The 47,773-nt window shown below is 74.0% G+C and carries 48 protein-coding genes; 20 read left to right on the top strand and 28 right to left on the bottom strand.

Going from position 1 to position 47,773, the window contains the following annotated elements; genetic code table 11:
• Window positions 1-631 precede the first annotated feature (631 nt).
• The gene (tyrS, locus tag ACLQ2W_RS32985) at window positions 632-1,915 is read right to left on the bottom strand and encodes a tyrosine--tRNA ligase (RefSeq protein WP_425791705.1); all 1,284 of its coding nucleotides are present in this window, start codon (window positions 1,913-1,915) and stop codon (window positions 632-634) included.
• Between the two features lie 102 nt (window positions 1,916-2,017).
• On the opposite strand from tyrS, the gene ACLQ2W_RS32980 reads away from it, so the two are divergent.
• The 4 genes from ACLQ2W_RS32980 (at window position 2,018) to ACLQ2W_RS32965 (ending at window position 4,398) form a co-directional block, all read left to right on the top strand.
• Window positions 2,018-2,407, top strand: coding sequence for a PaaI family thioesterase (locus ACLQ2W_RS32980; RefSeq protein ID WP_425791702.1), 390 nt, complete (start codon window positions 2,018-2,020; stop codon window positions 2,405-2,407).
• An 83-nt stretch (window positions 2,408-2,490) separates the two neighbouring features.
• Complete coding sequence (locus tag ACLQ2W_RS32975; protein WP_425791700.1) at window positions 2,491-3,717, top strand: NRAMP family divalent metal transporter; 1,227 nt, start codon at window positions 2,491-2,493, stop codon at window positions 3,715-3,717.
• Complete coding sequence (locus ACLQ2W_RS32970; protein WP_425791698.1) at window positions 3,714-4,094, top strand: hypothetical protein; 381 nt, start codon at window positions 3,714-3,716, stop codon at window positions 4,092-4,094. Before ACLQ2W_RS32975 ends, ACLQ2W_RS32970 begins: the two co-directional genes overlap by 4 nt.
• Entirely contained in the window at window positions 4,081-4,398 is a 318-nt protein-coding gene (locus ACLQ2W_RS32965; RefSeq protein ID WP_405093666.1) for a PRC-barrel domain containing protein, read from the top strand. The genes ACLQ2W_RS32970 and ACLQ2W_RS32965 overlap by 14 nt, the downstream gene beginning before the upstream one ends.
• Before the next feature lie 70 nt (window positions 4,399-4,468).
• Here the strand turns inward: ACLQ2W_RS32965 and ACLQ2W_RS32960 are convergent, their stop codons facing one another.
• On the bottom strand, window positions 4,469-5,836 hold the full coding sequence (locus ACLQ2W_RS32960; RefSeq protein ID WP_425791696.1) for a hemolysin family protein: 1,368 nt from the start codon (window positions 5,834-5,836) through the stop codon (window positions 4,469-4,471).
• 186 nt (window positions 5,837-6,022) lie between these two features.
• Here ACLQ2W_RS32960 and ACLQ2W_RS32955 point away from each other — a divergent pair, with 186 nt between their 5' ends.
• Both ACLQ2W_RS32955 and ACLQ2W_RS32950 read left to right on the top strand, forming a co-directional pair.
• Window positions 6,023-6,637 (top strand): TetR family transcriptional regulator, encoded by a 615-nt coding sequence (locus ACLQ2W_RS32955; protein WP_425791694.1) that lies wholly within the window; start codon window positions 6,023-6,025, stop codon window positions 6,635-6,637.
• A gap of 86 nt (window positions 6,638-6,723) precedes the next feature.
• Window positions 6,724-8,259 carry an FAD-dependent monooxygenase gene (locus tag ACLQ2W_RS32950; protein WP_425791692.1) on the top strand — a complete coding sequence of 512 codons (1,536 nt, stop codon included), beginning with the start codon at window positions 6,724-6,726 and terminating at the stop codon, window positions 8,257-8,259.
• Between the two features lie 6 nt (window positions 8,260-8,265).
• Here the strand turns inward: ACLQ2W_RS32950 and ACLQ2W_RS32945 are convergent, their stop codons facing one another.
• Both ACLQ2W_RS32945 and ACLQ2W_RS32940 read right to left on the bottom strand, forming a co-directional pair.
• On the bottom strand, window positions 8,266-8,892 hold the full coding sequence (locus ACLQ2W_RS32945; protein ID WP_425791690.1) for a hypothetical protein: 627 nt from the start codon (window positions 8,890-8,892) through the stop codon (window positions 8,266-8,268).
• A 10-nt stretch (window positions 8,893-8,902) separates the two neighbouring features.
• Window positions 8,903-9,406, bottom strand: coding sequence for a GNAT family N-acetyltransferase (locus tag ACLQ2W_RS32940; protein ID WP_425791688.1), 504 nt, complete (start codon window positions 9,404-9,406; stop codon window positions 8,903-8,905).
• A 135-nt stretch (window positions 9,407-9,541) separates the two neighbouring features.
• Between ACLQ2W_RS32940 and ppdK the strand changes: the two genes are divergently transcribed.
• The 5 genes from ppdK (at window position 9,542) to ACLQ2W_RS32915 (ending at window position 16,281) form a co-directional block, all read left to right on the top strand.
• Entirely contained in the window at window positions 9,542-12,202 is a 2,661-nt protein-coding gene (gene ppdK, locus ACLQ2W_RS32935; RefSeq protein ID WP_425791686.1) for a pyruvate, phosphate dikinase, read from the top strand.
• An 11-nt stretch (window positions 12,203-12,213) separates the two neighbouring features.
• Window positions 12,214-12,747 (top strand): hypothetical protein, encoded by a 534-nt coding sequence (locus tag ACLQ2W_RS32930; protein WP_425791684.1) that lies wholly within the window; start codon window positions 12,214-12,216, stop codon window positions 12,745-12,747.
• Between the two features lie 182 nt (window positions 12,748-12,929).
• Complete coding sequence (gene pflB / locus ACLQ2W_RS32925; RefSeq protein ID WP_425791682.1) at window positions 12,930-15,176, top strand: formate C-acetyltransferase; 2,247 nt, start codon at window positions 12,930-12,932, stop codon at window positions 15,174-15,176.
• A complete protein-coding gene (gene pflA, locus ACLQ2W_RS32920; protein ID WP_425791680.1) occupies window positions 15,173-15,946 on the top strand; it encodes a pyruvate formate-lyase-activating protein in 774 nt (257 codons plus the stop codon). The genes pflB and pflA overlap by 4 nt, the downstream gene beginning before the upstream one ends.
• Window positions 15,947-15,999: 53 nt before the next feature.
• A complete protein-coding gene (locus ACLQ2W_RS32915; RefSeq protein WP_425791678.1) occupies window positions 16,000-16,281 on the top strand; it encodes a hypothetical protein in 282 nt (93 codons plus the stop codon).
• A 1-nt stretch (window position 16,282) separates the two neighbouring features.
• On the opposite strand, the gene ACLQ2W_RS32910 is transcribed toward ACLQ2W_RS32915, so the two are convergent.
• Window positions 16,283-16,753 (bottom strand): cyclic nucleotide-binding domain-containing protein, encoded by a 471-nt coding sequence (locus tag ACLQ2W_RS32910; protein ID WP_425791676.1) that lies wholly within the window; start codon window positions 16,751-16,753, stop codon window positions 16,283-16,285.
• Between the two features lie 155 nt (window positions 16,754-16,908).
• On the opposite strand from ACLQ2W_RS32910, the gene ACLQ2W_RS32905 reads away from it, so the two are divergent.
• Both ACLQ2W_RS32905 and ACLQ2W_RS32900 read left to right on the top strand, forming a co-directional pair.
• Window positions 16,909-17,808, top strand: a complete 900-nt coding sequence (locus tag ACLQ2W_RS32905; protein WP_425791674.1) for a universal stress protein — start codon at window positions 16,909-16,911, stop codon at window positions 17,806-17,808.
• Between the two features lie 147 nt (window positions 17,809-17,955).
• On the top strand, window positions 17,956-18,834 hold the full coding sequence (locus ACLQ2W_RS32900; RefSeq protein WP_425791672.1) for a universal stress protein: 879 nt from the start codon (window positions 17,956-17,958) through the stop codon (window positions 18,832-18,834).
• 30 nt (window positions 18,835-18,864) lie between these two features.
• Here ACLQ2W_RS32900 and ACLQ2W_RS32895 read toward each other — a convergent pair whose 3' ends face one another.
• Window positions 18,865-19,491 (bottom strand): CE1759 family FMN reductase, encoded by a 627-nt coding sequence (locus tag ACLQ2W_RS32895; RefSeq protein WP_425791670.1) that lies wholly within the window; start codon window positions 19,489-19,491, stop codon window positions 18,865-18,867.
• Complete coding sequence (locus tag ACLQ2W_RS32890; RefSeq protein ID WP_281939809.1) at window positions 19,488-20,588, bottom strand: LLM class flavin-dependent oxidoreductase; 1,101 nt, start codon at window positions 20,586-20,588, stop codon at window positions 19,488-19,490. The genes ACLQ2W_RS32895 and ACLQ2W_RS32890 overlap by 4 nt, the downstream gene beginning before the upstream one ends.
• A gap of 171 nt (window positions 20,589-20,759) precedes the next feature.
• On the opposite strand from ACLQ2W_RS32890, the gene ACLQ2W_RS32885 reads away from it, so the two are divergent.
• The 5 genes from ACLQ2W_RS32885 to ACLQ2W_RS32865 all read left to right on the top strand — a co-directional run bounded on the left by ACLQ2W_RS32885 (window position 20,760) and on the right by ACLQ2W_RS32865 (window position 22,933).
• Window positions 20,760-20,972, top strand: a complete 213-nt coding sequence (locus tag ACLQ2W_RS32885; RefSeq protein ID WP_107160139.1) for a type II toxin-antitoxin system HicB family antitoxin — start codon at window positions 20,760-20,762, stop codon at window positions 20,970-20,972.
• Window positions 20,969-21,193, top strand: a complete 225-nt coding sequence (locus ACLQ2W_RS32880) for a type II toxin-antitoxin system HicA family toxin (RefSeq protein ID WP_425791668.1) — start codon at window positions 20,969-20,971, stop codon at window positions 21,191-21,193. Before ACLQ2W_RS32885 ends, ACLQ2W_RS32880 begins: the two co-directional genes overlap by 4 nt.
• Before the next feature lie 35 nt (window positions 21,194-21,228).
• Entirely contained in the window at window positions 21,229-21,846 is a 618-nt protein-coding gene (locus ACLQ2W_RS32875) for a DNA-3-methyladenine glycosylase (RefSeq protein ID WP_425791666.1), read from the top strand.
• 235 nt (window positions 21,847-22,081) lie between these two features.
• The gene (locus ACLQ2W_RS32870; RefSeq protein ID WP_425791664.1) at window positions 22,082-22,516 is read left to right on the top strand and encodes a DNA-binding protein; all 435 of its coding nucleotides are present in this window, start codon (window positions 22,082-22,084) and stop codon (window positions 22,514-22,516) included.
• A gap of 63 nt (window positions 22,517-22,579) precedes the next feature.
• On the top strand, window positions 22,580-22,933 hold the full coding sequence (locus ACLQ2W_RS32865) for an MmcQ/YjbR family DNA-binding protein (protein ID WP_425791662.1): 354 nt from the start codon (window positions 22,580-22,582) through the stop codon (window positions 22,931-22,933).
• Window positions 22,934-22,973: 40 nt separating this feature from the next.
• Here ACLQ2W_RS32865 and argH read toward each other — a convergent pair whose 3' ends face one another.
• The 8 genes from argH to argC are packed head-to-tail and all read right to left on the bottom strand — an operon-like array spanning window position 22,974 to window position 31,557.
• The gene (gene argH, locus ACLQ2W_RS32860; protein ID WP_425791704.1) at window positions 22,974-24,437 is read right to left on the bottom strand and encodes an argininosuccinate lyase; all 1,464 of its coding nucleotides are present in this window, start codon (window positions 24,435-24,437) and stop codon (window positions 22,974-22,976) included.
• Between the two features lie 8 nt (window positions 24,438-24,445).
• The gene (locus tag ACLQ2W_RS32855; RefSeq protein ID WP_425791660.1) at window positions 24,446-25,657 is read right to left on the bottom strand and encodes an argininosuccinate synthase; all 1,212 of its coding nucleotides are present in this window, start codon (window positions 25,655-25,657) and stop codon (window positions 24,446-24,448) included.
• Window positions 25,654-26,169 carry an arginine repressor gene (locus ACLQ2W_RS32850; protein ID WP_281939801.1) on the bottom strand — a complete coding sequence of 172 codons (516 nt, stop codon included), beginning with the start codon at window positions 26,167-26,169 and terminating at the stop codon, window positions 25,654-25,656. The genes ACLQ2W_RS32855 and ACLQ2W_RS32850 overlap by 4 nt, the downstream gene beginning before the upstream one ends.
• A complete protein-coding gene (gene argF, locus ACLQ2W_RS32845) occupies window positions 26,166-27,092 on the bottom strand; it encodes an ornithine carbamoyltransferase (protein ID WP_425791658.1) in 927 nt (308 codons plus the stop codon). The genes ACLQ2W_RS32850 and argF overlap by 4 nt, the downstream gene beginning before the upstream one ends.
• On the bottom strand, window positions 27,089-28,399 hold the full coding sequence (locus tag ACLQ2W_RS32840) for an acetylornithine transaminase (protein WP_425791656.1): 1,311 nt from the start codon (window positions 28,397-28,399) through the stop codon (window positions 27,089-27,091). The genes argF and ACLQ2W_RS32840 overlap by 4 nt, the downstream gene beginning before the upstream one ends.
• Entirely contained in the window at window positions 28,396-29,334 is a 939-nt protein-coding gene (gene argB, locus ACLQ2W_RS32835; RefSeq protein ID WP_425791654.1) for an acetylglutamate kinase, read from the bottom strand. Before argB ends, ACLQ2W_RS32840 begins: the two co-directional genes overlap by 4 nt.
• A complete protein-coding gene (gene argJ / locus ACLQ2W_RS32830; RefSeq protein WP_425791652.1) occupies window positions 29,331-30,500 on the bottom strand; it encodes a bifunctional glutamate N-acetyltransferase/amino-acid acetyltransferase ArgJ in 1,170 nt (389 codons plus the stop codon). The genes argB and argJ overlap by 4 nt, the downstream gene beginning before the upstream one ends.
• A 55-nt stretch (window positions 30,501-30,555) precedes the next feature.
• The gene (gene argC, locus ACLQ2W_RS32825) at window positions 30,556-31,557 is read right to left on the bottom strand and encodes an N-acetyl-gamma-glutamyl-phosphate reductase (protein ID WP_425791650.1); all 1,002 of its coding nucleotides are present in this window, start codon (window positions 31,555-31,557) and stop codon (window positions 30,556-30,558) included.
• A 206-nt stretch (window positions 31,558-31,763) separates the two neighbouring features.
• Between argC and ACLQ2W_RS32820 the strand changes: the two genes are divergently transcribed.
• Entirely contained in the window at window positions 31,764-33,521 is a 1,758-nt protein-coding gene (locus ACLQ2W_RS32820; RefSeq protein WP_425791648.1) for a beta-1,3-glucanase family protein, read from the top strand.
• A gap of 54 nt (window positions 33,522-33,575) precedes the next feature.
• Here ACLQ2W_RS32820 and ACLQ2W_RS32815 read toward each other — a convergent pair whose 3' ends face one another.
• The 3 genes from ACLQ2W_RS32815 to ACLQ2W_RS32805 are packed head-to-tail and all read right to left on the bottom strand — an operon-like array spanning window position 33,576 to window position 37,452.
• Complete coding sequence (locus ACLQ2W_RS32815; protein WP_425791646.1) at window positions 33,576-34,406, bottom strand: hypothetical protein; 831 nt, start codon at window positions 34,404-34,406, stop codon at window positions 33,576-33,578.
• Window positions 34,403-36,643 carry a hypothetical protein gene (locus ACLQ2W_RS32810; protein ID WP_425791644.1) on the bottom strand — a complete coding sequence of 747 codons (2,241 nt, stop codon included), beginning with the start codon at window positions 36,641-36,643 and terminating at the stop codon, window positions 34,403-34,405. The genes ACLQ2W_RS32815 and ACLQ2W_RS32810 overlap by 4 nt, the downstream gene beginning before the upstream one ends.
• Window positions 36,640-37,452, bottom strand: a complete 813-nt coding sequence (locus ACLQ2W_RS32805) for a hypothetical protein (protein WP_357300292.1) — start codon at window positions 37,450-37,452, stop codon at window positions 36,640-36,642. The genes ACLQ2W_RS32810 and ACLQ2W_RS32805 overlap by 4 nt, the downstream gene beginning before the upstream one ends.
• 175 nt (window positions 37,453-37,627) lie before the next feature.
• Between ACLQ2W_RS32805 and ACLQ2W_RS32800 the strand changes: the two genes are divergently transcribed.
• The gene (locus ACLQ2W_RS32800; RefSeq protein ID WP_425791642.1) at window positions 37,628-38,512 is read left to right on the top strand and encodes a Crp/Fnr family transcriptional regulator; all 885 of its coding nucleotides are present in this window, start codon (window positions 37,628-37,630) and stop codon (window positions 38,510-38,512) included.
• 89 nt (window positions 38,513-38,601) lie between these two features.
• Here the strand turns inward: ACLQ2W_RS32800 and pheT are convergent, their stop codons facing one another.
• The 10 genes from pheT to ACLQ2W_RS32750 all read right to left on the bottom strand — a co-directional run bounded on the left by pheT (window position 38,602) and on the right by ACLQ2W_RS32750 (window position 47,522).
• Window positions 38,602-41,151, bottom strand: a complete 2,550-nt coding sequence (gene pheT / locus ACLQ2W_RS32795) for a phenylalanine--tRNA ligase subunit beta (RefSeq protein ID WP_425791640.1) — start codon at window positions 41,149-41,151, stop codon at window positions 38,602-38,604.
• Between the two features lie 26 nt (window positions 41,152-41,177).
• Window positions 41,178-42,239: a phenylalanine--tRNA ligase subunit alpha gene (gene pheS, locus ACLQ2W_RS32790; protein ID WP_425791638.1), complete on the bottom strand. Its 1,062-nt coding sequence runs from the start codon at window positions 42,237-42,239 to the stop codon at window positions 41,178-41,180.
• Between the two features lie 173 nt (window positions 42,240-42,412).
• Window positions 42,413-43,294 carry a TrmH family RNA methyltransferase gene (locus ACLQ2W_RS32785; protein ID WP_425791636.1) on the bottom strand — a complete coding sequence of 294 codons (882 nt, stop codon included), beginning with the start codon at window positions 43,292-43,294 and terminating at the stop codon, window positions 42,413-42,415.
• A gap of 31 nt (window positions 43,295-43,325) precedes the next feature.
• Window positions 43,326-43,718 carry a 50S ribosomal protein L20 gene (gene rplT / locus ACLQ2W_RS32780; protein WP_046564689.1) on the bottom strand — a complete coding sequence of 131 codons (393 nt, stop codon included), beginning with the start codon at window positions 43,716-43,718 and terminating at the stop codon, window positions 43,326-43,328.
• Between the two features lie 32 nt (window positions 43,719-43,750).
• On the bottom strand, window positions 43,751-43,945 hold the full coding sequence (rpmI, locus tag ACLQ2W_RS32775; protein ID WP_107160101.1) for a 50S ribosomal protein L35: 195 nt from the start codon (window positions 43,943-43,945) through the stop codon (window positions 43,751-43,753).
• Between the two features lie 18 nt (window positions 43,946-43,963).
• Window positions 43,964-44,614, bottom strand: a complete 651-nt coding sequence (gene infC / locus ACLQ2W_RS32770; protein WP_405093637.1) for a translation initiation factor IF-3 — start codon at window positions 44,612-44,614, stop codon at window positions 43,964-43,966.
• A 326-nt stretch (window positions 44,615-44,940) separates the two neighbouring features.
• The gene (locus tag ACLQ2W_RS32765) at window positions 44,941-45,414 is read right to left on the bottom strand and encodes a PH domain-containing protein (protein ID WP_425791633.1); all 474 of its coding nucleotides are present in this window, start codon (window positions 45,412-45,414) and stop codon (window positions 44,941-44,943) included.
• On the bottom strand, window positions 45,411-46,373 hold the full coding sequence (locus ACLQ2W_RS32760; RefSeq protein ID WP_425791631.1) for a DMT family transporter: 963 nt from the start codon (window positions 46,371-46,373) through the stop codon (window positions 45,411-45,413). Before ACLQ2W_RS32760 ends, ACLQ2W_RS32765 begins: the two co-directional genes overlap by 4 nt.
• Entirely contained in the window at window positions 46,370-47,215 is an 846-nt protein-coding gene (hisG, locus tag ACLQ2W_RS32755) for an ATP phosphoribosyltransferase (RefSeq protein ID WP_405093634.1), read from the bottom strand. The genes ACLQ2W_RS32760 and hisG overlap by 4 nt, the downstream gene beginning before the upstream one ends.
• Window positions 47,216-47,258: 43 nt before the next feature.
• A complete protein-coding gene (locus ACLQ2W_RS32750; RefSeq protein ID WP_043324932.1) occupies window positions 47,259-47,522 on the bottom strand; it encodes a phosphoribosyl-ATP diphosphatase in 264 nt (87 codons plus the stop codon).
• Window positions 47,523-47,773 lie beyond the last annotated feature (251 nt).

The following is a 47,773-nucleotide window of genomic DNA, read 5'->3' as shown; positions in this document are numbered from 1 at the left end:
AGCCAGGATCAAACTCTCCAACAAAAACTTTGTCGGACACAATGTCCTGGCAACAAAAGTGTTGCCAAAGGAATCCCAACCAGACAGACCAAAGCCTGACCAGTCCGGGGTATAAAACAATTGGCACTGGCTTATCAAGCACCCTGTTGAGTTCTCAAAGAACAACCACACACCAACCCGGAAACCCCCACCAGGAGGCCCCCCGACCCGGGGTATTTCGTTCGCATCCCCGCCGCTCTCGCGCCGGGCACTTTTACTACGTTACCCGGTGGTTTCCGCCGTGTCAAACCGGTGTTTGCCAGTTTGTCGTGCATCACCTTTTTGCCGGGCACCACGATTCGGCCGACTCGCGTCGGTCGCTTCGAGGAATTCGGCAGGACGGCCGTTCGCGGTCTCCCGCTGGCCCGTCCGTTTCCCTGCCGGCCGATAACCTTACCCGGTCGGTTCCGCCTCACCAAATCCGCCTCCCGGCGGATCCGGGGCACCACCCGGTTTCCAGGTCCTGCGCTCCGGCCTCCCAGGTCTTTCGCCCTGTTCGTCCGTTCCGCGCTGGCAGAGAGAAAGTTACGCGCCCGACGGATTGATCGTCAAATCCGCCGGGCGCGTCTCCCGTCACATCGTCGACGGTCGACTATCCCCGCAGCTCAACACCCGCGAACGAGCGCTTCCCCCGGCGCAGCACCAGGTAGCGGCCGTGCAGCAGGTCGGCGTCGGAGACCGTCGCGTCGACCTCGGCGACCCGGACGTTGTTGACGTAGGCGCCGCCCTCGGCGATCACTCGCCGGGCCTCCTTCATGCTCGGGACCAGACCCGACTCCTTGAGCAGGCCGGCGACGTCCGGCAGCTCGTCGACGGGCACGAGCCCCGCCTCGGCGAGCGCGGCCCGCAGCGTCTCCGGCGACAATTCGTCCAGCGCCCCGCGCCCGAACAGCGCCTGACTCGCCGCGATCGCCTGGGCCGTCTCCCGCTCGCCGTGCACCAGCGTGGTCAGCTCCTCGGCCAGGGCCCGCTGGGCCGCCCGCGCCTGCGGGCGTTCGGCGGTGGCCTTCTCCAACTCCTCCAGCTCCGACCGGGAGCGGAAGCTGAAGTACCGCAGGTAACGGGTCACGTCGCGGTCGTCGGCGTTGAGCCAGAACTGGTAGAAGGCGTACGGGCTGGTCATCTCCGGGTCGAGCCAGACCGCGCCGGTCTCGCTCTTGCCGAACTTGGTGCCGTCCGACTTGGTGACCAGCGGGGTGGTGAACGCCTGCACCGGGCCGGCGCCGCGCCGGCGGACGTAGTCCACCCCGGCGGTGATGTTGCCCCACTGGTCCGAGCCGCCGTACTGGAGCTGGCAGCCGTGCCGGCGGTGCAGCTCGAAGAAGTCGTTGGCCTGGAGGAGCTGGTAGCTGAACTCGGTGTAGCTGATGCCGCTCTCCAGCCGGGCCTTGACCACCTCGCGGGCCAGCATCTTGTTCACCGGGAAGTGCTTGCCGACGTCCCGGAGGAACTCCACCACCGACATCTCGCCGGTCCACTCCAGGTTGTTGACCATGCGGGCCGCGTTGTCGCCGGTGTAGGTGACGAACGGCGAGAGCTGGTCCCGGATGCGCTGGACCCAGCCGGCGATGACCTCCGGCGGGTTGAGCGTCCGCTCGGCGCTCTCCTTGGGGTCACCGATCTGACCGGTGGCGCCACCGACCAGCAGCAGCGGCCGGTGCCCGGCGAGCTGGAGCCGGCGGGCGGTGACGACCTGCATGAGGTTGCCGACGTGCAGGCTGGGGGCGGTCGGGTCGAAGCCCACATAGAACGTGGCGCTCGGGCCGTCGAGCAGCGCACGCAGCTCGTCGGGGCCGGTCGAGTCCTGGATCAGGCCCCGCCACAGCAGGTCTTCGGTCAAGGAGTCCCGCCCCGGCGGGAGGTTGCTGTCGGTCACGGTCACCGATTCTCCCCCATCCCCAGCCCGGGGCCGTACCGGGTTTGCCGACGGCGGCGGCGACTAGGCTGGCGGCGCCGTCGAGCGCGAGGAGGAACCAGGGTGGAGACACCGGACCTGACCGGGGGCTACGTGGCCCTGCTGGGGCTGGAGTTGGACGAGGTCAGCGCCGACCGGGTGGTGATCCGCTGGCGGGTGCGCCCGGAGCTGCACCAGCCGCACGGGATCCAGCACGGTGGCGTCTACTGCTCGGTGGTGGAGACCGCGGCCAGCGTCGGCGGCTCGCTCTGGCTGGGCGACCGGGGCCGGGTGGTCGGGGTGTCGAACCAGACCGACTTCCTGCGCGCGGTCCGCGACGGCGAGTTGACCGCGGTCGGCACGCCGGTGCACCGGGGTCGCAGTCAGCAACTGTGGCTGGTGGAGATCACCGACGGCGACGCCCGGCTGGTCGCCCGTGGGCAGGTGCGGTTGCAGAACCTGACCGCCGACTGACGCCGGACTACCCGATTCCCCCGATAGCGGGGCACTGACGCCGATATCGTCGCGTCGATGAGACCAGCCGCTCCCGACCCGACGTGAGGAAGCTGCTCGCCGCCACGCTGGGCGTGCTCTCGGCCATCGGCGGCTTCGTCGACATCGGCGACCTGGTGGCGGCCAGCCAGGCTGGTGCGCTGTTCGGCATGGCCCACGCCTGGGTGCTGCTGGTCGGGGTGGTGGGCATCTGCGCGTACGCGGACATGGCCGGCCGGATCGCGGCGGTGAGCGGCCGGGCGGTGTTCGACCTGGTCCGGGAGCGGCTCGGGCCCCGGGTCGCGTTGCTCAACCTGGTGGCGTCGTGGCTGGTCACGGTCGTGACGCTGGCCGCGGAGCTGGGTGGGGTGGCGCTGGCGCTCACGCTGGCCACCGGGCTCAGCCACCTGCTCTGGGTGCCGCTGGCCGCGCTGGCGGTCTGGCTGGTGCTGTGGCGGATGCGCTTCGAGCTGATGGAGCGGATCTTCGGCCTGGCCGGGTTGGCGCTGCTGGTCTTCGCGGTCGCGTTGGTGGCGTTGCCGACCGACTGGGCGGAACTCGGGCAGGGGGCGTGGCGGGTCAGCTCGGCCGGACACGGTTGGCCGCTGTACTGGTTCGTGGCGGTGGCGCTGTTCGCGTCCACGGTCAGCCCGTACGAGGTCTTCTTCTTCTCCTCCGGCGGGGTGGAGGAGCGGTGGGGCCCGGCCGACCTGGCGCGCGCCCGGTCGAACGTGCTGATCGGCTTCCCGGTGGGCGGTTTCCTGGCGTTGTCGCTGATCGCCGTGGCGACGGTGGCCTACCACCCGTCCGACGCGTCCCTGACCTCGCTCGACCAGGTGGCGCGGCCGGTGGCGACCGCGCTCGGCGGCGCCGGTCTGGTCGCCGCGGTGCTGGCGTTCTTCGCGGTGACGTTCGGCGCGGCGCTGGAGACCGGCCTGTCGGCGGCGTACGCGGCGGCGCAGTACTTCGGCTGGCAGTGGGGCAAGCGGGTCAGCCCCCGGGAGGCGGCCCGGTTCCACAGCGTGCTGCTGCTCGGGTTGCTGCTCGGTGTGGTGATGCTGATGACGACCGTGGACCCGGTCCGGCTGACCGAGTACATGCTGGTGCTGAGCGCGGTGGTGCTGCCGCTGACCTACCTGCCGATCCTGGTGGTGGCCAACGACCGCACCTACCTCGGGGACCGGGTCAACGGGTGGTGGTCGAACCTGCTCGGCGCCGTGTTCCTGCTGCTCATCGTCGCCGCCTCGGTGGCGGCGATCCCACTGGCGATCATGACGGGGATGGGGCGATGAGGGTCCAGCTCGCCAGGCAACTGCTCGACCGGCAGATCGTCGACGCCGAGGGCCGGCTGGTCGGGCGCGTGGACGACGTCGCGTTCGCGGTGGACGGGGCGGGCTATCCGTACGTGGACAGCCTGCTCACCGGCCAGGGCGCGCTCGGGGAGCGGATCGGCGGCCGGATCGGACGGCTGCTGGTGGCGGTCGCCGACCGGTTCACCGACGATCCGCCGGTGCCGCCGTTGCGGGTGCCGCTGGCGGTGGTGGCCCGGGTGGACAGCGCGGTTCGGCTGCGCTGCCGGGCCGCGGACCTGCCGTCCTCACCGGTGGAGTCGTGGCTGCGCCGCCACCTGATCGAGCGGATCCCGGGGGCGTACCGTGCGAGCGGGTGAGCTGCTCGGGCGCACCGCGTACGACCTGCACGGGCGGCGGTTGGGCCGGGTGGTGGACGTGGTGGTGCGCGGGGGCTGGCCGCCGGAGCGGCTGCGGATCGCCGACGTGATCGTGGCCGGGCACTGGTGGACCCGGGTGACCAGTCGGCTGATCGGGCCGGAGCTGCACCCGGCCGGGCCGTGGCTGCTGCGGGCGGTCGCCCGGCTGGTGGGGCGCAGCACCCACCAGGTGCCGGCCGACGCGGTGCGGCTGCATCCGCCGGTGGCCGGCTTCCCGTTCGGCCCACCCGCCGACCGGCGCTGAGCCGACCCCCGCGCCGGACGCCGCAGGGCTGGTCCCCGCGCCGGGTGACCGGCGCGGGGTGGCGGGACCGTCAGCGGCGTGCCTCGTCGAGTTCCGGGGTGTCCGCCGGGTCGGCGTCGTCGGCCGGCTCGGCGCCGTCCGCGTCGTCGCCGTTGTTCCGCTCGCGCCGGGGACGGCGCCGGAGGTGCACCTCGACGATGGCGCGCTGGTCCACCCCGGCCACGGTCAGCTCCCAGCCGTCCACGGCGACCTGCTCCCCCGCCACGGTCGGGATGTGCCCGAGGCAGATCAGCACCAGCCCGGCGATGGTGGTGTAGTCGCCGGCGGGCCGGTTGGGCAGCTCGACCCCGAGATCGGTGAGGTCGTGCACGGGGAAGGTGCCGGGCAGCACCAGCGTGCCGTCCGCCTCGGTGTGGACCGCCTGGAGGTCGCGGTCGGTCTCGTCGTAGATCTCGCCGACGATCTCCTCAAGGATGTCCTCCAGCGTGACGATCCCGTCGACCGCGCCGCGTTCGTCCACCACCAGCGCGATGTGCTGGCGCTCGGCCTTGAACTGGCGCAGCGCGTCGACCACGGACAGCGAGTCGGGCAGCAGCATCGGTGGGCGGGCGATGTCGTCGACCGGCCGGTCGTCGGGGACGCCGACCAGGTCGCGCAGGTGGATGACGCCGACCGCGTCGTCCAGGCCGCCGTGCCGGACCACCGGCGCCCGGGAGTGCCCGGTCGCCGCCAGGACCAGCCGCGCGGCCTCCGCGGTGGTCCCGCTGTCGAGCGTGAAGACCTGCAACCGGGGTACGAGGACGGCCCGCAACTGCCGGTCGGCGATCTCCACCGCGCCGGCGATGATGGTGCGCTGCTCCTTGGTGAAGCCGTGGTTGCCGGCCACGATGTCGCGCAGCTCGTCCGGGCCGATCTCCTCCGGCTCGTGCTTCGGGTCGAGGCCGAACAGGCGGACCACCATGTCGCTGGTGGCGCCGAGCAGCCAGACCGCCGGCCGGGTGAGGCTGGCCAGCACGTCCAGCGGTCGGGCCACCACCAGCGCCCAGCGCTCGGCGGACTGCATGGCGATGCGCTTGGGCGCCAGCTCGCCGAAGACCAGCGTGACGAACGTGAGCACCAGGGTGACCGCGACGATGGCGACCGTCTCGGCGGCGTCGCCGAAGACGCCGAGCAGCGGCACCAGCGGGCGGGCCAGGGAGACGGCCGCGGCGGCGGAGGCGAGGAAGCCGGCGAGGGTGATCCCGATCTGGATGGTGGCGAGGAACCGGTTCGGGTCCTTGGCCAGCCGGGCGAGGGTGCGGCCGGCGCGGCTGCTGCGCTCCAGCCGTTGCAGTTGGCTGTCCCGTAGCGACACCAGGGCCATCTCGCTGCCGGCGAAGGCCGCGTTGACGATGACCAGCACCCCGACCAGGGCCAACTGGCTCCAGTAGCTCTGCACGACCGGTTGTCTCCCTCGACCCGATCCGGGTCGGCCGATGGCCGACTCGCCGGCCGGCAGACCCGGTCGGCGTGGCCCCTCTGTGCCCCGCCGGCTCGTGCCTGAATCCTGTGCTTCTCCTGACCTGACAGAATCTTGCGGGCTCCGCATATTTGCGTGCCACGCATTTGTTGCTACGGTCGGTGGGTGAGCGGACTGCGGGAACGCAAGAAGGCCGCGACCAGAGCGGCGCTGAGCTGGGCGGCCATCCGCCTGACCGTGGCGCGCGGCTACGACGCCGTGCTGGTGGAGGACATCGCGCAGGCCGCCGGCGTGTCCCCACGGACGTTCAACAACTATTTCGCCAGCAAGGCCGAGGCGATCTCCGCCCGACACCTGGACCGCAGCCGCCGGGTGGTGGACGCGCTCCGCGCCCGGCCGGCCAGCGAGCCGCTCTGGCGCGCGATCGAGGCGGCGTTCCTCACCTCGTGGGCGCCCGGTCCGGAGGTCGAGCAGTCACCACCGGGCGCCCACGAGGAGTGGGTCGCCGGGCTGCGGGTGATGCTCGCCGAGCCGGCGTTGCAGGGCGAGATGCTGCGGGCCGGCGCGGTCGCCGCCGCCGAGCTGGCCGAGGCCGTCGCGGAGCGCACCGGCACCGACGCCGGCCGCGATCTCTACCCGCACCTGGTGGCCGCCGCGGTCAACGCGGGCGTCGGCGCGGCCATGCGGCACTACCTGCGCGCCGCGCGTCCCGCGCCGATGGAGCGGCTGCTCTCCGACGCGCTGGCCCAGCTCGCCGCCGGGCTGCCCCCGCCGCGCTGACCCACCCCGCCCCCGTGAGAAGGGGCCCCTTCTCGACCGGAGGCGTTAACCGGGGGCCCGGCCTTTCATCCCTGGGAGGAACTGTGGTGATTGATGTGCTTGTGGTGGGGGCGGGGCCCAACGGGCTCATGCTCGCGGCTGAGTTGGCGTTGGCGGGGGTCCAGCCCGTGGTGTGCGACCGGCTGACCGCGCCGACCACCGAGAACCGGGCCAACGGGCTGGTCGGCCAGGTCGTCCGGATGCTCGACCGGCGCGGCCTGCACGAGCGCCTCGCCGGCTCCGCCGCGCCGCCACGACCGACGCCCGGGTTCGTCTTCGGCGCGTTGCCGTTGGACCTGGCCGCCGTCGCGGACAACCCGATGTACGGGCTGGCGGTGCCCCAGCGGCAGGTCGAGCGGGTGCTCGCCGAACGGGTCGCCGAACTGGGCGTGCCGGTCCGCCGCGGGTGCGAGGTGACCGGGCTGCGGCAAAGCTCCGACGCGGTGGAGGTCGACTTTGCCGACGGCACCACGCTCGAATGCCGCTACCTGGTGGGCGCGGACGGCGGACGCAGCACGGTGCGGAAGCTGGCCGGCATCGGCTTCCCCGGCGTCACCACGGACCGGTCCGTCTCGCGTACCGCCCAGGTCGGCGTGCCGCCGGAACTGGTCGACCCGGCCACCGGCGGTCTCGTCGTGCCCGGGTACGGGGTCGTGCCGCCGTTCCAGCACACCCGCACCGAGCACGGGCTGATCGTCTGGGCGCCGTTTCCCGACCGGGCGCCCCTGGTCAGCACCGTCGAGTGGCCGGCGACCCCGGAGGCGGACGCGCCGCTGACGCTCGACGGGATGCGGGCCAGCGTGGCCCGGGTGCTCGGGGTCGAGGTGCCGCTCGGCCCGCCGGCCGGGCCCGGTCCGCACCTGCTGCGCCGCCTGGCCGGTGGCAACACCCGGCTCGCCGAGCGCTACCGGGCCGGCCGGGTGCTGCTGCTCGGCGACGCCGCCCACGTCCACTCTGCGATCGGCGGGCCGGGGCTGAACCTCGGCCTCCAGGACGCGGTGAACCTCGGCTGGAAGCTGGCCGCGCGGCTGCACGGCTGGGCCCCGGACGGGTTGCTCGACACGTACGAGGCCGAACGCCGACCGGCGGCCCGGCGGGTCACCATGTCGACCCAGGCCCAGTCCGCGCTGATCGCGCCGGGCGCCGAGGTCACCGCGCTGCGCGAACTCGTCGGTGAGCTGCTCGCCCGGCCGGGGAACGCCGGGCACGTGGCCGCGCTGATGGCCGGCGCGGACATCCGCTACGACCCGGGACCGGACGGGCCGCCGGTCGGCACCTGGGCGCCGGACCTGGTGGTGCACCGCGACACCGGGCCGGTGCGGCTGGCCGAGCTGACCCGGGACGCGCGCCCGCTGCTGCTCGACGGCACCGGCACGCTGGGCGGGACCGCCGGCCCGTGGCGGGACCGGGTCGACGTGGTCGACGGCCGGCTGGCGGGCACCGCCTCGACCGCGCTGCTGCTGCGCCCGGACTGCTACCTGGCCTGGGCGTCCGAGGCGGCGGCACCGGACCGGGACGGGCTGCGCGCCGCGCTGACCCGCTGGTTCGGCCGGCCCCGCGACCACGCGAGCACGCCGGCCTGACCCGGCTCAGGCCGGGGCGGGCAGGTCCAGCACGTACGCGCCGCCCTCCGGGCGGAAACCGAGCCGGTGGTAGTAGGGGGCGACCATGCCCGGCGGGCTGACCACCCGGCGGAACCCCCGGTCGGTGAACAGCCGGCTGCGCCGGTAGACGAACTCGCCGGGGGTGAAGTCGCGGAACGGCGGGGTCACGTAGTCCAGGTCGATCTGGGCCACCCCGCCGGCCTCGGCGTGCGACACCATCACGCCGACCACCTCGTCGGCGCGGACCACCAGGAACGCCGAGCGGTCGGCGTCGGCCGGGTCCCAGCGGAACGCCGGGTTGAACCGGGCGATGTCGGTGGCGTGCACCCGCAGCGTGTGGGCCAGGAACGCGTCGCCGGTGCCCACCTCCACCACCTGGTAGGTCTGCTCGTCGTGCCGGGTGGCCAGCAGCTTGCGCAGGTACCAGAGGTTGATCACGGTGAGCACCACGTTCAGCCCGACCATCGGCCACACGTGCAGGGCGGCGTTGTAGCCGATCAGGATCAGGCAGCCGACCAGGTTGAGCGCGCGCAGCCGCAGGATGCGCGTCTGTAGCAGGGACCAGACCAGCAGCGCGGAGCCGGCCCAGCCGACGAGTTCCAGCCAGTTCACCCCGGGGACACTAGTGGTCGCGCTGGTCAGGTGCCTCGGCGGGCAGCTCCAGCACCCACTCCTCGACCTCGACGCCGCGGCTGGGAGCGTATCCCGCGTCCTCGCCGACCACGACGAAGCCGCACTTGCGCAGCACCGCGAGCGAGGCGGCGTTGTCCTTCGCGGCGCGGGCCCGCACCGGCCGCTGCGGCAGCTCCCGCAGCAGCGCGGTGAGCCCGGCGGTGGCGTGGCCGCGCCCCCAGCGCTCCGGGTTGATCCAGTAGCTGACCTCGGTCCGGTCGTCGACCGGGAACGCCGCCACGTGGCCGACCACCTCGCCGCCGGCGACGATCGTGCGGTTGACGATGCGCTCGTCGGCTCGGATCCGCGCCCAGTGCGCGTCGAACGCGGCCCGGTCCGCCGGGTCCTTCGGACCGAACGCGGCCATCCAGTTGGCCTGCGGGTCCTGCTCGTGGGCGAAGAACGCGGGCAGGTCGTCGTCCCGGACCGGACGGATTTCCACAGCGGGGGTCACGGCCGGGAACGATACGCGGACCCACCGACACCGGTCGGGACCTCCGGCCCGTCCCGGGTCCCGTCCGGCCCTGCCGGGGCGGCCGGCCGGACCGCTACCACGGAGGAGGAACCACGCAGCCGAGGAGGCCGGACCATGCGGAAGTACGTCTACGACTTCATCGAGGGTGACCGGAGCCGGGCCGACCTGCTCGGCGGCAAGGGCGCCAACCTGGCCGAGATGACCCGGCTCGGGTTGCCGGTGCCGCCCGGGTTCACCGTCACCACCGACGCGTGCCGCGCCTACCTGGCCACCGGCACGCCCCCGGACGGGCTGTACGAGGAGATCAACGCGCACCTGCGCCAGGTCGAGGCGCGGTTGGACCGGCGGCTCGGCGACCCGGACGACCCGCTGCTGCTGGCGGTCCGCTCCGGCGGCCGGTACTCGATGCCGGGCATGATGGAGACGATCCTCGACATCGGGCTCAACGACGTCACGGTGGCCGGGCTGGCCGCCCACGCCGGCGACGAGCGGTTCGCCTGGGACTCCTACCGGCGGTTGATCCAGATGTTCGGGCACACCGTGCACGGCATCCCGGCCGAGGAGTTCGCGCACGAGCTGGCCGCGGTGCGGGCCACCGCCGGGCCGGGCGGGCCGAACGCCGAGCAGCTCCGCGACCTGGTCGACACGTACAAGAAGATCTTCACCCGGCATGTCGGGCACGACTTCCCGCAGGCCCCGCACGAGCAGCTCTTCCTCGCCGTCGGCGCGGTGTTCTCCTCCTGGCGCTCGGAGCGGGCCCGGGTCTACCGGCGGCAGGAGCGGATCCCGGACGACCTGGGCACCGCCGTCAACGTGATGGCCATGGTCTTCGGCAACCTGGGCCCGGACTCCGGCACCGGGGTGGCGTTCACCCGCGACCCGGCCACCGGCGCGCCCGGCGTGTACGGCGACTACCTGACCAACGCGCAGGGCGAGGACGTGGTGGCCGGCATCCGCAACACGGTGCCGCTGACCGAGCTGGAGCGGCTGGACCCGGCGAGCTTCCACCGGCTGCGGCAGATCATGGCGACGCTGGAACGGCACTATCGCGACCTGTGCGACGTGGAGTTCACCATCGAACGTGGACGGCTGTGGATGTTGCAGACCCGGGTCGGCAAGCGCACCGCCGCCGCCGCGTTCGTGATCGCCGCGCAGCTCGCCGACGAGGGGCTGATCACCGCGGACGAGGCGCTGACCCGGGTGACCGGGGCGCAGCTCGCCCAGCTCATGTTCCCCGCGTTCGACACCGACGGGGCGGCCCCGCCGCTGGCGGTCGGGGTGGGCGCCTCGCCGGGCGCGGCGGTCGGCCGGGTGGTCTTCGACTCCGCCGCCGCGGCGGCGGCCGACGGGCCGGTGATCCTGGTCCGCCCGGAGACCAACCCGGACGACCTGCCCGGCATGATCGCCGCGGCCGGTGTGCTCACCTCGCGCGGCGGGAAGACGTCGCACGCCGCCGTGGTGGCCCGCGGCATGGGCCGGACCTGTGTGTGCGGGGCGGAGGCGCTGCGCATCGACGTCGACCGCGGCGAGTTCACGGTCGGCGACCGGGTGGTGCGGGCCGGCGAGCTGATCTCGATCGACGGCACCTCCGGGCGGATCTGGCTCGGCGAGGTGCCGGTGCAGCCGTCGCCGGTGGCCCGGTACCTGGCCGGCGAGCTGCGCCCGGAGAGCGACCCGCTGGTGGCCGCCGTGCACCGCCTGCTCGGGCACGCCGACGCGGTACGGACGCTGGGTGTCCGGGCCAACGCGGACACCCTGGAGGACGCCCGCCGGGCCCGCCGGCTCGGCGCCGCCGGCATCGGGCTGTGCCGGACCGAGCACATGTTCCTCGGCGAGCGCCGGGCCCTCGTCGAGCGGCTGATCCTCGCCGACGAGCCGGCGGAACGGGACGCGGCGCTGGACGCACTGCTGCCGTTGCAGCGGGCCGACTTCGTGGGGCTGCTCGCCGCGATGGACGGACTGCCGGTCACGGTCCGGCTGCTCGATCCGCCGCTGCACGAGTTCCTGCCCCCGCTGGCGGAGCTGACCGCCCGGGTGGCCCGCGCGCAGGCGCGTGGCGAGGACCCGGGCCGGGACGCGACGCTGCTGGCCGCGGTGCGCCGGATGCACGAGGCGAACCCGATGCTGGGGCTGCGCGGCGTCCGCCTCGGGTTGGTGGTGCCGGGGCTGTTCGCCATGCAGGTGCGGGCGCTGGCCGAGGCCGCCGCGCAGCGGCTGCGGGCCGGCGGCGACCCGCGCCCGGAGATCATGGTGCCGCTGGTCGGGGACGTCCGCGAACTCGTCGCGGTGGCCGACGAGGCACGACGCGTGCTGGCCGAGGTGGACGGCGCGCCGGAGATCCCGATCGGCACCATGGTCGAGACGCCCCGCGCCGCGCTGACCGCCGGGGAGATCGCCGCCGAGGCGCACTTCTTCTCGCTGGGCACCAACGATCTGACGCAGACCACCTGGGCGTTCTCCCGGGACGACGTGGAAGGGTCGTTCTTCCCCGCGTACCTGGCCCGGGGGATCTTCCCGGTCTCGCCGTTCGAGCGCCTCGACGTCAGCGGCGTGGGGCGGCTGGTCCGGCTGGCCGTCGCCGAGGGCCGGGCGGCCCGCCCCGGGTTGACCGTCGGCGTCTGCGGCGAGCACGGCGGCGACCCGGACTCGATCGCGTTCTTCGCCGCCGCCGGGCTCGACTACGTCTCCTGCTCGCCGTACCGGGTGCCGGTGGCGCGGCTGGCCGCCGGCCGGGTCGCCGTCGCGGCCGGCACCGACTCGTCCGACTCCCGCTAGGAGGCAGCGCCATGACCGCCATCTTCAACCCGACCGGCCTGAACACGGTTCCGCCGCTCCCCCGGCCCGCGCCGCCGGCGCCGCCCCCCGACCCGGCCCTCGGCCCGCCCCCGGTCCCGACGCCCGCCCCGTCCCCGTCACCCGCCCCGTCACCGTCCACGGTCCCGGCTCCGGCCCCGACGTCGGTGGGCTCCGGGTCGGTGGGGCCCGTGCTGGAACTGCCCGGCACGCCGGGTACGGCGCTGGTGCCGGTGACCCACGCCGGCCGCCCGGTCGGCGCGTTCGTCCTGACCGACGGCCGGGTCCGCTACCGGCGCGTGACCGACCCGGACCACCTCGTCGCGGCCGCCACCGGCGCGTTCGCGGTGGCCGCGCTCACCGCCGCCGTGGCCGTCTGGTCCCGGCGCCGCCCACCGGCGGTGCACACGGTCACCATGGGCCCCGGCGGCTGGCTCAGCCTGCGCGGCGCGTCCCTCCCCCGCCCCCGCCCCGACACCCGCCCCTGGTGGGCCCGCCTGCTGCGCGCCCACCCCCTCCCCCGCTGACCGCACCCCCGAGCGCGTCGATCATGAAGTTGGCGGCGATGTGGATCTCCGATCCGGCCGCCAACTTCATGATCGTGCGAGCGGGGCGTAGGTCCCGAGGGTGGGGACCGAGGGCTCTGCCGGGTGGGGGCGCGCGGCGGAAGGGTGGAGATGGAAGGTCGGGCGGAACCGAGGGAGTGAGCATGAACGGCAACCAGCGCACCGTGGACCCGTGGCGGGGCTTCCGGGACGGGCCGTGGCGCGAGACCATCGACGTCGCCGACTTCGTCCACCGCAACCACGAGCCCTACCTCGGGGACGCGTCGTTCCTGACCGGACCGACCGAGCGGACGCTCGCGGTCTGGGACCGGCTGCGCGCCCTGTTCCCCGAGGAGCGACGGCGCGGCGTGTACGACATCGACGCGGCCACCCCGTCCACCATCACCGCGCACGCGCCCGGCTACGTGGACCGGGAGCGGGAGCTGATCGTCGGGCTCCAGACCGACGCGCCGCTGCGCCGGGCGATCATGCCGGCCGGCGGGCTGCGGATGGTGGAGACCGCGCTGCGGGCGTACGGGCGGGAACCCGACCCGCGGGTGCACGAGATCTTCACCCGGTACCGCCGCACCCACAACGACGCGGTCTTCGACGCGTACCCGGAGGCGGTGCTCGCCGCCCGGCGCTCGCACGTCGTCACCGGGCTGCCCGACGCGTACGGGCGGGGCCGGATCATCGGCGACTACCGCCGGGTGGCGCTGTACGGGGTGGACCGGCTGATCGAGGAACGCCGCGCCCACAAGGCGGCGCTGGACGGCCGGCGCAGCACCGACGACGTGATCCGGGACCGGGAGGAACTGGCCGAGCAGATCCGGGCGCTCGGCGAGCTGAAGGAGATGGCCGCCGGGTACGGCTTCGACATCTCCCGACCCGCCGCCACCGGCCAGCAGGCGATCCAGTGGCTCTACTTCGCCTACCTGGCCGCCACGAAGGAGCAGAACGGCGCCGCCATGTCGCTCGGCCGCACCGCCGGCTTCGTCGACGTCTACCTGCGGCGGGACATCGCCGAGGGGCGGCTGGACGAGACCGGCGCGCAGGAGCTGGTCGACGACTTCGTGATCAAGCTGCGGATCATCCGCTTCCTCCGCACCCCCGAGTACGACCAGCTCTTCTCCGGCGACCCGACCTGGGTCACCGAGGCGCTCGGCGGGATGGGCGCGGACGGCCGGCCGCTGGTCACCCGTACCACGTTCCGCTACCTCCAGACGCTCGACAACCTCGGGCCGGCGCCCGAGCCGAACCTGACCGTGCTCTGGTCGCCCCGGCTGCCCGACGGGTTCAAGCGGTTCTGCGCCCAGGTGTCGCTGGACACCAGCGCCATCCAGTACGAGAACGACGAGCTGATCCGTCCGGCGTACGACGACGACACCGCGATCGCCTGCTGCGTGTCGGCCATGCGGGTCGGCCGGGACATGCAGTTCTTCGGCGCCCGGGCGAACCTCGCCAAGGCGCTGCTGTACGCGATCAACGGCGGCCGGGACGAGCTGACCGGGGAGCAGGTCGCCCCGCCCACCCCGCCGGTCGGCGGCGAGACGCTCGACCACGACGAGGTGCTGGCCGCGTACGACCGGACGTTGGACTGGCTGGCGCAGACGTACGTGGACGCGCTGAACGTGATCCACCACCAGCACGACAGGTACGCGTACGAACGGCTGGAGATGGCGCTGCACGACCACCCGGTGCGCCGGTTCATGGCCACCGGCGTCGCCGGCCTCTCGGTCGCCGTGGACAGCCTGTCGGCCATCCGGTACGGCCGGGTCAAGGTGCTGCGCGACGAGACCGGACTGGCCGTCGACTACGCGGTCGAGGGCGAGTTCCCGACCTACGGCAACGACGACGACCGGGCCGACGAGATCGCGGTGTGGCTGGTCGAGACGTTCGCGGCGAAGCTGCGCCGGCAGCGCACCTACCGCGACGCCGAGCTGACCATGTCGGTGCTCACCATCACGTCCAACGTGGTCTACGGCAGGCACACCGGCAACACGCCGGACGGGCGGCGGGCCGGCGAGCCGTTCGCGCCGGGCGCGAACCCGATGAACGGCCGGGACACCCACGGCCTGGTCGCCGCCGCGCTGTCGGTGGCGAAGCTGCCGTACGACGCGGCCCGCGACGGCATCTCGCTGACCGGCACGGTCACCCCGGACGGCCTCGGGCACACCCGCGAGGAGCGGATCGCCAACCTGGCCGGGGTGCTCGACGGGTACGCCGACGCCGGCGGGTTCCACCTCAACGTGAACGTGCTGGACCGCGCCACGCTGCTCGACGCGATGGCCCACCCGGAGCGGTACCCGCAGCTCACCGTCCGGGTCTCCGGATACGCGGTGAACTTCGTCCGGCTCACGCCGGAGCAGCAGCGGGACGTGGTGTCCCGGACGTTCCACGGCTCGCTGTGACCGGCCGGCCGCCGGTGGCGCCGGGCGCGGCGCCACCGGTCCCGGACGGGGCGGTGCACTCCTGGGACACCTCGATCGGGGTGGACGGGCCGGGGACCCGCTTCGTGGTCTTCCTCGCCGGCTGCCCGCTGCGCTGCCGGTACTGCCACAGCCCGGACACCTGGTACGGGCGCAGCGGCCGGCGGCGCACGGTGGACGAGATGGTCGCCACCATCGCCCGGTACCGCCGGTTCGTCCAGGTGGCCGGCGGCGGCGTCACGGTCAGCGGCGGCGAGCCGCTGGTGCAGCCCCGCTTCACCGGGGAGCTGCTGCGCCACTGCCACGCGCTCGGCCTGCACACCGCGCTGGACACGTCCGGCTTCCTCGGCGACCGGGCCGACGACGCGCTGCTGGACGCCACCGACCTGGTGCTGCTGGACGTCAAGGCCGGGCGCCCGGAGACGTACCGCCGGGTCACCGGCACCGGCCGGCTCGCGCCGACGCTGCGCTTCGCCCGGCGGCTGGCCGACCGGGGCACGCCGATGTGGATCCGGTACGTGCTGGTGCCGGGCCTGACCGACGCGGTCGACGAGGTGGCCCGGGTGGCGGACGTGGCCGCCGGGCTGACCGGTGTGGAACGCGTCGAGGTGCTGCCGTTCCACCGGCTCGGCGCGCACAAGTACGCCGAGCTGGGCCTCGCCTTCCCGCTCGCCGACACCGCGCCGCCGGACCCGGAGCTGCTGGCCCGGGTCCGCGGCCAGTTCGCCGCGCGCGGCCTCACCGTCACCTGACCTCCGGTGGCGCGGGGCCGCCCGACGGTCCCGGACCGCACTACGATGGCGGCATGTCGACCGCACACCGCACCTCGCGTCTCCGGAGCCTGGTCGCGACCGGCGCGCGGACCACCGGCGCGCAGGCCATCGGCGCCCAGGCGACCGGGGCGCGGGCCCTCGGCGGTACGGCCGTGGGCGCGTTGGCGGTGGGCGCGCTGGCGCTCGGCGCCGTGTCGGTGGGCGCGCTCGTGATCGGCCGGCTGGTGGTGCGCCGCGCGGTGGTCCGCGAGCTGCGCATCGGTCGGCTCGAAGTGGACGAGCTGGTGATCCGGCGCGACTCCGCCGCCGGGTGAGTCAGCCCGCCGCGGCCGTCGGATAGCCGTACAGGTCGAGCAGGCGCACCCGGGACGCCTGGAGCCGATCCACCACGACGCTCATGAACCGGGCGGTGAGCTGCCGGCCCAGCGTGTCGTCGGCCCCCATCAGCCGGCGTACCCCCTCGGCGGAGAACTCCACCGCCGTGCTGCGCCGGGTGGCCACCGCGCCGAACTGCCAGCGGTAGGGCGGGAACAGCCAGGACCAGCCCAGCACCCCGCCCGCGCCGATCGTCTCGATCCCCACGTCGCCGCGACCGGGCACCGGGAAGTCCAGCGCCACCTGGCCGTCCCGGACCAGCCAGAACCGCTCGGCCGGCTGCCCGGCCCGGAACAGCCGGTGCCCCGGGTGCCAGGCCACCGGGCGGGCGTAGCCGGTGAGCGGCGGCAACCACTCGTCCGGCAGCCCGGCCAGGAACGGGTGCACGCGGAGCATCTCCAGCGGGGTCATCGCGCCTCCACGATCGACAGGTGGGAGCCGGAACTCCATTGCACCCCACCGCGGCCGCGATCCGGCAGGGCCGATGGTCCCGCGCCGCGCGGGCGGTCGCCTCTGCCCCACCGCGACGGCCCGGTCCAGGCTGGAGGTGGACGAAGGAGGACGTGATGACCGACAGATCCGGCGCCCCCGTCGTGGTGGGCGTGGATGGTTCCCCGTCGGCGCTGGACGCGGTCCGGCTGGCCGCGCGGGAGGCGGCGTCGCGGCACCGGCCGTTGCGGGTGGTGCACGCGTTCCGGTGGCAGCCGGTCGGTACCGCGCTCGGCCCGGTCGCCGTCGTGCTCCCCGACGACGAGGTGCGGCAGGAGGCCGGGAAGCTGGTCGCCGAGGCGGTCGAGGAGGCTCGCAAGATCGACGCGGACCTCGCGGTGACCGGCACGGTGACCGACGGTGGCCCGGTCGCGGTGCTGCTGCGGGAGAGCCGCGACGCGGCGCTGCTCGTGCTGGGCCACCGCGGGCTGGGCGGCTTCGCCGAGCTGCTGGTCGGCTCCGCGGCGGTACAGCTCTCCGCCCGCGCCGACTGTCCGGTGCTGGTCAGCCGGGGCGAGGCCCGCGCCACCGGCCCGGTGGTGGTCGGCGTGGACGGCTCGCCGGTGTCGGACGAGGCGGTGGGCTTCGCCTTCGCCGAGGCGGCGCGGCGCGGCGCCGAACTGGTCGTCGTGCACACCTGGCTGTTCCCGCCGCCGGTCGGCCTCCGCGAGGCGTACGGCGACGTCATGCCCCTGCGGGACGACCCGCGGCAGCTTCGCGCCGACGAGGAGCGGGTGCTCGCGGAGGCGGTGGCCGGCTGGTCCGAGCGCTACCCGGAGGTCACCGTACGGCCGAGGCTGGTGGCCGCCGCGTCGCCGGCCGGGGTGCTGGTCGAGGAATCCGGCGCGGCGCAGCTCACCGTGGTCGGCGCGCACGGCCGGGGCAGCCTGGGCGGGCTGCTGCTCGGCTCGGTCAGCCACGCGGTGCTGCACCACTGCCGCAGCCCGCTGGCCGTCGTCCGGCACCCCCGGGGCTGACGTGGCCGCCCCGGCCGCGGGACAGCCGGGCCCGCCCGCCGCGCACGCGACGGGCGGGCCCCCGCCTGACCGGGCCGGGCGTGGCGGCGCCCGCTCGCGGGACGGCTGACGGCCACAATGGCCTGAGTCGACCGGAGGGATCATCCGATGAACCGACCCGTCGTGGCGGGGGTGGACGGGTCGCCGTCCAGCCTGACCGCCGCCGACCAGGCCGCCGTGGCCGCCGTCGCACGCGCCCGGCCGCTGCTGCTGGTGCACGGCTACCTGCACCCGCTCGGCTACGGCGTGCCGCTCAACCCGTACGACCTCGGGGTGCCCGCGCCCACCGAGGAGGCGGAGCGGATGCTCGAACGGGTCGCCGCCGAACTGGCCGACCGGCACCCCGGGCTGCGGGTGGAGGTGCGCCAGGTCGCCGGCGGGCCCGGCGCGACGCTGGTCGAGGAGTCCCGCCGGGCGGAGCTGGTGGTGGTGGGCAGCCGGGGGGTGGGCGGCTTCGCCGGGCTGCTGCTCGGCTCGGTCGGCGCGCAGCTCGCCCAGCACGGGCACTGTCCGGTGCTCGTCGTGCGGCCGGCGGAGCAGCCGATCCCGGTCGGCGGTCCGGTGCTGGTCGGGGTGGACGGCTCCGAGTCCGCGGCGTACGCCGTCGAACTCGCCGCGGACGAGGCCGACCGCCGGGACGCGGAGCTGGTTCTGACGCACGTGCGCGCGCCGGAGCGCGGCGCGCCGGAGGTCGCGGCCGAGGCGACCACCGCGGAGCGGGCCGAGGCGGCCGAGCTGCTCGGCGCGGCTGCCGCTCAGATCCGGGTGGCGCACCCGGAACTGCGGGTGACCGAACGCCCCGTCGTCGCCGCCTCCCCGGAGACCGCGCTGCGGGACGCGAGCGCCGACGCGTCGCTGGTGGTGGTCGGTTCCCGGGGCCGGGGTGGCTTCACCGGGTTGCTGCTCGGCTCGGTCAGCCAGGCCCTGGTGCAGCACGCCCACTGCCCGGTGCTGATCGCCCACCGTCCGGAGCCGGCCGACGACTGAGGCCGGCCGGCGGACGCCGGGCGAGCCCGATCAGGTCGGGTCGTGGCCGGCCAGCAGCGCGGCGAAGTCGGTGGTGAGGGCGAACGGGTCGGCCGGCCCGGACGCGGCCGGGCGGCGGTCCACCTGCTCGGCCAGCTCGGCCCCGGCACGCCGGATCCGGGCCCGCAACGCGCTGTCGCCGTCGTCACCGGCCCAGTCCTCGGGCGCGGCGAAGACCGCCGTCGGCAGCACCACCGCCCGCAGGTAGGCGAACATCGGCCGGACCGCGTGCTCCAGCGCGAGCGAGTGCCGCGCGGTGCCGCCGGTCGCCCCGACCAGCACCGGCATGCCGGCCAGCGCGTCCCGGTCCACCACGTCGAAGAAGGACTTGAACAACCCGTTGTAGGACGCGTTGAAGATCGGGGTGACGGCGATCAGACCGTCCGCCGCCGCGACGGCGTCAAGCGTGCGGCGCAGGACGGTCGGCGCGAAGCCGGTCAGCAGGTGGTTCACCACGTCGTGGGCGTGCTCGCGCAGGTCCACCGGGCGCAGCTCCACGTCGGCCCCCCGGCCGACCAGCTCGTCGCGGGCGGCCGCGGCGAGCTGGTCGGCGAGCAGGCGGGTGGACGAGGGCTGGCCGAGACCGGCCGAGACGACCGCGAGGGTACGCCGGGTCATCGCGCCTCCTCCGGGCTCGTCGCGGCGTCCCGGGCGGCCAGCAGGGCGGCGTGGGTGGGCGCCTCCGGCACGTGCACCGGACGCATCGAGTCGAACTCCTTGCGCAGCACCGGGACCACCTCCTCGCCCAGCAGGTCGAGCTGCTCCAGCACCGTCTTCAGCGGCAGGCCGGCGTGGTCCATCAGGAAGAGCTGCCGCTGGTAGTCGCCGACGTACTCGCGGAAGCCCAGCGTGCGGTCGATGACCTGCTGCGGGCTGCCGACGGTCAGCGGCGTCTCCCGGGTGAACTCCTCCAGCGACGGACCGTGCCCGTAGACCGGGGCGTTGTCGAAGTACGGCCGGAACTCGCGCACCGCGTCCTGCGAGTTGCGGCGCATGAAGACCTGCCCGCCGAGGCCGACGATCGCCTGGTCCGGCGAGCCGTGGCCGTAGTGCGCGAACCGCTCCCGGTAGAGGCCGACCATCCGCTCGGTGTGCTCCTTGGGCCAGAAGATGTGGTTGGCGAAGAAGCCGTCGCCGTAGTACGCGGCCTGCTCGGCGATCTCCGGGCTGCGGATCGAGCCGTGCCAGACGAACGGCGGTACGCCGTCGAGCGGACGCGGGGTCGAGGTGAACGACTGGAGCGGGGTGCGGAACCGGCCCTTCCAGTCGACCACGTCCTCACGCCACAGCCGGTGCAGCAGGTCGTAGTTCTCGATGGCCAGCGGTATGCCGTTGCGGATGTCCTGCCCGAACCACGGGTAGACCGGGCCGGTGTTGCCGCGACCCATCATCAGGTCCACCCGGCCGTCGGCCAGGTGCTGGAGCATCGCGTAGTCCTCGGCGATCTTGACCGGGTCGTTTGTGGTGATCAGCGTGGTCGAGGTGGACAGGATCAGCCGCTCGGTGCGGGCCGCGATCCAGCCGAGCATGGTGGTCGGCGACGACGGCACGAACGGCGGGTTGTGGTGCTCACCGGTGGCGAAGACGTCCAGACCTACCTCTTCGGCCTTGAGCGCGATGGTGGTCATGGCCTTGATCCGGTCACGCTCGGACGGCAGCCGCCCGGTGGTCGGGTCGACGGTGACGTCACCGACGGTGAAGATTCCGAACTGCATGACCAGCTCCTCGGGTGAGATCCGGACCGGCCGGCCCGGCATCGTCCCGCACAACCTATTTGACGAGTCAACTATTCCGGCGCGCGGCCGCTCCGGCGTGGCCGGGGTCACGTGCCGGACGGCCACCCCGCGTAGGATCGATCTGCTGCCGGGACGCCCTGGAGGAGATCGATGGCCCGCACGTTCACCGCCGCCGTGCACCAGGAGGACGACTGGTACGTCGCCCGGTGCCTGGAGATCGAGGTCGCCAGCCAGGGTGAGACCGTCGACGAGGCGCTGACCAACCTTCGCGAGGCCGTCGAGGCCTACCTGGACGAGGTCGAGAACCCGGCGATCGAGACCACGCCGCTGGTGACGTCCTTCCAGGCCGGACGGGCGGCGTGAGCCCAGCCCTGGCGGACCTGCCGCTGCGCAAGGTGCTCAACGGTCTGAGCAAGGCCGGCTTCGAGCACGTCCGCACCAAGGGCAGCCACGCGGTTTATCGCAACTCAGCCGGCCTGGTGGTCGTCGTTCCGCAGCATGCCACGATCAAGCGCGGCACCCTCGCCTCCATCCTTCGCCAGGCCGGGCTGACGCCCTCGGAGTTCCTCGATCTTCTCGGCTGACGAGCGGCGCTCGATGCCGGATACGCTTGCCGGCCATGACGTACCCCTGGCTCGACGCGCCGGCCGCGGACATCGCGGACACCGCGCGGACCCTGCTCGGCTGGACCGTGTCGGCGAACGGCGTCCGCGTGCGGCTGACCGAGGTGGAGGCGTACGCCGGCACCGGTGAGGATCCCGCGTCGCACGCCCACCGGGGGCCGACCCCGCGCAACCGGGTCATGTTCGGCCCGGCCGGGCACGTGTACGTGTACTTCGTGTTCGGCATGCACTGGTGCGCGAACATCGTCTGTGGTCGCGACGGCGAGGCGGCGGCGGTGCTGCTGCGCGCCGGCGCGGTGGTCGACGGCGTCGACACGGCCCGCGAGCGGCGTCCCCGCGCCTCGGACCGGGACCTGGCCCGGGGCCCGGCCCGGCTGGTGACCGCGCTGGGCCTCGGTCGGGACGCCAACGGCACCAGCGCGGTCGACGGCACCGGGCCGCTGCTGCTGGCCCCGCCGGAGAGCCCGGTCGACCCGGCGCGGATCGTCGCCGGCCCCCGGGTCGGCGTGGCCGCCGCACACGACCTGCCGTGGCGGTTCTGGCTGGCCGACGAGCCGAGCGTGAGCGTCTACCGCCGGCACACCCCGCGCCGCCACCAACCGGCAACCCCGTAACAGCACCCCGCCCCACCCCACCCGCACCCCACCCACCCCCCGTTGATCAAGGAGTTTGCGTCCGGGGAACGCCGTACGGCGACGCGAACTCCTTGATCGACCGCGGTTCGGGTGGGACCGGTGGGGCGGTTTCGCAACCTGTGGCGCTCCGGGCGCGTCTGAACCGGGAGGGCATGGTGTTGCGTACGAATGACTTTCAACGAGGTGTTGACAACAGGCCATTCTTGGGTGTGGGATGGACAGCATGGTCACCGTGGACAACGACCCGTTCACCGCCCCGGATGCTGCCCAGGCCCGGGCCCACCGCAACTACGCGGCGCTGCTGCGGATCGCCGAACGGCACGCCGGCACGAACGCCCGCCGCCGGCGCTACTCCCACCCCGACGTGCCCGACGCCTACGAGGCGGCCACGCTGGTGATGGCGCTGGCCGGCGGCGCGGAGCTGGACGCGGGCGAGGAGCCGGTCGACCAGGCCGACCTGATGGCCGCGCTGACCCTGATCCCGCACGTGCGGGCCGAGGTGGACGTGTTGGAGGCCGGGCTGTTGCAGGTGGCCCGCGGCCGGGGCATGACCTGGCAGGCGATCGCGTTCGGGCTGGGGCTGGGCAGCGCCCAGGCGGCCCGGCAGCGCTACGAGCGGCTCACCGTCCGCACCGGCACCGGCGACTGATCCCGCCCGCTGTCACAGCTTCGGGCGAGACTGTGCCGGACGACGACGGCACGGGAGGACGCGATGACGCGCGAGGAGATGCTGGCCTACTGCCTGGCCAAGCCGGGAGCCTGGCTCGACCGGCCGTGGGAGGCCGACGAGGTGGTGAAGGTGGGCAGCCGGATCTTCGCGTTCCTCGGCTCACCCGACGGTGCGGCCCGGCTCGGGGTGAAGTGCGGGCCGTCCCGGGAGGTGGCCGACGAGTGGCTGCACCGGTTCCCGGCCGACGCCCGGCCCTCGCCCTACATCGGCCGGTCCGGGTGGAACACGTTACGGCTGGACGGCGGTATCCCCGACGACGAGCTGATCGAGGCGGCCGACGGGTCGTACGACGCGGTGGTGGCCAAGCTGCCGAAGCGGGAGCGGCCGACGGCCTGAGCCCCGCGCGGTGGCCGGACCACCACGCGGGGCGTCCCGGTCAGCGGGGCACGACCTGCTCGGCCGCCCAGTCGCGCCAGCCGGCCAGCTTGTCGGCGGCGGTGGCGAGCTGGTCGGCGACCGGCCCGGGGCCGGTGGAGCCGGGGGTGGTGCGGGCGGCGAGCGCCGAACGCACCGAGAGCACGTCGCGCACCGAGGGGTCCAGGTGCTCGCTCACCGCGGTCAGGTCGGCGTCGGAGACCTCGTCCAGCGCGCAGTCCCGGGCCGCGCAGAGCGCCACCAGCCTCCCGGTGATCTCGTGCGCGTCGCGGAACGGCACGTGCCGGCGGACCAGCCAGTCGGCGACCTCGGTGGCCAGCGAGAAACCCGACGGCGCGGTGGCCACGAGCCGGTCCACCCGGACCGTCATCGTGGAGATCATCCCGGCCAGCGCGGGCAGCAGCAGCTCCAGCGTGTCGACCGCGTCGAACGCCGGCTCCTTGTCCTCCTGCATGTCCCGGTCGTAGGTCATCGGCAGGCCCTTGAGCATGGTGAGCACGCTCATCAGGCCGCCGACCAGCCGACCGGACTTGCCCCGGGCCAGCTCGGCGATGTCCGCGTTCTTCTTCTGCGGCATGATCGACGAACCGGTGGCGAACGAGTCGTCCAGCTCGACCCAGCCGAACTCCTGCGACGTCCAGAGCACCACCTCCTCGCCGAGGCGGGACAGGTGCACGCCGACCATCGCGGTGACGAAGAGGAACTCGGCCACGAAGTCCCGGTCCCCGACCGCGTCCATCGAGTTGGCGAACGAGGTACGGAAACCCAGCTCCTTGGCGACCGCCATCGGGTCCAGCGGCAGCCCGGAGCCGGCCAGCGCGCCGGCGCCGAGCGGGCTGACCGCGGCCCGCTCGTCCCAGTCGCGCAGCCGGTCCAGGTCCCGCAGCAGCGGCTGCACGTGGGCGAGCAGCCAGTGCCCGAACGTCACCGGCTGGGCGTGCTGGAGATGCGTCATGCCGGGAGCGGCGGTGTCCACGTGTCGCTCCGCCTGCTCGACCAGCGCCTCGGCCAGCTCGACCAGCCGGGCGGCCACCCCACGGGCGTGGTCGCGCAGATAGAGCCGCAGGTCGGTGGCGACCTGGTCGTTGCGGGAGCGGCCGGCGCGCAGCTTGCCGCCGAGGCTGCCCAGCCGCTCCAGCAGGCCGCGCTCCAGGGCGGTGTGCACGTCCTCGTCGTCCACGGTGGGGCGGAACGCCCCGGAGGCGCAGGCCGCCTCCAGGTCGTCCAGCGCGGCCAGCATCCGCCCCAACTCGTCCGGGTCGAGCAGCCCGGCGCCCGCGAGGACCCGGGCGTGCGCCCGGGAACCGGCGATGTCGTACGGGGCGAGGCGCCAGTCGAACTGGACGCTCACCGACAGCCGCGCGAGCGCCTCGGCGGGACCGCCGGCGAACCGGCCTCCCCAGAGGCTCGTCCGGTTGGCGGCGGCACTGTTCTCGGTCAGGCTCTTGTCGTCCACCCCTCCCATTCTGGTGGTCACGACCGCGCCCCGTCCCACCGGGCGTCCCGTGCGGCGGCCATCGCGCTGGGCAGCCCCCAGAGCCGCACGAAGCCCGTCGCGAGCGACTGGTCGAACGTGTCGCCGGTGTCGTAGGTGGCCAGGCCGAAGTCGTAGAGGCCGACCTCGGAGCGCCGGCCGGTCACCACCGCCCGGCCGCCGTGCAACGTCAGCCGCACCTCGCCGCTGACGTGCCGCTGGGTCTCCTCGACGAACGCGTCCAGCGCCCGCTTGAGCGGGGAGAACCAGAGTCCGTCGTAGACCAGTTCGCCCCAGCGCCTGTCGACGCCGCGCTTGAACCGGGCCAGGTCCCGTTCGACGGTGACCGCCTCCAGCTCCTGGTGCGCGGTGATCAGGGCGATCGCGCCGGGCGCCTCGTACACCTCGCGGCTCTTGATGCCGACCAGCCGGTCCTCGACCATGTCGAGCCGCCCCACGCCCTGCGCGCCCGCGCGGCGGTTCAGCTCCAGGATCGCCTGGTACGGGGTGACCGTCTCGCCGTCGAGGGCGACCGGGACGCCGGCGTCGAACGTGATCACCACCTCGTCGGCGTCGCGCTCCTCGGCCGGGTCGGCGGTGTACGCGTACAGGTCCTCGACCGGCGCGTGCCAGATGTCCTCCAGGAAGCCGGTCTCCACGGCCCGGCCCCACAGGTTCTGGTCGATCGAGTACGGGGACCGGGCCGTGACGTCGATCGGCAGCCCCTTCTCCTCGGCGAACGCGATCGCCTTGTCCCGGGTCCAGGCGTAGTCCCGGGCCGGCGCGACGACCTTCAGGTCGGGGGCGAGCGCCTGTAGGCCGACCTCGAACCGGACCTGGTCGTTGCCCTTGCCGGTGCAGCCGTGCGACACGATCGTGCCGCCGTGCCGGCGCGCGGCGGCCACCAGGTGCCTGACGATCAGCGGCCGGGACAGCGCGGAGACCAGCGGGTAGCGGTCCATGTAGAGCGCGTTGGCCCGCACGGCCGGCAGGCAGTGGTCGGCGGCGAACTCGTCGCGCGCGTCGATCACCTCGGACTCGGCGGCGCCGCAGTCCAGCGCGCGCTGCCGGACGACGTCCATGTCCTCGCCGCCCTGGCCGACGTCGACCGCGACCGCGATCACCTCGGCGCCGGTCTGCTCGGCCAGGTACGGGATGGCGACGGAGGTGTCGAGACCCCCGGAGTACGCCAGGACGACCCGCTCGGTCATGGTGTGGTGTTCCCTTCCACGGTCTCGTCCCGGCGGGCCCACGCGGCGAGCCGGTCGCCCAGCGCGGCGCCGCCGTCGGCCTCGCGGGCCACCACGAGGATGGTGTCGTCGCCGGCGATGGTGCCGACTATCTCGGACAGGCCGGCCCGGTCCAACGCGCTGGCCAGGTAGTGCGCGGCGCCGGGCGGGGTGCGCAGCACGGCGATGTTGCCGCTGGCGTCGACGCCGTTGAGCAGCTCGCGCAGCAGCCGCACCAGCCGGGCGGGTGCCCCCTCGGCGTCGCGCAGCGGCCGGTGGCCGTCCTCGGGGATCAGGTAGACCCCCCGCCCGTCGCCGCCGCGCGCGGTCACCGCGCCCAACTCCTTCAGGTCACGGGAGAGCGTGGCCTGGGTGACCTGGATGCCGTCGCCGGCGAGCAGGTCGGCCAGCTCGGTCTGTGAGTGGACGGCGCCGTCGCGGATCAGCTCGACGATGCGGGCGTGGCGGGCGGCGCGGGTCAGCGGGGCGGTCATGTGGATGCCTCCAGGAGAAAGGTCAGCAGCGCCTTCTGGGCGTGCAGGCGATTCTCCGCCTGGTCGAACACCGCGCTGCGCGGCCCGTCGAGCACCTCGTCGGTGATCTCCTCGCCCCGGTGGGCGGGCAGACAGTGCAGCACGATCACGTCCGCCGCGGCGTGGTCGAGCAGGGCGTCGCTCACCTGGTACGGCCGGAACGGGGTGATCCGGTCCTGCCCGTCGGCCTCCTGACCCATCGACGTCCAGGTGTCGGTGGCGACCACGTGCGCCCCGCGTACCGCCTCGACCGGGTCGGTGTGCACGTCGACCGAGCCGCCGGTGCCGGCGGCGATCTTCTCCGCCCGGGCCACGATCGCCGGGTCCGGCTGGAACCCGGCCGGGCCGGCGACCCGGACGTGCATCCCGGCGGTCGCGCCGGCCAGCAGGTACGAGTGGGCCATGTTGTTCGCCGCGTCACCGACGTACGCCAGGATCCGGCCGGCGGTGGCGCCGAACCGCTCCCGCACGGTGAGCAGGTCGGCCAGCAACTGGCAGGGGTGGAACGTGTCGGTGAGCGCGTTGACCACCGGCACGGCGGCGTGCGCCGCGACCTCGGCGATCCGGTCGTCGCCGTGGGTGCGCAGCACGATCGCGGCGACGTAGCGGGACAGCACCCGGCCGGCGTCGCCGAGCGTCTCGCCCCGACCGAAATGGGTGACCTGGGTGTCCACCACGAGGGGATGGCCGCCCAGCTCGGCGATGCCGACGTCGAACGAGATCCGGGTGCGCAGGCTCTGCTTGTCGAACAGCACCGCCACCGATCGGGGGCCGGCCAGCGGCCGGTGGGTGTAACGGTCGGTCTTCATCCGGGCGGCGAGGTCCAGCACGGCGGCCTGCTCGGCCGGCGTGAGGTCGTCGTCGCGCAGGAAGTGGCGGATCATGCGGGGGCCTCCGTGCGGCTTGCGGGAGTGGGCGCGGAGACGGTTGCCGCCTCGGCGGGGACGGTCGCGGTCGCCTCGGCGGGGCGGGCCGCAGCCTCACCGGGGAGGGTCGCGGTCGCCTCGGCGGGCACGGTCGTGTCCGCCGGGGCGGCGTCGAGCGCGGCGGGGAGCGCGGCGAGGAACGCGTCGGCCTGCGCGGCGGTGAGGATCAGCGGCGGGGCGAGCCGGAGCACGCCCGGCTGCACCGGGTTGACCAGGAAACCGGCCTCCCGCAGCGCGGTCGACACCGCGCCGGCCACCGGCCGGTCGAGCACGACGCCGAGCAGCAGGCCGGTGCCGCGCACCTCGCGTACCAGCGGGTGCCCGAGCGCCTCGACACCGCGCCGCAGCCGCGCACCGAGGCGCGTGACGTGGTCGAGCAGCCCTTCGTTGGCGATCGTGGCGATCACCGCGAGCGCGGCGGCGCAACTGACCGGGTTGCCGCCGAACGTGGTGCCGTGCGAACCGGGGGTGAGCAGGTCGGCGGCCGGGCCGAAGGCCAGGCAGGCGCCGAGCGGCAGGCCGCCGCCGAGCCCCTTGGCCAGCGTGACCACGTCCGGCTCGACGCCCTCGGCCTGGTGGGCGAACCAGTGCCCGGTGCGGCCGACGCCGGTCTGCACCTCGTCGAGCACCAGCAGCGTGCCGTGTGCGGCCGTGATCCGCCGGGCCGCGGTGAGGTAGCCGGGCGGCGGCACGACCACGCCGTTCTCACCCTGGATCGGTTCGACGATCACCATGGCGGTGGCGTCGGTGACCGCCTCGGCGAGCGCGTCGACGTCGCCGTACGGCACGTGGGTGACGTCGCCGGGCAGCGGGCGGAACGGGTCGGCCTTGGCCGGCTGGCCGGTGAGCGCCAGCGCGCCCATGGTCCGGCCGTGGAAACCGCCCTGGGTGGCCACCACGTGCCGTCGCCCGGTGAGCCGGGAGAGCTTGAACGCGGCCTCGTTCGCCTCCGCGCCGGAGTTGGCGAGGAAGACCCGGCCGGGTCGGCCGGCCAGCGCCAGCAGCAGCTCGGCGAGCGCGACCGGCGGCTCGGCGACGAACAGGTTCGACACGTGGCCGAGCGTGGCGACCTGCTTCGACACGGCGGCCACCACCGCCGGGTGGGCGTGGCCGAGCGCGTTGACCGCGATGCCGCCGAGCAGGTCGACGTACTCCCGGCCGGTCTCGTCGACCACGACGGCGCCGGCGCCCGAGACGAGCGCCAGCGGCGGCGTGCCGTAGTTGTCCATCATGGTCGCGCCCCAGCGCCGCACCAGCGTGCTCATGAATCGACCGTGCCTTCCCTGTTCGCGACTGCGGGGCTCGCAAGCTCGCTCCTCGCGCTCACGACCATCGTTCCGAACCCTTCCGAGGTGAAGACCTCCAGCAGCGTGGAGTGGGCGACCCGGCCGTCGACGACGTGCGCGGCGGGCACTCCCCCGCGCACCGCCCGCAGGCAGGCCTCCATCTTCGGCACCATGCCCGACTCCAGGGACGGCAGCAGCGTCGCCAGATCGTCCGCGGTGATCTCGCTGACCAGGCTCGTCGTGTCCGGCCAGTCCGCGTAGAGGCCGGCGACGTCGGTGAGGACGACCAGCTTGCGCGCCTTCAGCGCGACCGCGAGCGCGGCGGCGGCGGTGTCCGCGTTGAGGTTGTGCAGCACCCCGTCGACGTCCGGCGCGACCGTGGAGATGACCGGGATCCGGCCGGCCGCGATCAGGTCGGTGACCGCGGAGACGTCCACCGACGCCACGTCGCCGACCTGCCCGACGTCGACCGGCTGCCCGTCCACGTACGCCGGTCGGCGTACCGCGGTGAGCAGCCCGCCGTCCTCGCCGGAGAGCCCGACCGCGAACGGGCCGTGCGCGTTGACCAGCCCGACCAGTTCCCGGCCGACCTGCCCGACGAGCACCATCCGCACCACGTCCATGGCGTCCGGGGTGGTGACCCGCAGGCCGCCCCGGAACTCGCTGGCGATGCCGAGCCGGTCGAGCATGGCGGAGATCTGCGGGCCGCCGCCGTGCACCACGACCGGCTTGAGGCCGGCGTACCGGAGGAAGACCATGTCCGCGGCGAACGCCCGCCGCAGCTCGGGATCGGTCATCGCGTTGCCGCCGTACTTGACCACCACGGTGGCGCCGGCGAACCGGGCCAGCCAGGGCAGCGCCTCGATCAGCGTGGCGGCCTTGGCCTGGGCGCGGGTGAGGTCGTCACTCATCATGTGGAGTACGCCGAGTTCTCGTGCACGTACCCGTGCGACAGGTCGTTGGTCCAGATGGTCGCGGCGGCGGCGCCGGCGTGCAGGTCGATGCGGATGGCGACGTCGCGGCCGGCGAGGTCCACCTTGGCCCGGTCCTCGGCGGCGGCGCCGCTCCGGCACACCCAGACGCTGTTGACCGCCACGTCGACCTCGTCCGGTTCGAACGCGGCGGAGGTGGTGCCGACCGCGGCGAGGATCCGGCCCCAGTTCGGGTCGTTGCCGAACAGCGCGGTCTTGACCAGGTTGTTGCGGGCCACCGCGCGCCCCACCTCGACCGCGTCGTCCTCGCTCGCCGCGCCGACCACCTCGATCGCGACCTGCTTGGTGGCGCCCTCGGCGTCGGCGATCAACTGCCGGGCCAGGTCGTGGCAGGCGGCGGTCACCGCGTCGGTCAGCTCGGCGAGGGTGGGCTCGATGCCGGAGGCGCCGCTGGCCAACAGCAGCACGGTGTCGTTGGTGGACATGCAGCCGTCGGAGTCGACCCGGTCGAAGGTGACCCGGGTGGCGGCCCGCAGCGCGGCGTCCAGCACGTCCGGCCCGGCCACCGCGTCGGTGGTGAGCACGCAGAGCATGGTGGCCATGGCCGGGGCCAGCATGCCGGCGCCCTTGGCCATCCCGCCGACGGTCCAGCCGCTGCCGGTGACCACCGTGGTCTTCGGCCGGGTGTCGGTGGTCATGATCGCCTCGGCGGCCGGCCGGCCGCCGTCGCGGGACAGGGCGCGCACCGCGTTCCGGACGCCGGGCAGCAGCTTCGGCATCGGCAGCCGCTCACCGATCAGGCCGGTGGAGCAGACCGCGACCTCGCCGGCGCCGACGATCAGCCGGGCGCTGCTGCCGGTGAGCACGGCGGCGGTGTGCTCGGCGGTGGCGTGGGTGTCCTGGAAGCCGGCCGGGCCGGTGCAGGCGTTCGCGCCGCCGGAGTTGAGCACCACCGCCCGGACCACGCCGCCGTGCACGACCCGCTGGGTCCAGAGCACCGGGGCGGCCTTCACCCGGTTGGCGGTGAAGACCCCGGCGACGCCGGCGTCCGGTCCGTCGTTGACGACGAGGGCGACGTCGGCGCCGGACGTCTTGAGGCCGGCGGCGACACCGGCGGCGCGGAAGCCGCGGGGGGTGGTGACGGTCACCGAGCTTTCCTTTCGTTCGCGACTGCGGGGCTCCGCTCCGCTGCACTCCTCGCGCTCACGGGGACACTCCGTAGGCGGACAGGCCGGTGGTCTCGGGGAGCCCGGCCATCAGGTTGGCGTTCTGCACGGCCTGACCGGCCGCGCCCTTGCCCAGGTTGTCGATGGCGCTGACCACGACGACCCGTCCCGAGTCGGTGTCCACCGTCGCCTGGAGGTGACAGGAGTTCCCGCCGGCGGTGGCGGCGGTGTGCGGCCACGCCCCCTCGGGCAGCAGGCGCACGAAGGGCGCGTCGGCGTAGGCGTCGGCCAGCACCGCGCGGGGATCGGCGTCGCCGGCCGGCACCGCGGTGACGGTGGCCAGGATGCCCCGGGGCATCGGGGCCAGCACCGGCGTGAACGACAGCGAGGTCGCGCCGGTGGCCTGCTTGATCTCCGGCACGTGCTGGTGGGCGCCCACCTTGTAGGGGGAGAGGTCGCCCATCACCTCGCTGCCGAGCAGGTGGGCCTTGGCGGCCCGGCCGGCGCCGGAGGTGCCGGAGGCGGCGACCACCACCACGTCGTCGGGGCGTACCGCGCCGGCGGCGATCAGCGGGGCCAGCGCCAGCGTGGTGGCCACCGCGTAGCAGCCGGTGCTGGCGACCCGCCGGGCGGCCGCGATCTCGGACCGCTGGCCGGGCAGTTCCGGCAGTCCGTAGGTCCAGGCGCCGGCGTGCGCGCCGCCGTAGTAGCGGGTCCAGGCGTCGGCGTCGCGCAGCCGGTGGTCGGCGCCGAGGTCGACCACCATGACCGTCTCGGGCAGCGCCGCGGCGAGCGCCGCCGACTGGCCGTGCGGCAACGCCAGGAAGACCAGGTCCGCGTCGGCCAGGGTTTCCGCCTCGGTCGCCCCGAACACCAGGTCCAGGCCGGTGAGCTGCGGGTGTACGGCGGCGACGGGCTGGCCGGCCTGACTGTGTGCGGTGGCGGCGACCAGCTCGAACTCGGGGTGGCCGGCGAGCAGGCGCAGCAGTTCGCCGCCCGCGTATCCACTCGCGCCGGCCACCGCTACTCGAATGCCCATACCAACCTCCGCATGACTATGCAGAAAGGTTAGCAGTCGATCCAGGTGCCTGCAAGGTCATGCAGTGTGACGCATGAAGCTGCATCGGCGTGCTTCGCATTGACAGTCGCCCATTCCAAACCGATGCTGAGAGAGCGCTCTCACGGATCCGTTCCGCCGTGCCGCGCGACCACCGCACCCTGCCCCCACCAGCCTCGGAGTCGTCCTTGCCCACCCGTACGAAAATCCTGCGCGCCCTGCTCGCGCTCCTGGTCACCACCGCCGGATCGGTCGTCGCGGCCGCCTCGCTGGCCCGGGCCACCGGCCCGAACCTGCTGCCCCTCACCGTCACCAACCACACCGGCCGGGCCGACGCCACCTGGCTCTACGTGCTCGGCACCGACCTCACCACCGGCCGGCTCGGACACGTCGACGCCGCCGGCGCGTTCACCCCCTGGCCGGCCGGCGGCCTGCCGCCCACCCCCGCCCCCGACGTGGCCATCCCCGGCCCGGCCAACGGCGGCGCCACCACGCTCAAGGTCCCCCGCAACATCTCCGGCCGGGTCTACTTCGCGTTCGGCGCGAAACTGACGTTCCGCCTCACCCCGGACGGCCTGGTCCAGCCCGCGCCCTGGGCCCCCGGCGACCCCAACCGGGACGTCCTGTTCGACTGGTCCGAGTTCACCTACAACGACGCCGGGCTCTGGCTGAACAGCTCACAGGTCGACATGTTCGCCGTCCCGCACGTGGTCGGCGTGACCGGCGCCGACGGCGCGTCCCGGGAGACCGGCCGACTCGTCGACGACGGCCGGAACCGGGTCATCGACGCGATCCGCGCCCAGGCCGGCTGGGACGGCACGGTGCAGACCAGGGCCGACGGCACCGTGCTGCGGGTGCTCTCCCCCGGCAAGGCCGCCGACGCCGGCCAGCTCGACGCCGGCTACCTCGACCCGTACATCGCCTCGGCCTGGCAGGCGTACGCCACCCGGGCACTGACCGTGACGCCCTTCCTCGACCAGCCCGGAATCAGGTACACCGGGCGCACCAGCGGCGACGTCATGACGTTCACCGACGGCGCGGGCCAGCGGGTCGCCAGCTTCACCAGGCCCACCAGCGCCGACGTGTGGGACTGCGACGGCGCGCTCGCCGCCCCGAACGACCTCGTGGTCGGTCCGATCGCCCGGACGCTCTGCGCCGCGCTGCACCGCTCCACCCTGGGCGTCCGCGACGTGCAGCCCTCCGGCGGCCCGGCCGACTTCTACCGGGGCACGCTCACCAACCACTACTCCCGGATCGTGCACGCCAACATGGTCGACGGGAAGGCGTACGGCTTCGCCTTCGACGACGTGCTCAACCAGGAGTCGCTGGTGCACGACGGCGACCCGCGCGCCGCGCGCATCGACCTGAGCCCGTTCGGCCCCGGCGGCGGCCCGGGCCCGACGCCTACGCCGACCTCGCCGGACCCCACCCCTTCGGCGTCCGACAGCCCGTCGCCGGGCCCGACGACGAGCCCGTTCGGACCGCAGCTCTACCTCGGCGAACCCGACCTGCTCCGGCAGGGTCCGGCGGGCACCGCCCGGGCCACGATCGCGGCGGCGGACGGCACCTGGGTCGGCACCCCGCACACGCCACGGGTCTACCGGGCGGACGACCTGACCGCGCGGTGGACCGGCGGCACCACCTCGTTCCGTCTCCTCGTCGACGCCGGCACCGCGGTCGGCAACGGCACCCAGCTCCGGGTCTCCTACGACCTGACCGGGGACGGCACCTGGGACCGGGTGGAGACGTACCACTACTTCGCCACGGACCCGCTCACCGGCTGGGAGGACTACACCCAGGACCGGGGACTGGCGACGGCCACCGGCGCCCTCGGCGACCTGCGGGGCGGCAGCGTACGGGTGGAGGTGTGGAACGCCATCGGCGCCGCCCCGTCCACCCTCGCCGTGGGCGACGGGTCGCAGCTCACCCTCCCGTACACCGCCTGAGACGACGACGGCCCTTCCCGGGGACCTGTCGGGAAGGGCCGCGCCGGCTCAGGGTCAGCGACGGTGCTCGGCGAGCCCGTGCTGCTGCTGGTACGTGCGCAGGGCCGTGTCCCACGCCTGGGTGTACTCCGACGGCCCCATGTTCAGGTCGTTGTGTCCCCGGACCGCCTCACGGAGCAGGTCCACCAGCTCCGGCACGGTCTCCCGGCGCTCCGCCACGTAGCGGCGGAACACCTCGGCGAACTGTTCCCCGGTGAGCCGGGCGGCGTGCGCCGTCACCGGGTCGTCCTCCAGGTTCTGGAGCACCGCACACCACCGCCGGGTCAGCTCGTCGGCCTGACGGGCCCGGATCTTCTGCAGTTCGTGGTCGCACTCCAACCGGATCCGGTCCTCCCAGTACGGCCGCAGCCGTTCCCGCACCCGCTCGTCGGGACTGACCCGTACCTGGACGGTGAAGGAGGGCGCCGTCCCCTCGCGGGGCCAGCGTCGACCCGTCAGGCGCGTGTTCAACGCCTGCTCCAGTTCGTGGGATCGATGGGGCTCGTGTTGCCGGGAGAGGCCGACCGCCTCCTCCCGGAGAATGCCGCCGGCCCAGGTCAGGTAGCTGTCCGCCCGCAACCGCAGATGCTCGGACGTCATGTGCTGGGCAGTCCAGACGAACACCGGGTTCAGCCGGAAGTCGAAGGCGTCGCCCCTCGCCGGCACCAGGACGGGCTGCGGCGCCTCCTGCCGGTACGACACGGTCACCGGGGCCACCGGCACCGGCGGCGCGGTGATCAGGGGCGAGGTGGTGGGTGGAAAGATCGCGTGCCACCAGCGGCGGCGCTCCGGCTGGTCGGGAACGGACGGTCGGGTGGCCGGACGCGCTGTGGGGTGAGTGCTCATCGCTGTTCCTCTTCGGTGAGTCGTCGGATGTCGTCGAGCAGGGGGTTGCCGCGCATCACGGGCCGCCAGACGTGCCGGAGCTGATGGTCGAGGCGGCGCCGGAGCGGTTCGTGGCCGGCCACGACCGCCCGGAGCAGCTCCAGGCAGTACGCCGCCACCTCCGGATGTCCGTCCGCGCGGTTGAGCCAGAACCCGAGCGTCCGCCAGGCACGGAACGCGGTGCCGGGAAGGGAGAGCGCGGCGGCCCAACACGTGGCCAGGTCTGGCAGTCGGAGCGTGCCACTCCGCACCAGGTCCAGCAGTTCCGGCCAGTGCTCCCGGGGGACGGGCGACCAGCGGTCGGCGAGGGTCCGCAACGCCCGCCCCGCATGCAGCCGTACCTCGGGGTCGGCCGAGGCGGCCCACTCCGCGAGCGCGGCCAGCACGGCCGGCGCGTGGCCCGCGTCGTAGACCTCCACCAGTCCACGGACCACGGAGTTCTGCCACCGCTGCATACGGGCCTCGGCGACCTGCCGTAGCTGGAGCAGCGCCGTGTCGGGCCAAAGACGAGCCAGGCCGAGGGCGTACGCCCGGGCCACGGTGTCGCGCCGGTGCGCTGCGCCGCTCTCGGCCCAGCGGTCCAACTCGGTGCGGATCCGCTGCCGCAGCGGGGGTTGCATCGCCATGGCGACCAGGGCGATGGCAGCCACTTGGCGTACGCCCGCGCGGCGTTCCCGGGCCAACTGGTCCACGGCATCCAGCGCGGAACGCACGGCGTGCCCCGCCGACCAGCCGATCGCACCCGCCGCAGCCTGCCGTACCCCCGGCACGTCACCGCGTGCGAGCTCGACCCACCACCCCAGGAGCTGCCCCGGCAGGAACCAGTCCTGCCAGGCGACCTCCAGCAGGCTGGCCCGCAGCGCGTCGTTGCCCGGGGTGAACTCCACCCGCCGCCCACCCGCGATCCGGTCGTCGTCGAGCACCCGCACGGCCTGACGCAGCTCCGGCCCCAGCAGCTCGTCGAGCGCAGCCGAGGTACGCGCCGAGGACGCCCGTCCCGGCTCGTCGAACCCGGGCAGAGTCAGCAACCGGGCCGCCTGATGGACCTCCGACACCGGCTGACCGGCCAGCACCGCGCAGGACAGCCGGAAAGCGCGCCGCTCGTCGGCGGTCCAGCTCCCCGACAGGTCCCGCCCCGCGTCGGCGCAGTCGAGGATCCGCGCCGCCCGTTCGCGCACCTGCCGGGGCAGCAGGCGCTCCAACTGCTGGGTGAGGTCCGCGCCGCTCACCGGGTTCCGGGCGATCGACTCCACCACCCGGACCACCTCACCCGGGCGCGGGTCACCACCCAGATAGCCGATCAGCAGGGGATGCCCGGCGCACTCCTCCTCGACATAGCTGTCGACGCACCCACCGGCGCAACCGTTGCCGCACCAGCCGACGCACCGACCGCGCAACTGCCGGCGTAGTTGGGCGCGGAAGACATCCACCGCCGCCGGGGGGCGGTGTTCGACGAGCTGGTCGGTGAACTCGCGGATCCGCGACCGGAAGTCGCCGACGAGCACCATCGTGCAGCCCGCCGCCTCGACCCGGTTCGCCGCACCGACCAGCGTCATACCGTCCAGTTCCCGAACCGCCCGATCGTTCAGGGGCAGCACGTAGCCGTGACCGGCACGCAGGGCTCCGGCCGCCTGGATCAGATCCCCGGGACCCTCCACGTTGACCAGTCCCACGCGGTCGTAGCCGTGCCGCCGAGCGGCGGCCAGACGCGCCGCCGTGTGCCGGCCGGTGCCCTCCGGCCCGGAGAGGCAGACCAGGGCCACCTGCTTCAGCCGTCGGTCGATCTGCTGGTCACTGGGCGCGGGCGCGTAGCCGTCGGCAGACTGGCGGACGACCGTCCCGCTCAGCGTCTCGGACCAGGTCCGGCCACCGACAGCGCCGGCCATCGTGACGTTCATCGTGCCGATGGCGGTGGCCCCGGCCCCGGTCGCGTTCTGCCCACGGACGCGCATCTCCCTGACCTCGACGCCGGCCGGGGTGCCGAGCAGCGCGGACAATCGGTCGAGCACCTCGCCGGGATCGAGCGGGGAATCGTCCTCGACGTCCTCCACACCGGCCTGGTCGTCCTCCGCCGGCTCCTCCCCGGGCCCAGCGTCCGCCGTGACGGGCGGCGAATGCTCCTCGGCAGACTCCTGACCGGCCGGCGCGACCGGCACCGACACGGCGTCCATCTCCGGCTGCGGCGCGAACCCGGTCACCGGTCACCACCGTCCCGGCCGATGCTGGCGTCCCGGCCGACGGATCCGATCGCGGTCGCGTTCGCGCCGATGGCGTTCTGTCCGTCCACCTGGAGGCTACCGATGTGGATACCGGAGCTGCCGGGTCCGGCGACGCCCGGGGCGGGAGCCGGAGCGGCGCTCGGGGCCCGCTCGGCGTCACCGGCCGGCGCGGTCGGTCCCCCGCCCTCCGGCGACGCCGACGACATGTCCTCGTCGACCACGTGGAGCCAGGCATGCTCCTCGAAGTCCTTACCAGGATGGCTGACCCGAACCCGGCGGAACCGTTCGGGCCGCAACTCCTCCGGGTATTCGCAGACGACGTCCTGGTAGATGTCGCTGGAGACGACGAGAGCCACGCCCGCGCCCGGGAAGTCCGCCAGAGCACGCCTCACCGGATCGGCGTCACAGAGTCGGCAGACCCGCACCACGGCGGTGCCCGGGAAGCCGTTCGCGCCGTCGAGGTGCACGATCCCCTGGTGTACGGCCATCCGCAGGCGGATCCGCGCCGCCGGGACGCGGCTGCTGTTGTACCCCCGCAACCGTCGGCTGAGTTCGGGCACGAACCGGCCGATCACGCGCGCCTCCGGCGCGTCCCGGGGCAGGATCGCCAGCTCGCCGTCTCCGGCCTGCTGGGTACGCCAGGCCGTCCGGTCCAGCCCGACCGCGGCGGCCGCCTCGTGCAGCAGACGCCGGAACTCCTGCTGCGCCTCGTACTGCTGGAGGTTGCTGCGGCGGCTGTACCGCTCCATGTCCACACTGATCAACAGTCGTCGCTCGGGATGGTGCATCGACGTGTCGCCCCTTCGTCACCCGCCCGCCCACACCGGCGGGACCACAAGGGACATCGAACCGGGCTCACCCGGGCCGCACCCCGTAGAAGTACGGCATCCGCCGGACCGTCCGAAACCGGTCTTCCCCTCTCCGTCCGGGATCCGGCGGCCGGATCCGCGTTGCACTGGGGACATGGTCGAGGTCCTCAGCGAACTGCTCCTCGCCGCAGGCTGGCAGCCGGCGCAGGTGCTGGCCCTGGTGGCGCTGTACGCCGGGGCCGTCGCCCTACTGCGCCGGGCGTCGCGCTCCGCTCAGTTTCGGCTACGCTTCGACCGCCTTCGCGGGAAGACGAGAGTGAGGTTGTCGATGCGTCGAGGTGCACCCCCGGACGTTCAGTGGCCGTACGGCACCTTCCTGCAACGGCTGCGGCCCGACACCCGCGCGATCGTGCTCGACCTCGGCGTCCGGCGTCAGGTGCCGGCCGGGCAGATTCTCATCCATGAGGGCGTTCGGGAGTCGCACCTGGTGCTGCTGGAGGAGGGGCTGACCAAGGTGGCGGCGAGCCTCCCCGACGGCCGGTCGGCGCTGCTCTCGCTGCGGGTCGGCGGCGACCTGGTCGGCGAGATGTCCGCCCTCAACGACCAGCCACGCTCGGCCACGATCACCACCTGCGGCCCGACGCGCTACAGCGTCGTCACGAGGGACCGTTTCACCCGCTTCCTCAGGGAGCATCCCGAGGCCGCGCTCGAACTCGCGGCGATGGTCGCGGACCGGCTGCGCTGGTCCAACCGCCGCCGCATCGACTTCAGCTCGTACGCGGTGAAGATCCGGGTGGCCAGAGTGATCGCCGAGCTGTGCCGCACGCACGGCCGACGGAGCCCGGACGGAGTCGTCATCGACGTCCGGCTCACCCAGCCCGAGCTGGCGACGATCTGCGGGGCTGCCGAGACCTCGATCCAGAAGGCGCTGCGCGACCTGCGCGCCGAGCGGCTCGTGGACACCGACTACCGGCGGATCACCGTGCGGGACCTGCGACACCTGCGGGAACTCGGCGAGCTGCCCGCCGACGAGGAGTAACCACCGGCGGGAGTTCCTGCGGATGTCCGAGTGTTGGGAGGGGCCCCCGCCTCTACCGTAGGCGTTAAGCGGGGGCCCCTCCTTACACCTCAGGCGCCGCGGAGGGTGGCGCCGAAGCGCTGCGCGGCGAGCGCCACCGCGGCGTCCCGGGCGGCCACCGCCTCCTCGCCGGCGAGGGTCCGGTCCGGGGCGCGGAACGTCAGCTTGTACGCCAACGACTTCCGTCCGGCGCCGAGCTGCGCCGAGGCGTAGACGTCGAAGAGCCGGACGTCCTCCAGCAGCGCGCCGGCGCCCTCGACGAGCGCCGCCCGGACCTCGGCCGCCGGCACCGCCTCGTCCACCACCAGCGCCACGTCGATCAGCGCCGGCGGGAACGTGGAGATGGCCGGCCCGGCCACCAGCGGCGCGGCGGGCAGCGCGTCCAGGTCCAGCTCCATGGCGCTGGTGCGCCGGGGCAGTTCCAGCGCCGTCACCACGGCCGGGTGCAGCTCGCCGGCGTGCCCGACCACGGTGTCGTCGACGAGCAGCTCGGCGCAGCGGCCCGGGTGCCAGGGGGCGTACTCACCGGCCCGCACGGTCACCCGGTCGGCCGGGATGCCGGCGGCGGCGAGCACCGCCCGGCCGGCCTCGACGGCGTCCGCCCAGCTTGCCGCGCGACCCGCGCCCCACCAGCCGGCCGGCTCGATCTCGCCGCAGAGCGCCACCGCGACGTGTCGCGGCTGCGCCGGCACCACCGCGTCGGCGGCGGCGAACTCCTCGTCGGTGGGCCGCCGGTCCACGCCCATGGCGGGCGGGGCGCCGACGCCCGGACGGGGACGGAAGACCGCGCCGATCTCGTAGATCGCCACGTCCCGCTGGCCCCGGCCCACGTTGCGCCGGACGATGCCGAGCAGCGGGCCGAGCAGCGTGGTGCGCAGCAGCGGCTCCTCCTCGGACAGCGGGTTGGCCACCCGCACCGCGGGGCGGCGCGGGTCGTCGGCCGGCAGGCCGAGCTGGTCGGCCAGCTCCGGGGCGACGAACGGCTGCGCCAGCACCTCGACCCAGCCGCGCTCGGCGAGCGAGCGGGCCACCGCGCGGCGGCGCTGCTGCGCCGGGGTGAGGCCCCGGCCGGGCCGCGCGGTGGGCAGCACCGACGGCACCCGGTCGTACCCGTCGAGGCGGACCACCTCCTCCACCAGGTCGGCCGGGTCGGTCAGGTCGGGCCGCCAGCTCGGCGGCGTCACGGTCAGCACCTCGGCGGCGCCGCCGGTGGCCACCCCGACCGTGCCCGGGTCCTCGCCGAGCCGGTCGGCGCCGCGGCTGACCGCGCAGCCGACCTGCTCCAGCAGCTCCACCACCCGGTCCGCCGGGTACGACACACCCACCCGGCGGGTCGGCAGGTCCACCGGCAGCGTCACCGGCGACGGCGGGCGGACGTGGTCGAGGTCGAGCACCTCCGCACCGGGCGTGCCGCCGGCCAGGTCGGTGAGCAACCGGACCGCCTTCTCCAGCGCGACGAGCGGCAGCGTCGGGTCGACGCCCCGCTCCCAGCGCTTCGCGGCCTCGCTGAACAGCTTGTGCCGCCGGGCGGTGCGGCCCACCATCGCCGGATCCCAGTGCGCGGCCTCGAACAGCACGTTCGTGGTGGAGGCGAGCACCTCGCTGGTCTCGCCGCCCATCACCGCGGCCAGCGAGATCGGCCCTGTCTCGTCGCAGATCACCATGTCCTCGGCGACCAGGCTGCGGCTCACCCCGTCCAGCGTGGTCAGCTTCTCCCCCGGCTCGGCGCGGCGCACCACGAGCGGCCCGGCGATCCGGTCCGCGTCGAACGCGTGCATCGGCTGGCCGAGTTCGAGCATCAGGTAGTTGGTGATGTCGACAGGCAGCGAGATGCTGCGCACGCCGGCCACGGTCAGCCGCTGCCGCATCCAGCCGGGCGTGGCCACGGTCGGGTCGACGCCGCGCACCATCCGGGCCGCGAACCGGTCGCAACCGACCGGGTCACGGACCTCCACCGGGTACGCCGGCTCGGCGGTCCCGCCCGTCGCCGGCGCGTCGGCCGGGTCACGGAACGGCACGCCGAGCGCGTGCGACAGCTCCCGGGCGATGCCGCGGACGCTGAGCGCGTACCCGCGGTCCGGGGTGATCTCCATCTCGACCACCACGTCGTCCAGGCCGACGACCGGGCGCGCGTCGTCGCCGGGCTGGGCCTTGACGTCCGCGGGCAGCACGATGATGCCGGAGTGGTCGTCGCCCAGGCCCAGCTCCCGCGCCGAGCAGATCATCCCGTGGGAGTTGCGCCCGTACGTCTTGCGCGCGCCGATGGCGAAGTTGCCCGGCAGCACACCGCCCGGCAGGATCACCACGACCTTGTCGCCGGGGGCGAAGTTGCGCGCCCCGCAGACGATCTCCTGCGGCTCGCCGGTGCCGTTCGCGCCGCCGACGTCCACCCGGCAGAAGCGGATCGGCTTCTTGAAACCGGTCAGCTCCTCGATCTCCAAGACCTCGCCCACGACCAGCGGGCCGGTGACGGTCGCCCGCAGGTCCACGATCGACTCGACCTCGATGCCGAGGTCGACGAGCGCCTGCTCCAGGTCACCGGCGGGCAGGTCGGCGGGGAGATCCACGTACTCCCGCAGCCAACTGACTGAAACTCGCATGACTGTTACTCCACCGTTCCCGTAGCTCAGGCGCCGAACGCGCGGGTGAACCGCACGTCGCCCTCGGCCATGTCCCGCATGTCGCTGACGCCGTGCCGGACCATCACGGTCCGGTCGATGCCCATGCCGAACGCGAATCCGGAGTAGACCTCCGGGTCGATCCCGCAGGCGCGCAGCACCCGCGGGTTGACCATGCCGCAGCCGCCCCACTCGACCCACTGCGGCCCGTCCCGGTGCTCCGGGAACCAGACGTCGAACTCGGCCGACGGCTCGGTGAACGGGAAGTAGTGCGGACGCCAGCGCGTCTTCGCGCCCTCGCCGAACATGGCGCGCGCGAAGTGGTCGAGCGTGCCGCGCAGGTGCGCCATGGTGATGCCCTTGTCCACCACCAGGCCCTCGACCTGGTGGAAGACCGGCGCGTGGGTGGCGTCCAGCTCGTCGGTGCGGTAGACCCGGCCGGGCACCACCACGTAGATCGGCGGCTTGCGGCTGAGCATGGTGCGCGCCTGCACCGGCGAGGTGTGGGTGCGCAGCACCAGGCCCGACCCCTGGGGGGCGATGTGGAACGTGTCCATCAGCCCGCGCGCCGGGTGGTCGGCCGGGATGTTGAGCGCGTCGAAGTTGGTCCACTCCAACTCGACCTCGGGCCCCTCGGCCACCTCGTAGCCCATGCCGATGAACAGGTCGCTGATCTGCTCCATCAGCACGGTCAGCGGGTGGCGGGCGCCGCGCGGCCGGCGGTCGTGGGGCAGGGTCACGTCGACCCGCTCCTCGACCAGCACCCGCTCGGCCTGCGCGCGGTCCAGGACCTCCTGGCGGGCGGCGTACGCGGACTCGATGGCCCGGCGGGCCTCGTTGACCCGCTTGCCGGCGTCGGACTTCGCGGCCGGCGGCAGCGCGCCGATCTCCCGGCGGGCCAGCGACACCGGGGACCGGTCCCCCAGATGCGCCGGGCGCAGCGCGGTCAACGCGTCCGGGTCGGTGGCGGCGGCGAACGCCTTCTCGGCGTCGGCCACGGCTCCGGCCAGGGCGTCCGGGTCGAGCAGGGCGACCTGCTTCGGGTCGTACGGATCGTTGCGGTAACTCATGGTGAACGGGCACTCCCTCAAGGGCGGCGCCGGCCCGACTACAGGCGGCCAGGCGAGTCTACGGACGCGCGGCTTCGCCGCAGCCCGCCGGTGGGAGTCGTGCAGGGGGAAGGGTCAGACCTGCCGCCCGCCGACACCGGCGGGCTGGCTAAACGAACGCCGTGGCGCGTTCCTCACGAGGTGGACTCCCCTGCGGTGTGCCGCGTGGCCCTGGGGGCACGCAGTGCTCTGGCCGAAGAATACAGGCAGACGGCCGCCGCCGCAGCCAGATTGAGACTCTCGGCGCGCCCGTGCAGCGGCACCCGGACCCGGGCGTCGGCGACCGCGGTCAACTCCTCGGGCAGGCCGTGCGCCTCCGATCCGAACAACCACGCGGTGGGCGCGGCGAGCCGGCCGGCGTCCGCGAGGTCGTCGAGGTCGCTGTCGCCGTACCCGGTGGTGGCCAGGATCGCCAGCCCGGCGGCCCGCAGCGCCGCGACGGCCGTGAGCGGGTCGGCGGCGCGCACCACGTCGACGTGGAACAGGCTGCCGGCGGACGCCCGCACGCACTTGCCGTTGTACGGGTCGACCGCCTCGCCGGCGAAGACCACCGCGCCGGCGCCGGCGGCGTCAGCGGTCCGCAGCACCGTCCCGGCGTTGCCCGGGTCACGGATCCCGGCGAGCACCGCGACCAGTCGCGGCCCGCCCGCGACGGCCTCGGCCAGCGGCACGTCGAGGTGCCGGCAGACGGCCACCAGGCCCTGCGGGGCCACCGTCTCGGTGAGCGCGGCCAGGGCCTCGTCGGTGACCTCGGAGACCGGCACGTCGGCGCGGGCGGCGACGGCGGCGAGGTCAGCGTGCCGGTCCAGCGCGGTCGGGGTGCCGAACAGTTCGACCACCGTGCCGGCGCGGGCGAGCGCCTCGCGCACGGCCTGCGGCCCCTCGGCGAGGAAGCGGCCGGCCTGCTCGCGGTCGCGCCGGCGGTGCAGCCGGCGGGCCGCCACGACCCTCGGGGTACGCGGGGTGAACGGGCCGGAGACGGCGTCGAGGCGTCTCCCCTGCGACGGTGACTGCATGGGAGACGCCTCGATCTGCCGTACGGGTGGGTCAGGCGGCCTGGGCCGCGGCGCCACCGGTGCCCTCGGCCGCCACGGCGGCGCGGGCCAGCTCGACGATCGCCGCGAACGCGGCGGCGTCGTTGACGGCCAGGTCGGCCAGGATCTTGCGGTCGACCTCGATGCCGGCCAGGCGCAGGCCCTGGATCAGCCGGTTGTAGGTCAGGCCGTTGGCCCGGGCGCCGGCGTTGATCCGCTGGATCCAGAGCTGCCGGAAGTCGCCCTTGCGGTCGCGACGGTCCCGGTAGGCGTACTGCATCGAGTGCAGCACCTGCTCCTTGGCCTTGCGGTAGAGCCGGGAGCGCTGACCGCGGTAACCGCTCGCGGTCTCCAGCAGGGTACGACGCTTCTTCTGGGCGTTCACAGCCCGCTTGACGCGTGCCATCTCAACTCCTTCTTCGGTTCAGGTGGCGCGCGTCAGCGGCCGAGCAGCTTCTTGATGCGCTTCACGTCGGCCTTGGCCAGCTCGACGGTGCCGGTCAGCCGGCGGGTCTGGGTGGAGGGCTTCTTCTCCAGCTTGTGGCGGAGGCCGGCCTGCTGGGCAACGATCTTGCCCGAGCCGGTCACCTTGACCCGCTTGCCCGTACCCGTGTGGCTCTTCATCTTCGGCATGTGGAACGTCTCTCCCTGTTACTGGCCGCTGGTGTCAGCGGTCGGGCCGGTCTCACCGGCTGCTGCGGTCTCGCCGGCCGCCGGGGTCTCGCCACCTGCCGGGGCTGCCGACTCCTCCGCGCCCCGGTCGCGGGGCCCACCGCGGGACGCCGTGGCGGCGACCGCGGAGGCCTTGACGGCCCGGTGCGGAGCGAGAACCATGATCATGTTTCGGCCGTCCTGCTTCGGGGCGGCCTCGACGTATCCCAGGTCCGTGATCTCGGACTCGAGCCGGCGCAGGAGCCGGTAACCCAGCTCCGGGCGGCTCTGCTCGCGACCGCGGAACATGATCGTCACCTTGACCTTGTCGCCCGCCTTGAGGAACCGCACCACGTGACCCTTCTTGGTCTCGTAGTCGTGCGGGTCGATCTTCGGCCGAAGCTTCATTTCCTTGATGACGGTCTGCTGCTGGTTACGCCGCGCTTCGCGCGCCTTGAGTGCGCTCTCGTACTTGAACTTGCCGAAGTCCATGAGCTTGCACACCGGCGGGCGCGCCATCGGCGCAACCTCGACCAGGTCCAGGTCGACGTCCGCGGCCAGCTGCAGGGCGCGCTCCAGCGGGACGATGCCCACCTGCTCACCCTCAGGGCCGACCAGTCGGACCTCACGTGCCCGGATCTGCTCGTTCACGCGTGGTTCGACGCTGATGGGGCCTCCTCGAGTCGAGTGTCCTACGGTGCCGACTCCGCGGGCTCCCGGGCGGGAGCCGACCCGGAAAGCAGAAGGCCCCGGCGTATGCCAGGGCCCACTCGACCGGTCGGCACGATCACAGGATCGCGCATCCGGGATCGGGACGTGCCCGAAACCGGGGACCGGACCCGGACACCTGGACGGCGACTCGGGTGGGAGCGGGCGCTCCGCTTCAGCGACCGCCCGCACGTCAGGGACGGGGGCGGTCTGGTCGACCCCGCAACACTACACCCTCGACCCAGGCCCACCCAAACCGGGCCCGCAGGTCAGCGGGGCGCGGACTGCCCGGCGGCCAGCGTGGCCAGGTGCGCCTGGTGCAGGCGGCGCAGCGCGCGGACCGCCTCGACCGCGCTCTCCTTGTCGGCGGCCTGGAGCGCCACCATCGGCAGCAGGTCGTCGTCGTGCAGCTCCAGGCTGGCCCACGGGGCGCCCCGGTCGAACCGGACCCCGCGGATCACCTCCCACGGCAGCTCGTAGGAGCCGATCACGTTGCGCACCCGGACGCCCTTGGCGTCGGCGACCACGCGGGGACGGGTGAACAGCAGGAAGCCGAGCGCGCCGAAGACGCCCAGGCCGATCATGGCGAACTGGTCGCCGCGCTGGAACGAGCCGTAACCGTCGCCGGTCGCGCCGGTCAGGGACGTCGCGACGAGGCTGAACACCACCAGCAGCGTGACGGCCGCCGCCCAGCAGACCACCCGGACGCGGCGGGGCCGCACGGTCACCACGGAATCACTCACCCGACCAGTCTGCCATCCGGCTCGCGCTCGCGTTCGGCCGCCACACGGGCCGGACCGCGCCGCCGGACGCCCGCCACCAGCAGCGCCAGCAGCGTGAGCACGGCGCCGGCCAGCACCGGCAGCCGGACGCCGGGACCGTCGGGCAGCGCCAGATCCAGCAGCAGCGCGCCGCCGAGCTGCCCGGCCACCAGCGCCAGGCCGGTCCGCAGCACCCCGGCGGCCCGCACCCCGACCAGCAGCGCGAGCACGATGCCGACCCCGAACAGGCCGCCCGTGTAGAGCCACCACTCGGTCGGCCAGCGCGGCTGGCCGGCGAACGCGCCGACCAGCAGCGCCACCGCGCCGATCACCGACGTGCTGACCACGAAGTTGACCGCGAGCCCGGCGGCCGGCCCGACCCCGGCCGCGATCCGCCCGTTGAGCGCGGACTGGAACGCCACCGCCAACCCGCCCACCACGGAGAGCAGCACCAGACCGATCGCCAGGTCCCCCACCGGCCGGCCGAGCTGCGCGAGCGCCACCGCGGCGATGCCGAGCAGCGCGCCGGCCACCCGGGGCGCGGTGAGCCGCAGCCGGCCGGCCGCGGCCAGCCCGGCCCGGTCCACGGCCAGGCCGCCGAGGCTGCCGCCGGCCACCTGGGCGATGGTGAACACGGCCACCCCGAGCACCGGCACCACCACCGGGGCGGTCAGCACGATCACCGCGCCGCCCACCCCGCCCAGGTACGACCACCAGGGCAGGCCGGCCCGGCGCAGCGCGGCCAGCCCGGTCCGCATCGACGGCACCACCGCCAGCCCGAGCAGCACGACCAGGCAGCCGACCACGTTGTTCGCCACCGCGCCGAGCACCGGGTCGCCGGTCCGCTCCCCCAACTCGGCGTTGACCACGCCCTGGGCGGCCGAGGCCACCCCGGCCAGCACGACGACGGTCAACGCGGCCGGGAGCGGCAGCGGCCTCACAGCCGGCAGGCGTGGATGTTGGTGACCAGGATCGCCCGGGCGCCCAGCTCGTACAGCTCGTCCATGATCCGGTGGACGTCGTCGCGGAGCACCATCGCCTGCACCGCGACCCAGCCCTCCCGGTGCAGCGGCGAGACGGTCGGCGACTCGATGCCCGGCGTGAGCGAGCTGGCCCGGTCGAGCAGCCCGGCCGGCACGTCGTAGGCGAGCATCACGTAGCGGCGGGCGACCAGCACGCCGTGCAGCCGGCGTTCGAGCTGCTCCTGCTGGGCGCTGCCGGACGCGCCGGCCCGCCGTACCAGCACCGCCGAGGAACGCAGCAGCGGCTCGCCGAACACCACCAGGCCGGCCTGGCGCAGCGTGGCGCCGGTCTCCACCACGTCGGCGACCACGTCGGCCACGCCGAGGCGGATGGCGTTCTCCACCGCCCCGTCGAGCCGGATCACCTCGGCCTTGACGTCCAGCTCGGCCAGGTGCCGCTCGACCAGACCCGGGTACGCGGTGGCGATCCGGTGCCCGCCGAGCTGCTGGACGGAGGCGACGTCGTCGGGGCGGGCGGCGAACCGGAAGGTGGCCCGCCCGAAGTTGAGGTCCAGCACCTCCTCGGCCGGCGCGCCGGAGTCGATCAGCAGGTCCCGCCCGGTGATGCCGACGTCCAGGTCGCCGGAGCCGACGTAGGTGGCGATGTCCTTGGGGCGCAGGTAGAAGAACTCGATGTCGTTGGGCTCGTCCCGGCAGACCAGGTCCTTCGGGTCGGTGCGCTGGCGGTAGCCCGCCTCGCGCAGCATCCCGGCGGCCGACTCGGCCAGGGCGCCCTTGTTGGGTACGGCGACACGCAGCATGGGAGTGCTCCTTCGTTCGATCGGATGATCAGCGGACGGGCACTCACAGATGTCGGTAGACGTCCTTCAGCTCCAGGCCGGTGGCCAGCATCAGCACCTGCGCCTGGTAGAGCAGCTGGGAGATCTCCTCGGCGGCCCGTTCCGGGCCCTCATGCTCGGCCGCCATCCACGACTCGGCCGCCTCCTCGACGACCTTCTTGCCGATGAAGTGCACGCCCTTGGCGAGCGCGTCGACCGTGCCCGAGCCCGGGGTGCCGGCGGCGGCCTTGGCCTGCAGCTCGGCGAACAACTCCTCGAACGTCTTCACGGAACGCGATTCTTCCAGCCGCCCCCGGTGAGCCCGCCAACCGGGTCCACCCGCGTCGCCCACCTCACCACTCCCGCCCGGCACCACGGCGACGATCATGAGGTTGACGGTGGTTCATGTCCGGTATGTCGCCGCCAACCTCATGATCAACCCGCTGGCGGGTGGGGTGGGGGTGGGGTGGGACGCTCCTATGGTGCGTCAAGTGGTTGGGGTGGGTTTTCGAGGCGTCGGTAGAGGTCTCGGGCGATGTA

Origin of the sequence: Micromonospora sp. DT227, from assembly GCF_049841835.1 — a bacterium.
In the GTDB taxonomy this organism is placed as follows: Bacteria; Actinomycetota; Actinomycetes; order Mycobacteriales; family Micromonosporaceae; genus Micromonospora.
The sequence above is the reverse complement of the archived record's forward strand: the minus strand, read 5'-3'. Positions and strand labels throughout refer to the sequence as shown.

Excerpts from the sequence above, each read along its gene's own strand:
- ACLQ2W_RS32785 (WP_425791636.1), bottom strand. The coding sequence starts at position 43,294 with ATGCAGTCACCGTCGCAGGGGAGACGCCTCGACGCCGTCTCCGGCCCG.
- pheT (WP_425791640.1), bottom strand. The coding sequence starts at position 41,151 with ATGCGAGTTTCAGTCAGTTGGCTGCGGGAGTACGTGGATCTCCCCGCC.
- ACLQ2W_RS32805 (WP_357300292.1), bottom strand. The coding sequence starts at position 37,452 with ATGCACCATCCCGAGCGACGACTGTTGATCAGTGTGGACATGGAGCGG.
- ACLQ2W_RS32885 (WP_107160139.1), top strand. The coding sequence starts at position 20,760 with ATGGCCCGCACGTTCACCGCCGCCGTGCACCAGGAGGACGACTGGTAC.
- ACLQ2W_RS32930 (WP_425791684.1), top strand. The coding sequence starts at position 12,214 with ATGACCGCCATCTTCAACCCGACCGGCCTGAACACGGTTCCGCCGCTC.
- ACLQ2W_RS32865 (WP_425791662.1), top strand. The coding sequence starts at position 22,580 with ATGACGCGCGAGGAGATGCTGGCCTACTGCCTGGCCAAGCCGGGAGCC.
- ACLQ2W_RS32875 (WP_425791666.1), top strand. The coding sequence starts at position 21,229 with ATGACGTACCCCTGGCTCGACGCGCCGGCCGCGGACATCGCGGACACC.
- pflB (WP_425791682.1), top strand. The coding sequence starts at position 12,930 with ATGAACGGCAACCAGCGCACCGTGGACCCGTGGCGGGGCTTCCGGGAC.
- argB (WP_425791654.1), bottom strand. The coding sequence starts at position 29,334 with ATGATGAGTGACGACCTCACCCGCGCCCAGGCCAAGGCCGCCACGCTG.
- ACLQ2W_RS32910 (WP_425791676.1), bottom strand. The coding sequence starts at position 16,753 with ATGACCCCGCTGGAGATGCTCCGCGTGCACCCGTTCCTGGCCGGGCTG.
- ACLQ2W_RS32870 (WP_425791664.1), top strand. The coding sequence starts at position 22,082 with ATGGACAGCATGGTCACCGTGGACAACGACCCGTTCACCGCCCCGGAT.
- ACLQ2W_RS32970 (WP_425791698.1), top strand. The coding sequence starts at position 3,714 with ATGAGGGTCCAGCTCGCCAGGCAACTGCTCGACCGGCAGATCGTCGAC.
- ACLQ2W_RS32840 (WP_425791656.1), bottom strand. The coding sequence starts at position 28,399 with ATGAGCACGCTGGTGCGGCGCTGGGGCGCGACCATGATGGACAACTAC.
- ACLQ2W_RS32895 (WP_425791670.1), bottom strand. The coding sequence starts at position 19,491 with ATGACCCGGCGTACCCTCGCGGTCGTCTCGGCCGGTCTCGGCCAGCCC.
- argC (WP_425791650.1), bottom strand. The coding sequence starts at position 31,557 with ATGGGCATTCGAGTAGCGGTGGCCGGCGCGAGTGGATACGCGGGCGGC.
- ACLQ2W_RS32915 (WP_425791678.1), top strand. The coding sequence starts at position 16,000 with ATGTCGACCGCACACCGCACCTCGCGTCTCCGGAGCCTGGTCGCGACC.
- rpmI (WP_107160101.1), bottom strand. The coding sequence starts at position 43,945 with ATGCCGAAGATGAAGAGCCACACGGGTACGGGCAAGCGGGTCAAGGTG.
- ACLQ2W_RS32905 (WP_425791674.1), top strand. The coding sequence starts at position 16,909 with ATGACCGACAGATCCGGCGCCCCCGTCGTGGTGGGCGTGGATGGTTCC.
- pheS (WP_425791638.1), bottom strand. The coding sequence starts at position 42,239 with ATGAGTTACCGCAACGATCCGTACGACCCGAAGCAGGTCGCCCTGCTC.
- ACLQ2W_RS32850 (WP_281939801.1), bottom strand. The coding sequence starts at position 26,169 with ATGACCGCCCCGCTGACCCGCGCCGCCCGCCACGCCCGCATCGTCGAG.
- hisG (WP_405093634.1), bottom strand. The coding sequence starts at position 47,215 with ATGCTGCGTGTCGCCGTACCCAACAAGGGCGCCCTGGCCGAGTCGGCC.
- argF (WP_425791658.1), bottom strand. The coding sequence starts at position 27,092 with ATGATCCGCCACTTCCTGCGCGACGACGACCTCACGCCGGCCGAGCAG.
- ACLQ2W_RS32815 (WP_425791646.1), bottom strand. The coding sequence starts at position 34,406 with ATGAGCACTCACCCCACAGCGCGTCCGGCCACCCGACCGTCCGTTCCC.
- rplT (WP_046564689.1), bottom strand. The coding sequence starts at position 43,718 with ATGGCACGCGTCAAGCGGGCTGTGAACGCCCAGAAGAAGCGTCGTACC.
- argH (WP_425791704.1), bottom strand. The coding sequence starts at position 24,437 with ATGGGAGGGGTGGACGACAAGAGCCTGACCGAGAACAGTGCCGCCGCC.
- ACLQ2W_RS32900 (WP_425791672.1), top strand. The coding sequence starts at position 17,956 with ATGAACCGACCCGTCGTGGCGGGGGTGGACGGGTCGCCGTCCAGCCTG.
- ACLQ2W_RS32800 (WP_425791642.1), top strand. The coding sequence starts at position 37,628 with ATGGTCGAGGTCCTCAGCGAACTGCTCCTCGCCGCAGGCTGGCAGCCG.
- ppdK (WP_425791686.1), top strand. The coding sequence starts at position 9,542 with ATGCGGAAGTACGTCTACGACTTCATCGAGGGTGACCGGAGCCGGGCC.
- ACLQ2W_RS32855 (WP_425791660.1), bottom strand. The coding sequence starts at position 25,657 with ATGACCGAGCGGGTCGTCCTGGCGTACTCCGGGGGTCTCGACACCTCC.
- ACLQ2W_RS32890 (WP_281939809.1), bottom strand. The coding sequence starts at position 20,588 with ATGCAGTTCGGAATCTTCACCGTCGGTGACGTCACCGTCGACCCGACC.